General features: G+C 63.1%; 43 protein-coding genes (1 of these 43 running past the window's edge). 22 read left to right on the top strand and 21 right to left on the bottom strand.

Annotation, left to right across the window (positions count from 1 at the left end; all coding sequences use genetic code 11):
* From BOO71_RS23500 to BOO71_RS27345, 8 genes are all read right to left on the bottom strand, one after another.
* Nucleotides 1-226 carry the 5' end (the start) of a glycine--tRNA ligase gene (locus tag BOO71_RS23500; RefSeq protein ID WP_075836676.1) on the bottom strand. The gene continues 1,307 nt to the left of window position 1, outside the view, so the window shows 226 of its 1,533 coding nt (coding positions 1-226); it begins with the start codon at nt 224-226; its stop codon lies beyond the left edge, outside the window.
* A gap of 369 nt (nt 227-595) precedes the next feature.
* On the bottom strand, nt 596-1,015 hold the full coding sequence (locus BOO71_RS23495) for a hypothetical protein (RefSeq protein WP_075836674.1): 420 nt from the start codon (nt 1,013-1,015) through the stop codon (nt 596-598).
* 24 nt (nt 1,016-1,039) lie between these two features.
* A complete protein-coding gene (locus BOO71_RS23490) occupies nt 1,040-1,867 on the bottom strand; it encodes a metallophosphoesterase (RefSeq protein WP_075836673.1) in 828 nt (275 codons plus the stop codon).
* Nucleotides 1,868-1,912: 45 nt separating this feature from the next.
* Nucleotides 1,913-3,115 carry an MFS transporter gene (locus BOO71_RS23485; RefSeq protein ID WP_075836671.1) on the bottom strand — a complete coding sequence of 401 codons (1,203 nt, stop codon included), beginning with the start codon at nt 3,113-3,115 and terminating at the stop codon, nt 1,913-1,915.
* Nucleotides 3,116-3,199: 84 nt separating this feature from the next.
* On the bottom strand, nt 3,200-4,723 hold the full coding sequence (locus tag BOO71_RS23480; RefSeq protein WP_075836669.1) for a 3-keto-disaccharide hydrolase: 1,524 nt from the start codon (nt 4,721-4,723) through the stop codon (nt 3,200-3,202).
* 202 nt (nt 4,724-4,925) lie between these two features.
* The gene (locus tag BOO71_RS23475) at nt 4,926-6,323 is read right to left on the bottom strand and encodes an FAD-binding oxidoreductase (protein ID WP_075836667.1); all 1,398 of its coding nucleotides are present in this window, start codon (nt 6,321-6,323) and stop codon (nt 4,926-4,928) included.
* Nucleotides 6,324-6,493: 170 nt separating this feature from the next.
* On the bottom strand, nt 6,494-9,079 hold the full coding sequence (gene mutS, locus BOO71_RS23470) for a DNA mismatch repair protein MutS (protein ID WP_439823039.1): 2,586 nt from the start codon (nt 9,077-9,079) through the stop codon (nt 6,494-6,496).
* Nucleotides 9,080-9,190: 111 nt separating this feature from the next.
* On the bottom strand, nt 9,191-9,373 hold the full coding sequence (locus BOO71_RS27345) for a hypothetical protein (RefSeq protein WP_139323155.1): 183 nt from the start codon (nt 9,371-9,373) through the stop codon (nt 9,191-9,193).
* A 191-nt stretch (nt 9,374-9,564) separates the two neighbouring features.
* Here BOO71_RS27345 and BOO71_RS23465 point away from each other — a divergent pair, with 191 nt between their 5' ends.
* The 4 genes from BOO71_RS23465 (at nt 9,565) to BOO71_RS23450 (ending at nt 14,659) form a co-directional block, all read left to right on the top strand.
* Entirely contained in the window at nt 9,565-9,906 is a 342-nt protein-coding gene (locus tag BOO71_RS23465) for a 4a-hydroxytetrahydrobiopterin dehydratase (RefSeq protein WP_083653773.1), read from the top strand.
* Nucleotides 9,903-10,400 carry an acyl-CoA thioesterase gene (locus BOO71_RS23460; RefSeq protein ID WP_075836662.1) on the top strand — a complete coding sequence of 166 codons (498 nt, stop codon included), beginning with the start codon at nt 9,903-9,905 and terminating at the stop codon, nt 10,398-10,400. The genes BOO71_RS23465 and BOO71_RS23460 overlap by 4 nt, the downstream gene beginning before the upstream one ends.
* Before the next feature lie 182 nt (nt 10,401-10,582).
* Entirely contained in the window at nt 10,583-12,985 is a 2,403-nt protein-coding gene (locus BOO71_RS23455) for a hypothetical protein (protein WP_075836660.1), read from the top strand.
* A gap of 57 nt (nt 12,986-13,042) precedes the next feature.
* Nucleotides 13,043-14,659: a S8/S53 family peptidase gene (locus tag BOO71_RS23450; protein WP_075836658.1), complete on the top strand. Its 1,617-nt coding sequence runs from the start codon at nt 13,043-13,045 to the stop codon at nt 14,657-14,659.
* Between the two features lie 66 nt (nt 14,660-14,725).
* On the opposite strand, the gene BOO71_RS23445 is transcribed toward BOO71_RS23450, so the two are convergent.
* The 4 genes from BOO71_RS23445 to pdxY form a co-directional block, all read right to left on the bottom strand.
* Nucleotides 14,726-16,759, bottom strand: a complete 2,034-nt coding sequence (locus tag BOO71_RS23445) for a DNA gyrase subunit B (protein WP_075836656.1) — start codon at nt 16,757-16,759, stop codon at nt 14,726-14,728.
* Nucleotides 16,760-17,139: 380 nt separating this feature from the next.
* On the bottom strand, nt 17,140-21,261 hold the full coding sequence (gene rnr / locus BOO71_RS23440; protein WP_075836654.1) for a ribonuclease R: 4,122 nt from the start codon (nt 21,259-21,261) through the stop codon (nt 17,140-17,142).
* Between the two features lie 341 nt (nt 21,262-21,602).
* The gene (locus BOO71_RS23435; protein ID WP_075836652.1) at nt 21,603-22,232 is read right to left on the bottom strand and encodes a hypothetical protein; all 630 of its coding nucleotides are present in this window, start codon (nt 22,230-22,232) and stop codon (nt 21,603-21,605) included.
* A 117-nt stretch (nt 22,233-22,349) separates the two neighbouring features.
* Complete coding sequence (gene pdxY / locus BOO71_RS23430) at nt 22,350-23,273, bottom strand: pyridoxal kinase PdxY (protein WP_075836688.1); 924 nt, start codon at nt 23,271-23,273, stop codon at nt 22,350-22,352.
* A gap of 305 nt (nt 23,274-23,578) precedes the next feature.
* Between pdxY and BOO71_RS23425 the strand changes: the two genes are divergently transcribed.
* The 12 genes from BOO71_RS23425 (at nt 23,579) to BOO71_RS23375 (ending at nt 40,352) form a co-directional block, all read left to right on the top strand.
* Nucleotides 23,579-25,084, top strand: a complete 1,506-nt coding sequence (locus BOO71_RS23425; protein ID WP_075836650.1) for a SulP family inorganic anion transporter — start codon at nt 23,579-23,581, stop codon at nt 25,082-25,084.
* A gap of 204 nt (nt 25,085-25,288) precedes the next feature.
* A complete protein-coding gene (locus BOO71_RS23420) occupies nt 25,289-26,644 on the top strand; it encodes an SLC13 family permease (RefSeq protein ID WP_075836648.1) in 1,356 nt (451 codons plus the stop codon).
* A gap of 190 nt (nt 26,645-26,834) precedes the next feature.
* A complete protein-coding gene (locus BOO71_RS23415; RefSeq protein ID WP_075836646.1) occupies nt 26,835-28,109 on the top strand; it encodes a cation:proton antiporter in 1,275 nt (424 codons plus the stop codon).
* Between the two features lie 450 nt (nt 28,110-28,559).
* Nucleotides 28,560-29,921: a lipopolysaccharide biosynthesis protein gene (locus tag BOO71_RS27340; protein ID WP_139323154.1), complete on the top strand. Its 1,362-nt coding sequence runs from the start codon at nt 28,560-28,562 to the stop codon at nt 29,919-29,921.
* Nucleotides 29,922-30,065: 144 nt separating this feature from the next.
* A complete protein-coding gene (locus BOO71_RS27335; protein WP_139323153.1) occupies nt 30,066-31,463 on the top strand; it encodes a hypothetical protein in 1,398 nt (465 codons plus the stop codon).
* Nucleotides 31,464-31,996: 533 nt separating this feature from the next.
* Nucleotides 31,997-33,004 carry a polysaccharide biosynthesis protein gene (locus BOO71_RS23405; RefSeq protein WP_303046783.1) on the top strand — a complete coding sequence of 336 codons (1,008 nt, stop codon included), beginning with the start codon at nt 31,997-31,999 and terminating at the stop codon, nt 33,002-33,004.
* 128 nt (nt 33,005-33,132) lie between these two features.
* Nucleotides 33,133-34,302 (top strand): glycosyltransferase, encoded by a 1,170-nt coding sequence (locus tag BOO71_RS23400; protein ID WP_139323152.1) that lies wholly within the window; start codon nt 33,133-33,135, stop codon nt 34,300-34,302.
* Nucleotides 34,303-34,391: 89 nt separating this feature from the next.
* The gene (locus tag BOO71_RS23395; protein ID WP_075836638.1) at nt 34,392-35,495 is read left to right on the top strand and encodes a polysaccharide biosynthesis C-terminal domain-containing protein; all 1,104 of its coding nucleotides are present in this window, start codon (nt 34,392-34,394) and stop codon (nt 35,493-35,495) included.
* Complete coding sequence (gene wecB / locus BOO71_RS23390) at nt 35,492-36,643, top strand: non-hydrolyzing UDP-N-acetylglucosamine 2-epimerase (protein WP_075836636.1); 1,152 nt, start codon at nt 35,492-35,494, stop codon at nt 36,641-36,643. The genes BOO71_RS23395 and wecB overlap by 4 nt, the downstream gene beginning before the upstream one ends.
* A gap of 9 nt (nt 36,644-36,652) precedes the next feature.
* Nucleotides 36,653-38,485 carry a sugar transferase gene (locus BOO71_RS29120; protein ID WP_075836634.1) on the top strand — a complete coding sequence of 611 codons (1,833 nt, stop codon included), beginning with the start codon at nt 36,653-36,655 and terminating at the stop codon, nt 38,483-38,485.
* Nucleotides 38,485-39,144 carry an acetyltransferase gene (locus BOO71_RS23380; protein WP_075836632.1) on the top strand — a complete coding sequence of 220 codons (660 nt, stop codon included), beginning with the start codon at nt 38,485-38,487 and terminating at the stop codon, nt 39,142-39,144. The genes BOO71_RS29120 and BOO71_RS23380 overlap by 1 nt, the downstream gene beginning before the upstream one ends.
* 2 nt (nt 39,145-39,146) lie before the next feature.
* On the top strand, nt 39,147-40,352 hold the full coding sequence (locus tag BOO71_RS23375) for a DegT/DnrJ/EryC1/StrS family aminotransferase (protein ID WP_075836630.1): 1,206 nt from the start codon (nt 39,147-39,149) through the stop codon (nt 40,350-40,352).
* A 2-nt stretch (nt 40,353-40,354) separates the two neighbouring features.
* Here the strand turns inward: BOO71_RS23375 and BOO71_RS23370 are convergent, their stop codons facing one another.
* The 4 genes from BOO71_RS23370 to ddrC all read right to left on the bottom strand — a co-directional run bounded on the left by BOO71_RS23370 (nt 40,355) and on the right by ddrC (nt 44,660).
* Nucleotides 40,355-41,041, bottom strand: coding sequence for a hypothetical protein (locus BOO71_RS23370; protein ID WP_217694939.1), 687 nt, complete (start codon nt 41,039-41,041; stop codon nt 40,355-40,357).
* 137 nt (nt 41,042-41,178) lie between these two features.
* A complete protein-coding gene (locus BOO71_RS23365; RefSeq protein ID WP_075836626.1) occupies nt 41,179-42,285 on the bottom strand; it encodes an LptF/LptG family permease in 1,107 nt (368 codons plus the stop codon).
* A gap of 256 nt (nt 42,286-42,541) precedes the next feature.
* Complete coding sequence (locus tag BOO71_RS23360; protein WP_075836624.1) at nt 42,542-43,588, bottom strand: LptF/LptG family permease; 1,047 nt, start codon at nt 43,586-43,588, stop codon at nt 42,542-42,544.
* A 370-nt stretch (nt 43,589-43,958) separates the two neighbouring features.
* Nucleotides 43,959-44,660 carry a DNA damage response protein DdrC gene (gene ddrC / locus BOO71_RS23355; protein WP_075836622.1) on the bottom strand — a complete coding sequence of 234 codons (702 nt, stop codon included), beginning with the start codon at nt 44,658-44,660 and terminating at the stop codon, nt 43,959-43,961.
* 341 nt (nt 44,661-45,001) lie between these two features.
* On the opposite strand from ddrC, the gene BOO71_RS23350 reads away from it, so the two are divergent.
* Entirely contained in the window at nt 45,002-46,918 is a 1,917-nt protein-coding gene (locus BOO71_RS23350; RefSeq protein ID WP_075836620.1) for an acetate--CoA ligase, read from the top strand.
* A gap of 129 nt (nt 46,919-47,047) precedes the next feature.
* On the opposite strand, the gene BOO71_RS23345 is transcribed toward BOO71_RS23350, so the two are convergent.
* Nucleotides 47,048-48,190 (bottom strand): GGDEF domain-containing protein, encoded by a 1,143-nt coding sequence (locus tag BOO71_RS23345; RefSeq protein ID WP_175607518.1) that lies wholly within the window; start codon nt 48,188-48,190, stop codon nt 47,048-47,050.
* A 181-nt stretch (nt 48,191-48,371) separates the two neighbouring features.
* The gene (locus BOO71_RS23340; protein WP_075836616.1) at nt 48,372-49,319 is read right to left on the bottom strand and encodes a nucleoside hydrolase; all 948 of its coding nucleotides are present in this window, start codon (nt 49,317-49,319) and stop codon (nt 48,372-48,374) included.
* A 400-nt stretch (nt 49,320-49,719) separates the two neighbouring features.
* Between BOO71_RS23340 and BOO71_RS23335 the strand changes: the two genes are divergently transcribed.
* The 3 genes from BOO71_RS23335 to BOO71_RS23325 are packed head-to-tail and all read left to right on the top strand — an operon-like array spanning nt 49,720 to nt 53,491.
* Entirely contained in the window at nt 49,720-51,999 is a 2,280-nt protein-coding gene (locus BOO71_RS23335) for a RelA/SpoT family protein (RefSeq protein ID WP_075836686.1), read from the top strand.
* A complete protein-coding gene (locus BOO71_RS23330) occupies nt 51,996-52,523 on the top strand; it encodes a PH domain-containing protein (protein WP_075836614.1) in 528 nt (175 codons plus the stop codon). Before BOO71_RS23335 ends, BOO71_RS23330 begins: the two co-directional genes overlap by 4 nt.
* Nucleotides 52,520-53,491, top strand: coding sequence for a hypothetical protein (locus tag BOO71_RS23325; RefSeq protein ID WP_075836612.1), 972 nt, complete (start codon nt 52,520-52,522; stop codon nt 53,489-53,491). The genes BOO71_RS23330 and BOO71_RS23325 overlap by 4 nt, the downstream gene beginning before the upstream one ends.
* A 77-nt stretch (nt 53,492-53,568) precedes the next feature.
* Here the strand turns inward: BOO71_RS23325 and BOO71_RS23320 are convergent, their stop codons facing one another.
* The 3 genes from BOO71_RS23320 to BOO71_RS23310 form a co-directional block, all read right to left on the bottom strand.
* A complete protein-coding gene (locus BOO71_RS23320) occupies nt 53,569-54,072 on the bottom strand; it encodes a multidrug DMT transporter (RefSeq protein WP_075836610.1) in 504 nt (167 codons plus the stop codon).
* A 133-nt stretch (nt 54,073-54,205) separates the two neighbouring features.
* Nucleotides 54,206-55,549, bottom strand: a complete 1,344-nt coding sequence (locus BOO71_RS23315; RefSeq protein WP_254843277.1) for a S1C family serine protease — start codon at nt 55,547-55,549, stop codon at nt 54,206-54,208.
* Nucleotides 55,550-55,694: 145 nt separating this feature from the next.
* A complete protein-coding gene (locus tag BOO71_RS23310) occupies nt 55,695-56,075 on the bottom strand; it encodes a hypothetical protein (RefSeq protein WP_075836608.1) in 381 nt (126 codons plus the stop codon).
* A 162-nt stretch (nt 56,076-56,237) separates the two neighbouring features.
* Between BOO71_RS23310 and BOO71_RS23305 the strand changes: the two genes are divergently transcribed.
* Both BOO71_RS23305 and BOO71_RS23300 read left to right on the top strand, forming a co-directional pair.
* On the top strand, nt 56,238-56,966 hold the full coding sequence (locus tag BOO71_RS23305; RefSeq protein WP_075836606.1) for a S24 family peptidase: 729 nt from the start codon (nt 56,238-56,240) through the stop codon (nt 56,964-56,966).
* Nucleotides 56,967-56,990: 24 nt separating this feature from the next.
* Complete coding sequence (locus tag BOO71_RS23300) at nt 56,991-57,443, top strand: gamma-glutamylcyclotransferase family protein (protein WP_075836604.1); 453 nt, start codon at nt 56,991-56,993, stop codon at nt 57,441-57,443.
* The last annotated feature ends 228 nt before the right edge of the window (nt 57,444-57,671 follow it).

Here is a 57,671-nt window from a genome sequence, read left to right as displayed (position 1 = left end):
GCAGGACCATGCGGTGCATGATGATGCTGGAATCCAGGCCCTCCATGTCGTCGCGCTCGTAGACGTTGGCGCGCCACCACGCGGCCTTGATGTTGTTCTTCAGCTCCACGCCCAGGGGGCCGTAATCGTAGAAGCCTTGCAGGCCGCCGTAGATCTCGGACCCCTGAAAAATAAAGCCCCGGCGTTTGCACAGGCTGACCAGTTCTTCCATCAATGATGCGGGCATCTTGCGTCCTCCTTTACGGGCTTTGCCCCGCTGGAAGACAACAAAAACGCCCCAGACGGCACTTGCTCAGCCCGTCTGGGGACGCGAAAAAACTCCGCGCGGTTCCACCCCAGTTCCAGCGCGCGGCGGTCTGCCGCATTCTGGCCCTCTTTGAATCTTCAACAGCTCCCCGCCGCCCTTCACACGCTGCCGCCCACCTGACTTCCACCGTCTCAGGCTCGCTCTTAAGGACCACATGCGCGCTACTCCTGCGGATCAACGCTACGGGTATTGTGGCGCGGCGCGGGGGAGGGGGTCAAGGGGAGAGGAAGGTATAAAAGTCTAATGGTCTGAGGGTCTAAGGGCAAAAGATGTGTCTGAGACGGGCTTTTAACCTCTATTTTCCGGTGGGCGCGGCATCAGAAAGCCCTGCTGGGCCGTCTCCGAGTTCAGCGATTCCAGATCGTAGAACGGGGCGAGGAACTTTTCCCGCTGATCCCAGTCCAGCAGATCGGCGTGCTGGGCGGCGAATTCGTCCCAGGTCTGCCCGTCTTCGCGGCGCTCCAGCACCAGAAAAAAGAAGATAGTGGTCAGGGTGGCGTTGTATTTGTCGGTCAGCTTCAGCCGCCGCGCCAGCGCCAGCAGGCCCGCGTTGAAGATGGCCAGCCCTTCCAGCGCCGAGTGCTTTTCCAGCAGCAGCCAGGCCAGATGCAGGTGCGCGGGGTGGCCGAAACGTCCGTGCTGGGCCACGCAGCGTGTGAACAGGGCGCCAAATTCGGCGTTCGCCACAGGGCTTGCGGGCGGGTTCATGAGTCCAGCCTAACCACTGTGCGCCTATGGCACCGCAACAACGCCTGGGGTCAGTTTGCCCTCGCTGCCTACATGCATCAGCGCCAGCCTGCGCCGTGCCGGGTGCAGATCGAGTTGATAGGCGGGCCTGTCCTGCATGTCCAGCAGCGTCCAGAGGTCCGGCGTTTCCATGTGCCCGTGCAGACTGGCCGTGAATCTTTCATCCAGCAGCGGCAGGGAGCGGAGGCGTGCGCCGTTGTCGCTCTCCAGCCCCAGCGGGAGCCACACCACCTCGTCGTTTACGGCGCTGGGCGTCAGGTCGGCAGCGCAGTTTTTTCCGTTCAGAAAACGCGAGAGACTGGGCCGCGTGGCGTGCGAGAGCAGGACCTCCGCACCCGGCGGCCCGATGCTCAGCCATAGCCGCCCATGCTCGCGCAGCCAGCGCAGGTCATCGGCCAGTTCTCCCGCGTCGCCCTTGCCCTTCCAGCCATACGAGGCCGCCGTCTCCCTGCCGCCCACCTTCCACCACAGGTCCATCAATGGGCGGTGATCGTCCAGCACGCTGGCCAGGGCCATCACCTCATGGTTGCCCAGCAGCACCTCGGCGCGGCCAGAACCGTGGAGTGCGCGCACCGTCGCCAGGATTTGCCGCGAGTCGTCGGGAGTGCCGGGCATGGTTCCGGCTTTGCGGGCCTCGCGGCGGCGCGGCGAATCGTCGATCAGATCGCCCAGAAAGGCCAGACGGCTTGCGGGGTGTCGGGCCGCCTGTTTCAGCGCCGCGTCCAACCGGGCCGCGTGGCCGTGCAGATCGGGGATGATCAGCCAGGAGCCGTCCCAGTGCCGGGCGTGCCAGGGTGCGGCGGGAGCGGTCATCCCGTCAGTTTAGAGGGATGGGCCAGTTGAGAAGGATGGTGCAGCTCAAACAGCGGCCCGCATCGGCCTGCCCGTGAAGCTGAAGGCCAGCAACGCCGCGCCCACCACCAGCGCCGCGCCTGCGCCCCACACGAAGCCGTTGGCCGGATGATCGGCGGGGGCGCTCAGCAGCAGTGGGCTGAGGAACTGCCCCAGAAATACGGCGCTGCTCATGCCCGCCACGATGCGCCCGCGCCACGCCGAGGGCGTGATGTCGGCCAGCCAGGTGTACAGGTTGGGCAGCACCAGTCCGCCGCCCAGCCCGGCCACGATCAGGCCCGGAATCACGCTGGCAATGTTCTGCCCCTGCGACACGATGGCCCAGCCGCCCGCCACCAGTCCGAAGCCCAGCGCCGCCACCGTGCGCGCATCGAAACGCCCCGAGAACCGCGAGTAGGTCAGCGAGGTGATGGCCGCCGTCAGCGTGAACGCGCCCAGCAGCAGGCCGGTGGCGGCGGGCGAGGCTCCCAGGAATTTCATCAGGAACGGCCCTTGCGCGGGCATCAGATAAAAGATGACCATGTAGGCCAGGGCCAGCGCGTAGACCAGCCCGATAGCGCCCCAGGCGGTCTTGCCCTCTGGCTCGTGGCTGATTTCTGCCACATGTCTGCCTTTGGGCAACCGCAAGACCAGCGGCAGGATCAGTAGAGAGATGAAGTAGATCGCGAAGGGCGCGCGCCAGCCCACCCCGGCCAGCAACCCGCCCAGCGGCAGCAGCACCGCGCCGCCGAAACTGGTAAAGGCGGCCTGCTGGCTCAGAAACTTGCCGCGTGCGGGGCCAGTGAACAGGTCATTGACCAGTGCTCCGCCCGCCGTCATGGTCCCGGCCACCGCCAGACCCAGAATGACCCGGCCCACCAGTAGCGCCCCCAGCGAGGACACGATCAGGCCGCTGGCCCCGCCCAGCGCGTACAGCAGCAGCGAGCCGATCAGGATGGGTCTGCGCCCGAAACGGTCGGCCAGCACGCCGCTCAGCGGGGCAGAGAGGGCAATCGCCAGCCCCACGATGGTCAGCGCCAGTTTGACCAGAAGTTCGGCGTTCGGCTGATCGGCGAAATGCGCCTGCATGGCGGGCAGCGCGGGCGCGATGGTGGCCCCGGACATGATGGTCAGGGCCGCCAGCAGCAGCAGCGTCAGGCGGGTAGCGAAGTCGGGCGGGGCCGCACCGGATACAGAAGCTGGGGCAGAGGCAGGGGCAAAGCGGGTCATGGGCGTGACTATAACTTCAAAAAGTCAAGCGGTGTGTCGATTGAAGCTGAAATCAACACTGCCGATCAGGGGGGCGGTTCTGGTTTATGGATTCGTCGGCGGCAATGTGGGCAGCTCCGCCTCTGGCAGCACCCAGACGTTCCTGAAACTGACCTTGCTGCCGTGGTCCTGCAACACGATGGGTCCCGGCGAATCGGCCTCCGGGTCACCCAGCAGGGTGGAGGCGCTCAGGGCCACGTCGTCCTGCACCTTCTCGCCGTTGAGGTACACCGTGGCGCGGGCGTCCCCGGTCTTCTGTCCGTTCTCCCAGCGCGCGGCACGGAAGTCGATGTCGTAGCTCTGCCACGTCCCGGACGGCAAAGCCGCGTTGCTGCTGGCGTCGTGCTGGCCGTAGACGGCCCCGAGATCATCTTCACCTGCCAGCTTCGCCCCAAAGGAATCGAGAATCTGCACCTCGTAGCGGCCCTGGAGGTACACGCCGCTGTTGCCCCGGTCCTGCTCGGCCAGACCCGCGCGGCTGGCGGGCACCCGGAATTCCAGATGCAGCCGGAAGTCCCCGAAGCTGCCCCGCGTGCGGATGTCATTGGTGTCCTGGGGATTGCCGCTGGGCTGAACGGTCAGCGCGCCGTCCTGCACGGGCCACCTCACGTCGCCACCCCGCCGGTCCTGCCAGTCGCTGTTGACACCCTGCGTGGTACTGGAATCGCCCAGCAGCACCTGCGCGTCAGGGGGCGGGGTCAGGTACGCCAGCGGACGCAGTTCGATGTCGCGGTAGGACACGGCTGCGCCCTCGGCCTGGAGCGCAATGCGGCCAGCGGTCAGGGCCGAGCCGTCCGGCGCGCGCAGGTGCGTGGCCTGCGCCGCGAGTTGCCCGTTGACGATCTGCGTGGCCTCGTCGCCGGAGACCACCAGTTCCAGCGTGTTCCAGTCCGGCAGCTCCTGCACGCCGCCCGCGCGGACCATGCGGCGGTAGCTGTCGGCCCCGTTGCTGGTGGTCACGGGCTGGCCGAAGGGGTCATATTGCAACTCCTGCGCGCCTGGATCGCGGACGGTGGACGTCAGGTTGGTGCCGCTCAGTTGCCACAGGTCCCCGGTGCCCCCTTCCAGAATCTGAAATTCCGCGCTGGCGGGCCAGATCCTGTTGGGGCCAGTGACGTGGTACAGCACGCCCGAATCCCGTGCATCAGCCGCACGCGGAGAGAACTTCTGCTGGTCCCAGCGGTATTGCAGCCGCAGCCGGTAGTTGGCGTAGCGTTTATCGGTCAGCAGATAGCCGAAGTCCCGGTCCCCGGCGGTGGGCGCGATATTCAGTACGCGAAGCTCGCCGCCCTGGACTTTAAACACGCCTTCTGGATCATTGCCCGCACCGCGCGAGGGCAGCCAGGAGGTCCAGCCACTCAGGTCCGTGCCGTTGAACAGCGGGGTCCAGGCGGTCTGGGGCTGAAGGGCGGGGGCCAGCTCATCCGCCGCGTCGGGGACTGCCGCCGTCCCCGACACCCCGGCGCAGGCCGAGAGCGTTCCGCCCAGCAGCAGGCCCAGGCCAATGCGGCGAATGGTTGGCCAGGGCTGGCAGCGGACCGGGGCGGGTGGAGGGAAAGCGTTGGACATGGAACTCCTTGTCTGGGACTGGGTATCCGCGACTGGGCATCTGGGACGGGGCAGGTGGCGTAGGAAGTGGAGGGGCGGGTGCAACTGCCCATCCATCATTTCCCACGTTGGTGAGAGGCGCAGCCCAGCGCCGCTCAGGCCGCGTTGATCTCCCGGTCATCTTTTCTCCCAGGCATCTTCTCCCTGATCCCACCCCTGACGCTCAGGGCAGAATCTTCCCCGGATTCAGCAGTCCCGCTGGGTCCAGCAGCGCCTTGATGCCGCGCATCAGCCCCAGCGTGTCGGCGTGTTCGCGGGCCAGATAGGCGCGTTTGTGCAGCCCGACGCCGTGTTCGCCCGTGCAGGTGCCGCCGCGTGCCAATGTCTCAGTGATCATGGCGTCATAAACCGCATTGACCCTGGCCCACGTCTCCGCGTCGTCGGGCAGCGCGTGGAACAGCACATGAAAATTGCCGTCCCCGACATGCCCCACGATGCTGGCGTCCAGTCCCGCCGCATCTGCCTCCTGCCGGGTGAATTCCACCACTTCCGGCAACTGATGCAGCGGCACGCACAGGTCCGTGGTCATGTTGATGTGGCCGGGATTTAGTGCGGTGATGGCGTAATAGGCGTGGTGGCGGGCCTCCCACAGTTTCGCGCGTTCCTCGGCGCTGTAGGCAGCGTGCAGGTCGATGCCCCCGCCGTCCGTGACCAGTTCGCGGCATAGCTCCAGCGCCTCGGCCAGCGCCGCCGAACTGGGAGAGGCCAGCTCTATCCACAGCGTCGGCGCTTCGGGAAAGTCGGTGCCCTTGTGAACGTTGACGGCGTGAATCTGGCGTTCGTCAATCAGCTCCAGCCGTTCAGGTTGCAGCGCCGCCCCCATGATGTCTACGGCACACCGGGCCGCCGCTCCCAGCGTTTCAAAATTGGCCCGCAACACCACCAGATTCGCGGGCAGGGGCCACAGCTTGACCGTCAGCTCGGTGATGACGCCCAGGGTGCCTTCTGCCCCAATAAACAGGTTCTTGAGGTCATATCCGGCGCTGGTCTTGCGGGCCTTACTGCCCACCCGGATCACCTCGCCGTTGGTCAGGGCCACCCGCAGTTCCAGCACGTTGTCGCGCATGGTGCCGTAGCGCACCGCCGCCGTGCCGCTGGCATTGGTGGATGCCATGCCGCCTAGACTGGCCTCTGCTCCGGGATCAACGGGAAAAAACAGGCCCAGATGGCGTATCTGGCGGTTCAGTTCCGGGTAGGTCAGGCCCGGCTGCACGGTGGCCTGGAAGCCGCCTGCCGCCACCTCCAGCACGGCCTTCATGCCGCTCACGTCCAGCGACAGCCCGCCCTTTACCGGCACCACCTGTCCCTCAAGGCTGCTGCCCACCGCGAACGGCACGACGGGAAAGCCGTGTTCGGAGGCCAGTTTCAGTGCGTCCACCACGTCCGCCTCGGTCTGGGTGAACAGAACGGCGTGCGGCAGGGCAGATTCCTGGCGGCTCTCGTCGCGGCCATGCGATTCCAGGGCAGCGGCGGTGGTGTCCAGCTTCTCGCCAAAATGGGCTTTTAAGGCGTCCAGGGCGGCGGGGGAGAGGGTATCGGGGCGGGGGATTTGGGAGGGCATGGATGGCTCCTTTGGGGGGTGCTGTTTCAGTCGGAGGGCGCTGTGAAGGCGTTTGCGGTTCCCCCTCCCAGCCTCCCCCGCAAGGGGAGAGGGGCCAAAAGCACCTGCGCTGGGATTTCTGACTCCGAAAAGTAAAACAAAAAAGCGTGTCCTGCTCTGTATTTTAGCCCTTAGACCTTCTCCGCACCTACCACTTCCCGCTGCCAACTGTTCAGCAGCTCCAGCGCCTGCATTGGCGTCAGGCGGCCCAGGTCCAGGGCGGCCAGTTCGCGGGTTAATCGGCCATCGTCGCTGCCGGTGTTCAGGGCGGTCAGCAGGCGGGCGGCGCGGGCAGTCACGGGGGCGGGAAGGCCCGCCAGCCGCGCGACTTCCACGCCGTAGCTCTGGCGGGCCGCGCCGGGGATGACCTGATGGTAGAAGGTCAGGCCGCCGCGTCCATCGTGGGCGTTTGTGTCCTCCTCGGCGGCGACGTGCAGGTTGATCAGGCCGGGATGCTCGCCTTCCAGGCGCGTCAGCTCAAAGTAGTGGGTGGCAAACAGCGTGTGCGCCCCTGTCGCGTGCAGATGTTCCAGCGCCGCCTGCGCGATGGCGAGGCCGTCCAGCGTGGAGGTGCCGCGCCCCACCTCGTCCAGAATTACCAGACTGCGGGCCGTGACGCCGTGCAGGATGGCGGCCAGCTCCGACATCTCCACCATGAAGGTGCTGCGCCCGCCGGCCAGATCGTCCGACGCGCCGATGCGGGTGTGGATGGCGTCGTACACGGGCAAGTCGGCCCCGTCTGCTGGCACGAAGGAGCCGATCTGGTGCAGCAGCGCGCAGATGGCGACGGTTCGCAGGTAGGTGGACTTGCCCGCCATGTTCGGCCCGGTCAGCAGCAGCGTGGTGCGGCCCGCGCCCAGGGTGGCGTCGTTGGGAACGAACTTGCCGCCGGTGGCCTGTTCCACCACCGGATGCCGCGCCTGAATTAATCTGGCCCCACCACCGTCTGCGGTCTGCGGGCGTGTCCAGCCGCAGTCCACGGCGATCTCGGCCAGGGCCGCCAGCACGTCCAGCTCGGCCAGCGCCCCCGCCGCCTCCGAGAGCGCTTCGGCGTGGGCGGTCAGACCGTCGCGCAACTCGGTGAAGACTTCCAGCTCCAGCCGTCCCGCCGCCGCTTCCAGCCGGGCGATCTCGCGCTCGCGTTCGCGCAAATCGGGGCGCGTAAAACGGGCGCGGTCCTTGAGGGTGGCGATCTGGCGGTAATCGGAGGGGACTTTGGACAGGTGTGGCCCGGTCACTTCCAGGAAATAGCCGAAGACGTTGTTGAAGCCGACTTTCAGGTTGCCTATTCCGGTGCGTGCCCGCTCTGAAATTTCTAGTTCGGCCAGCCAGGCGCGGTGGCCCACGGCCCCGTTTCTCAGCTCGTCCAGGCCGCCGTGGAAGCCGTCGCGGATCAGCCCGCCATCCCCGGCGCGGATGGGCGGATCGTCCACCAGGGCGGCGCGGATGCGGGTCACGACTTCGGGCAGTCCGGCGAGGCGGGCGCGCACGCCGCCCAGCAGGCCGTCCAGTCCGTCCAGCAAACGTACGGCTTCTGGCAGCAGCTCCAGCGTGCGCGCCAGCGAGGCGACTTCGCGCGGGGTGGCACGGCGGGTGGCGACGCGGGCCGAAAGGCGTTCCAGATCGTGGGCGCGGTACAGCAACGAACGCACGCCGTTTCGCAAGTCGGCGGCGCGGGTCAGGTTTTCCACGCTGTCCAGGCGGGCGCGGATGCTCAGCTCGTCCAGCAAGGGCGCGCGCAGCCAGGCCCGCAGGCGTCGCCGCCCCCCTGCTGTGCGCGTCTGGGACAGCACGTCCATCAGCGTGACGCCCCCCGGAGCCTGTGCCGTGAACAGCTCCAGCGCCCGCACCGCCGCCTCGGGCAGCCGCATGTGCGCCCCCGGCTCAAAGCGCACCGCGCGGCGGACCATCCCCAACTCGCCCTGCTGCGTCACGCGCGCGTAGCCCAGTACTGCCCCGCAGGCCCGCCTCAGCGCCGCCGAGGTCAGGCTGCCCGGAACCTCGCTCAGCACGGCCTTCAGCTCGTCACAGCAGCCCGCTTCCTCAAAGTTGGCCGGGGAGAGCATCACCGGAAAGCGGGTCTGAAAGTCCGAGAGCAGCGCCGGATTCCCCGACAGTTCGGGGGCCAGCAACACCTCGCGCGCCCGCCAGCGCGACAGTTCGTCGTACAGCGCCGAGCGGGTGTGAAAGGCGGCGCAGCGGAATTCGCCGGTACTCACGTCCAGCAGGGCCAGTGCGTAGCCGTCGCCCGTTGCCACCGCCGCCAGATAGTTCTCGTCGGCGCTCAGGTGCCGCTCCTCGGTCACGGTGCCGGGGGTCAGCAGTTGCGTGACCTTGCGTTCCACCAGCCCGCTGCCGGGTTCTTCCACCTGATCGGCCACGGCCACGCACACGCCCGCCGCCAGCAACCTTTCCACGTTGTTGTCCAGCGCCCGCAGCGGAATCCCGGCCATCGGCGTGCTGAATTCCCGACTGCTCTTGTGGGTCAGCGCGATTCGCAGCAACCGGGCGGTGCGCTCGGCGTCCTCACCGAACGTTTCGTAGAAGTCGCCCACCTGAAACAGCAGGATGGCGTGCGGGAGCTGCGCGGCCACCTCGTCGCGCATTTTCACGTACTGTTCCAGCATCGGCGGCAGCGCCCCGTTGCCCGTTCCCTTCAACACGTTCTGAGCCACCCGCATATGCCGGGCAGCATAGCGGGCGCGGCTGGCGGGCATGGAGAGTTGCGCGGCAATGGCAGAAAAAACCCGCGCCGGATGGGAGCGGGTGCAGTGTTCAGGGCTGTGGTCTGATGGAGGCTTGTGGAGTGAATGACCGCTGTCTCCGACTCACACGTCGCAGCCAAAGGCCCGCAACAGGTCAAGCTCGGTGATGGGCGGTGCGCTGGAACGGGGTGAGGTGGCCGGGTGGCCGTGCTGGAAGCCAGACTGGGTCAGCAATACAGGGACCATCGGGGCGGAGGCACGGGCGGGATTGAGAAAGGAACGAAAACGGCGAATCCAGACATTCATGTCAGACACCTCGCTAAGTTGAACCTGAGACAGACTATAGGAAAAAGCCTCTGAAAATTTTCTGACTGCGTGAATTTTACGGCTCTCAACCGCTGTTTTACTGTGGGTGTTCTTTCACTGGGAACCATGAAACGTTGGTGTTTCGATCACGCGTTCCTCAAGGCGGCTCAAGTCCCGTAAAATGCCGGGTCATGGCATACGATCCCCGCATGGGCTACGACCCGGACCGCAAACTGACCGACGGCGACGTGCATGACCTCAAACCTGCCGGATGGTGGGGCGACGACGGCCTGCTGTTCCGCGAATTCACCTTCGACAGCTATGGGGCCGGGGTGGATTTCGCCGTGCGGGTGGCGGCGCTGGCCGAGGAACAGGGCCACCACCCGGACATCCACATTTTTTATAAACGGGTCAAACTCAACTACTTCACCCACGATGCGGGCGGCGTCACGGGGGCGGATATCGCGGGCGCGCAGGCCGTCAACGATCTGTTCGATCTGGCGGCCAAACCCGAAGGCGGCGCGGAAGGTTGAAACTCAGCATTCCCGACGCCGATACCCTGTGGGACAGTCTGCTGCCCACGCGGCGGCACCAGCAGATGCTGACCGTGGGGCCGGAGCATCTGGACGAGATGGATCACGTCAACAACACGGTCTATCTGGTGTGGTGTGAAGGGGTGGCCCGCGCCCATGCCGAACGGCTGGGCATGGGCACGGAGGCGCTGCGTGCGCTGGGGGCGGTGCCGGTGGCGCGCCAGCATGTGATCAATTACCACCGCCCGGCGCTGCTGGGGGACCGGGTGCGCGTCCGCACGGCGCTGACCGTCCACGCGGGCCTGCGCAGCGTGCGCGCCTACACCATTGACCGCCTGAACAGCAGCGATCCAGCGGACCTCGGCGTGCGGCTGGCCGAGTGTCAGACCGAGTGGGTCTGGGTGGACCCCGTCACGGGCCGTCCCAGACGCGCTCCCGCCGAGGTTATAGACCGCTTTGGCTTCGGCGTCCAGAAGCAGCTTCCTGGCAGTTGACAGAAAACGAGACTTTTATCACATCATTGACGTATTGAGGAAAAGTATCACGCGGGTTCTGCACGTTGATGCCCCGGCACTTTCTTTGCTTGATGTGACAGAACGTAGTTTTCACTCCATCCAATCAGGAAAAATCGGTACTTTGTTGCATTCCTAACTATTGAAGCTCAGAATAGGGGTCTATGAAATTGCGGACCCTGGGAGGGCTGTCCGTGGAGGGCAGCACTTTCCGCCGTCAGAAGGTGCTGCTGCTCCTGGCGTATCTGTGTGTCGAGGGACCGCAGCCGCGCCGCCGTCTGGCGGACCTGTTCTGGCCGGAAGCGGCCAATCCCATGAACAGCCTGGCGCAGCATCTGGTGCATCTGCGCACCTTGCCCGGCGCGGTGCAGGAAGACGGCAGTCGGGTGGAGGCGGGCGCGGAGGTCTGCTGCGACGTGCAAGAGCTGCGCCAACTGGCCCAGGGCAATCATCTGGAGGGGGCCACGGCGCTGTACGGCGGTCCCTTTCTGGACACACTGAACATTCCACTGGGCGCGGATCTGGAGGAATGGGTCTATGAGACCCGCGAGACGCTGGCCCGCGAGGTCCGGGGGTTGTGGCTCAATCTGGCGGCGGCGGCGGCGGCGCATGGGCGCGCGGCCTTTGCCGGGGAACTGGCTGCCCGCGCCCTGGGTGTGCCGGGCGCGCCGCCCCCCGATGAGCTGGAGCTGCCCCGTCTGCATCACCTGCTGCATCTGGCCGGGCATCCGCTGGCCGGGGGGATCGAGCGTGAGGCGCATGCGCTGGGGCTGACGCTGGGGGTGGCCCCCGAACTGGCGGCGGCCCCGTTCGTGGGCCGGGAACAGGAACTGGAACAGCTCGCGCGGCTGGGGGCCGGGGACGTCGCCTGGATCAGCGGTTCCGGCGGCATGGGCAAGAGCGCGCTGCTGCTGGCCCTGGCCCGCGCGGGCGGCTGGACGGTCCTCCAGGCCCGCGCAGACCGCCCCTACGGCACGCTGGAACCGCTGGCGGGGCGTGGCGCACCGATCAGTTCCACTGCCCCGCTGGCTCCACTGCGTAATCCATCTCTGCGCGTGGCTGTGGACCACTGGGAGGGCGCGGACGACGCTACACAGGCCGCCCTGGCTCTGGCCGCCCGCCAGCGTCCCGGCGCGGCGCTGGTGATCGTCTCGCGCCGCTATCCCCCCTTCGACGTGGACCTGCATCTGGAACTGGGGCCGCTGCCCCCGGAGGCCCTGACAGATCAGCCGGGGCTGCACGCCCTGACTGAGGGTCACCCGCTGCTGGTGGGCGCGGCGCTGTCCGGTGAGGCGCTGGACGGACGCCAGGGGGCCAGAATCCGCGCCCTGCCCACGGCAACCCGCGACGCCTTCCTGCTGCTGGCCTTGCAGGAAACGCCGGACCTGCGTGCCACGTCCCGCGCGCTGGGCCTCAACGCTGGCGACTTTGCCCTGATCCTGAGCCGCCTGACCCTGGAGGGCCTGATCCGTGAGAACGGGCAGGTCTACGCCGCTGCCGTCGCCCGCGAGAAGATCGAGCGGCTGCACGTCCAGGCCCATCTGCTGCATCTGAAACTGGCCCGTGCCCTGCCCGAGGAAACGGCCTGGCCCCATTACGCCGCCGCCCGTGACCTGTGGGAAGACGCCGACGAGGACCGCGCCGCCCACGCGGTGGCCCTGCGTGCCGAGACCCTGCTGGAACGCGGTTACCCCGGCAAGGCCGTGAATCTGCTGGACTCTTTTCCCCACCGCTCCGAACTGGCGGTGCCGCACGCCTGGGCCTTGCTGGGCGCGGGGCGTTACGCCGAGGCCCTGGCCCGCCTGCAAAAGCTGGAGCCTGCCCGGCAGACCGAGGGAGCCGTGACCGTGGCCCGCGCCACCGCCCTGGTGCGCCTGGGCCGCCACGAGGAAGCCGCCGCGCTGGCCCATGAAGTCAGGGGCAGCGGGCCGGAAGCGGCGCGGGCGGCGAGCGTGCTGGCAGGCGCTGCCCGGATTCGGGAGCAGTGGGACGAGGCGCGGCGTTATGCCCAGATTTCCGCCGATCTGTGGCAACTCGGCGGAAACGAAAGAGAGCGACTGGGTGAACTGGTGCTGGTGGCAAAGATGAAAGTCCGCCTGGGGGCTGCGCCCGCCGAAGCATTCCGCGACGTGCTGGAAGGGTCCAGGGGGCTGCCCAGCATTCGGGGAACGGCGCTGGTCAATTACGCCCAGGCGCTGATTGATGTCGGTCAGGCCGAACTGTCTGATGGGGTCATGGAGGAGGCGATTGCGGAGTTGACCACGGCGGGCGACAAGCTGGGTCTGGCCTCGGCCCTGGGCAATATGGGCGTTCGCCGACATTTACAGGGCCACTTGAAGGAGGCCGCCGCCCTGTATCGGGCCACCCTGGACCATCTGCGGGGGACGGGCAGCATCCGGCAAATGGGGCTGACCCTGAGCAACCTGAGCGAGATCGAGGGAGATTTGACCGCTTTCGAGGACACCCTGGAAATGCTTGGCCGGGCCGGTCAGAACGAACTGGTGGACCACATTCGACGAAACGCCAGGATCGTTACGCCGTCCAGCACCCTCTCCCTGCGCTCCTGATCCCGGTCACGGCCTGATCATGGCGGCGGGCGCATCCTGACTTCTGTGGAGGTATACATGATTGGACTGAAGAGATTTGCCGTGTGGCGGTGGCTGGTGGTGGGCTTGCTGTGCGTTCTGGGGGCGGTGATGACCGGGTGCGGGAATCCGGGCAATCCCACCGAGCCGCCCAGAGACGGTCAGGCCCGCGTCTTTCCGCCTGTCGCGGCCCCTGGCGATCCGGTGTGGTTGATCGACGCGCCGCGCGCGGCATCGCCGCAGGGAAAAGTGCGGGTGGGCGGCCAGACGGCGGACTACACCACGGACCCGACTTCAGGCTGGTTGCGCTTCACGGTGCCGGAAAAGGCGGGCGGAGGCCCACAGCCCGTCGAGTTCACCGGTCTGTTGTCCCAGCCAGGACTGGGCCTGAGCCTGACGGTGCTGCCCCTGGAGTCGGCCTCGCAGGACACCGTGCTGTATGCCGCCGCGTCTGATCTGGCGGACATTCAGAAGACCTACCGCGACAGGTTGAACCGACTGCTGGGCGACTGTAAAGGCTCGTGCCCGCCAGAGTTGACGAATACTATCGAGCGCCTGTCTGCCCTGAAATTACCGGACTTTCAGCCGCTGCTCTCGGGTCGCACGCCCGGCAAACAGGCCCTGGCTTCCCCGGCCACCCTGCGTCCAGAGCTGAACATTTCAAAATTTCCTCTGCCTGTCCCCCAACCCCAGCCGAGCCAGTTCTGCGGACAGGTGGCCGGTCTTCTGCCTTCTTCCGGTCTGCCGACGGGTCAGGTCATCTCGTTGTTGAATCTGCTGTTCGGGGGAAGTCTGGGCATCGACCCGTCCACCTACGGACATCCCGAGCAGGCCCCCTACCAGAACGAGCCGCCCAGCACGGTCATCAAGAAGTTCCTGGACGCCCCCACTGGCAATGGCAAGGGCGTGGTGATTCATGTGCTGGACACGGCCAGTAATTCCGCAGACCCATTCGTGACGCAGGGTGAGGTGAATTACTACAACACCGTTTACAAGAATCGGCCCTATCACGGCTCCATTGCCGGACAGGTGGCCCAGGTGGTCTCTCCTGGCGCGGCGCTGGACTACCAGCAGGTCTGCGATAAGAACGGCGACTGTTCCACCCTGAACACCGTCAAGGCCCTGTGTGCCGTGGCCGAGGAAGCCCGCAAGGGCGGCAAGCATGTGGTCAACCTCAGCGCGGGCGGCTCTTATCCGGCGCTGGGCCTGCTATGGGCGCTGCGCGAGGTGGCGGCAGCGGGCGTGCCCACGGCGGCCTCGTATGGCAACCGCGACGACTGCGCCGGGCTGGTTCCAGGGGACCGCTGCAACCACTATCCGGCGGACTGGAGCGGGAGCTTTGCCACCTCGGCTGATCCCAAAGCCCCCACCATGCTCCTGAGCGTGGCGGGCTGGGACGTGGCCACGCTGCAAATGGCGACGTACAACCGGGGCATGCTGTCGCCGGGCGTGATCACCCCGCCGCCCAGCGTGCAGGCCCCCGGCGAATTCTGGTTTAACCGGTTGCCCTATTTCGGCTCCAGCTTCGCCGCGCCCGTGGTTTCAGGCGTGCTGGCGAACTGGATGGCCTGCAAGCCGGGTATTCCCTTCATGCCCTTCGTGAATACGCCAGGGCAGTTGCCATTGCCGCTGAGCGTGGTGCGCGCTTGCCCGTAACGGGGAGGTAGACCAAGCAAAAAGCCCCTCCTCCGATCTGGAGGAGGGGCTTTTTGGAGGGAAACTCTAGACGCTGATCTCGGCAAACCTCGCGTTTTCCTGAATGAACAGCTTGCGCGGGGCGACTTCGTTGCCCATCAGGTCCTCAAAGACTTCGTTGGCGACGATCAGGTCCTCGATGCCCACGCGCTTCATAGCGCGGGTTTCGGGGTTCATGGTGGTGTCCCACAGTTGATCGGCGTTCATCTCGCCCAGGCCCTTGAAGCGCTGGATGTCGTACTTCTTGCCTTCCTTGTTGGCGGCGGCCACCGCCACTTTCAGGGCGCTCTCGTCGTACAGGTAAGCCCCCTTCTTCTCGCGGCCCACCGTGATGCGGTACAGCGGCGGCTGGGCGATGTACAGGTACCCGGCCTCCACGACGGGGCGCATGTAGCGGTAGAAGAAGGTCAGCAGCAGCGTGGCGATGTGCCCGCCGTCCATGTCCGCGTCGGTCATGATGATGATCTTGTGGTAGCGCAAATTTGAAAGGTCAAAGTGCATCCGGTCCCCGGTGCCTTCCACGCCCGCGCCGATGGCGGCGATCAGTGCCCGGATTTCCGCGTTCTTGAGGATCTTGTTCAGCTCGGCCTTTTCCACGTTCAGGATCTTGCCGCGCAGGGGCAGGATGGCCTGGAAGCGGCGCTCACGTCCACCCTTGGCGCTGCCGCCCGCACTGATGCCTTCCACGATGAACATCTCGGACTCGGCGGGGTCCTGGCTGGAGCAGTCGGCCAGCTTGCCGGGCAGATCGTCGTTTTCCAGGGGGTTGCTGCGGCGCACGATGTCGCGGGCCTTGCGGGCGGCCTCGCGGGCGCGGGCGGCCTCGGCGGCCTTCTCCACGATGGTCTTGCCCACCTTGGGGTTCTCTTCCAGGAACTCGGCGAACTTCTCGCCCACCACGGCGTTCACTGCCGTTTGCGCCTCGCTGTTCAGCAGTTTGACCTTGGCCTGGGACTCGAACTGCGGCTCGCCAAGCTGCACGCTGACCACGCAGTAGATGCCTTCCAGCAGATCGTCGCCGCTGGGCACCGGATTGCCGGACTTGATCATGTTCTTGTCTTTGGCGTACTTGTTCAGAATGCGCGTGTAGGCGGTCTTGAACCCGGTCAGCGGCGTGCCGCCGTCGCGGGTGCGGATCATGTTGGCGTAGGTCAGGATGTTGTCGCTGGCGTAGGTGTTGGCGTGGATAAAGGCCACTTCCACCACCACGTCGCTGTGCGTGCCGCGCATCACGATGGGCTGGTCATACAGCAGCTTGCTGTCGTCCACCACCAGCGCGCGGGCAAAGTTGGCGATGCCGCCCTGCTCGTAGAAGACTTCCTCGCGGACCTCTCCGGCGTGCAGTTCGGTGCGCTCGTCGCGGACCACGATCTTCAGGCCCGTCAGGTACGCCAGTTCCCGCAGGCGACCCCGGATGCGGTCATAGCTGAACGCATTGTCGAACTCCTTGAACACGCCCGCGTCGGGGTGGAAACTGACCTTGGTGGCCCAGGTCACGTCACTGGGGGTGTCGCCCAGCACTTCCAGCGGCGTGGTCACCGCGCCCTGCTCGAAGCGGATGTGATGCAGCTTGCCGCCCTTGTTGACGGTCACGTCCAGATAGGTACTCAGCGCGTTGACCACGCTGGAGCCGACGCCATGCAGCCCGCCAGAGACCTTGTACGCACCCTGGCCGAACTTGCCCCCGGCGTGCAGCTCGGTAAAGATCACTTCAATGGCGGGGCGGCCCTCGGATTCCATCATGTCCACGGGAATGCCGCGTCCGTTGTCGGTCACGGTGGCGCTGCCGTCGGCGTGCATGATGACGTGGATCTCGTCGGCGAATCCGGCAGTGCCCTCGTCAATGGCGTTGTCGATGATCTCGGTCAGCAGTTGGTGGTAGCCGTCAACGCCCGTGCCGCCCTGCACGTACATGCCGGGGCGTTTGCGAACGGCTTCCAGCCCTTTCAGGACAGAGATATCGGCGGCGGTGTACTCGGCACCCGGCCCGCCCACGACGCGCGACTGGGTTGCTGAGGTTTGGGCAACTGGAGCAGTGTTCTGGTCTTCAAGTTTGGTCATTTGACTCCTGCGGCGCACACCCGGCTTTGACGCGGGCTTACGCCAAATTGAGAGGAGAGGGTTGATTGGGACTGATAGGCGCTCAGGGACGCCCTTTCTCGCTACTCAGTATACTACAGCAGTTGAAATAGGTCAACAAAATTACGTGTATAGCATAATAAAGATATAGAGTTTGGAAAGTCCGAAAAAGCCGTGCTGGCGGTATGTTCTGGGGGTTATCAGGATGGTTGCAGTCTGCCCTGGAATGCTGTCAGGGAACAGTGCCCAACTCCTGTACTTTTAGGGATACGGCAGACCGTGAAAAACGCGGCCCCAAATCTCCGAAGAGAATGGGAGCCGCGCTCTTGATGTGGTTCTTCGACTGGTCTTCCTGACCTGTCTTACTCTGTGCCGCCCGTGCCTCTGCGGCCCCTGCGGCGGCGGCGGCGTTTGGCGTCGTCACTCTGGGCGGCGCTGGCCTGGGCAGGTTGTGGGGCCGCAGTCTGGGTCTGGACGGGCGTTGCGGCCTGCCCCTGCGGGGTGCTGCCTCCCTGTGAATTGCTCTGGCCCCCGCGCTGCCCCTGCGGGCGTCCGTTCGGGCGCTGGACTGCGCCCCGGTCACTGCCGCCGCGCGTGTGGCCGCGCTCGCCGCGTGAAGCGCTGCCCCGGTTGTTGCTGCCGCGTTCCTGCACGCCGCGTCCACCCCGGCTAAAGTCGCGGCGTCCACCGCCATCGTTGCCGTCGTCGGGGGGCATGTTCTCCAGCGTCCAGTCGCCGAAGTACATGCGCTGCACGGTGATGTTCACGGGGCGCAGGTGTTCGTTGCGGGGGCGCTCCAGCGTGACCACACGCCGCGCGCCGCGCCGGGGGCCGGAGTTGCCGCCACTGTTGCCGCCGACTTCACCGCCCCCGTTGCCGTCCATGCTGACGCCGCCGAAGGTGCGGCCCCCCTGCTGGCCCCGGCCCGGATTGCCCTGGCCTCCGCGCCCGCGTCCGCCCTGGCGGGGGGAAGCGTCGGCAGAGGACGAGGCGGCGGGGGCCGGGTCTTCCAGCGTGAATTTGCGCGGCTCGCTGACCGGGACGCTCTGTAATTTCTCGCGCTTTTCCTGCTCGCGGTCATCGCGGCGGCGGGCGCGGGGTTTGACGGGTGAATCCATGTCGTTCTCCTCATTGAAGTTGCCGGGTCTGTAGTCCGGGTCGGTGGGGTCGGCCATTGTGAAATCGGTCTGGCGGGCCAGTGGTTTGACGGTGCTGATGGTGACGTTGACGCTGTCGCCCAGGCGGAAGCTCTTGTTGCGGCTGCGGCCCTTGAGCATCTGCGCGTCTTCCAGGTACATGTAGTAGTCGTCGTCCAGGTTGCTGATGTGCAGCTTGCCTTCCACGCCATTGTCCAGCATGACGTACAGCCCGCTGGCCACCACGCCCGACACGTTGCCGGGGAAGGACTCGCCCAGATGTTCCTGCGCCCACTTGGCCTGGTAGTACTTGGTCAGGTCCCGCTCAGCCTCGGAAGCCGTGCGTTCGCGTTCGCTGGTGTGGTCCCCCATGCCGGGCAGACGGCCCTGGAGCAGCGCCACCTCGCGGTTGCCCGCCTTGAGTTCGCCGCTCAGAATGCCTTTGATGACCCGGTGGACCAGCAGATCGGGGTACCGGCGGATAGGGGAGGTGAAGTGCAGGTACTCGTCAAATGCCAGTCCGAAGTGGCCCAGGTTCTCACCCGAGTACTTGGCCTGCTGCATGGAGCGAAGGAGCAGCGTATTCACGACGCTCTCGCGGTTGGTGCCGCGCACTTCCTTCAGCACGGCCTGGTACGCCTGGGGCGTTGGCTCGCCGCCGGGGAAGGCGAAGCCCAGCCGCCCGATGGCCGCCGTCACGTCCTGGAAGCGTTGCAGGGTGGGTTCCTCGTGGATGCGGAACAGGGCGGGAATGTCGCGCCCGATCAGAAAGCGGGCCACCACCTTGTTCGCCAGCAGCATCAGGTCCTCGATCATGCCGCGCGCCGTTTCCTCGCGGATGGGGATCAGCTCCATGCGCCCGTCCTTGCCCACGTCCACCTTGACCTCGCGCATCTTGAAGTCCAGAGACCCCTCGCGCAAACGCTTCTGGCGCAGCTTGGAGGTGATCTTGAGGAGCAGGTGCAGGTCTCCCTCCAGATTGCGGGCGGCCTCGGGCAACGTGGCGATGGCCTCGCTGTAGGCCTGGACCTCGTCGTAGGTCAGCCGCGCCTTGGAGTTGATGACGCTGGGCGCAATTTTCACGTCCAGAATCTCGCCCTCGGCGGACAGCTCGATCAGGGCGGTCAGGGTCAGGCGGTCCTGATCCGGCACCAGACTGCACACGCCGTTGCTGAGGTGTTCAGGCAGCATCGGCAGCACGCGGCCCGGCAGGTACACGCTGGTGGCGCGGGCGAAGGCTTCCTCGTCCAGCGGGGTGCCTTCCTGTACGTAGTGGCTGACGTCCGCGATATGCACGCCCACCACGAAGTTACCCTCGGGCGTGGGCTGGATGTGAATGGCGTCGTCAAAGTCCTTGGCGTCGCGCCCGTCCACCGTGAAGATGTTGTAGCCGCGCAGGTCTAGACGGCCATGCAGGGCTTCCGCCGGAATCTCGGTGGCAATCGCATTGGCCTGCTCCAGCACAGGTTCTGGAAATTCGCCGCGCAGACCGAACTTGACGATGACGGCTTCGGTTTCGGTCTCGGGATCGTCCTCGGCCCCCAGCACGCGGGTGACCTGACCGAAGACCTCATCCTCACCCGTATTCTCGGGCCAGAACAGTTCGGTGACGACGCGTGCGCCCGCCTCTAATTCCTCGATGCCTTCCGGCAAAACGAGAATGCGGTGGCGTGCGCGGTGATCGTCGGGTTTGAGGATCGGGTGGCCGTGGCTGTATTCCAGCGTGCCCACCAGTTGCTTGTATGCACGCTGCACGATGCGGACCACGCTGGCGCGCGGGCTGCCGTCGCCCTTCTGGCCGCGCCGGGGGCCACCGCCGCCGCGTCCGCCCTCGTTGCGGCCCGTGTCGCCCCGGCCTTCCATGCGGACCAGCACGATGTCGCCGTTCCAGGCTTCCAGCGTTTGCTCGGCAGGAACATAGAAATCGTCGCCGCCGCTGTCTGGAATGACGAAGCCGAAGCCTGCCGCCGACGCCTGGAAGCGCCCGCGTACCAGACTCATGGCCTCGGGCAGGCCGTAGGTCTTCTTGCGGGTGCGGATCACCTGACCGTCGTCGGTCAGGGTGTCCAGCATCTCCTCCAGCTCGCGCCAGCCGCCAATGCGGTTGATGGCCTGCCGCGTGAAGGTGCGTTCCAGATCGCGCACATGCACGGGCCGTCCCAGTTTGCGGAGCTGGGCGATCACCAGTTCGCGTTCGGGGCTGATGGGCTGGATTTCTTCCTGCGGCTCTTCTTCCGCTGCCACTGCTTCGGGTTCAGGCTCTACCGCCGCCGCCGCTTCAACCTGGGCGCGCTTGCCCCGGCCTCCACGTCCGCGCGTCTGTGAACGGGGCTGGGGGTCCGGCTGCATCTCGGAGGCTTCCTGCACGGCCAGCGTGGAATCCACGGCGGGAACGGCCTCTGGGGCCGACACGATCTGCACGGCGTGGGTGGCTTCCGGTGCCATTTCCACCGCTTCCACGCCGTCCAGCATTGTGGGCAGGGGAGAGTCGGACAGCGCCTTCCTGCGGCCCCGCGTCTTCCTGGGAACTTCCAGAATCAACGGATTGGTTTCCGCTTCGACTGTTTCTGGCTCAACCGCTTCTGGCGCGGCCTCGATGTGTCTGGGTTTGCGGCCCCGGCGGGCTGGTTTAAGGGCCTCAGCTTCGGGAACAGCTTCCTCGGCGGCAGCCTGCACCACGGGCGTTTCCATCACGGGTGGTATTGCGGGCGCACCGACTTCATCAGCTTCAATGAGAGGTGCAGCCTGGGTAGCAGCTTTGCGGCCCCGCCGTTTGGGGGCTTCGGTCTGGGCTTCAGGCGTCGCGATTTCTGGGACTTCCGGCTCAGTCTGGACTGCGGGTGCGGCCTGCGCCTTCGCGGCAGGAGCCTTGCGCGTCTGCCGGGGCTTTTTGGAGGGCGTGGCTTCGGCGGCGGGTTCCTCGCTGACAGAGACTGAGTCAGGCACAGTCGCCTCAGCCTCGGCAGGAGCTTCCTGGGCTACTGCCTGAGCAGGCTTCCTGCCCTTTTTCGCCTTGCTGGGCTGGGGCTGTCCGGCCTGAACGGGTTCGCTCTGAACTGGCTCAACCTGGACCATTGCCATTTCCACAGGTTCAGCCACCAGCACTTCAGGCTGGGCCTTCGGCTTCCGGGACGCGGCTTTCTTGCTGGCAGCCGGAACTGCCGCTTTCGCGGGCGCTTTTCTCGTCGTTGCGGGTTTGCTCATTTCTGGTGCGGCATCTGCCGCCTGGGGCGCGGTCTTTCTGGGCCGCTGGCCTGCTGTCTTCTTCACTGTCTTCTGGACCTCGGCGCTGGGCTGCACAACTTCTACAACTTCACGCGCCGCGTCCTGCTTTTTCACTTTAGGCATTCACGCACCTGGTTACTCAGGACGTGCCTGTGGGGTTATGTCGTGGGCGCACGTTGATCCGGCCAATTTCTGTGTTCTGGCGTTCAGCATCAACGCGCGCGGCCCGCCCACGGGCAACTGGTCTGTCGCTTCCTCGGGTTTGCGCCTCTTTTATGCCACGGCCCTCTTCTCGGGGCCAGTCTGGCGGCGCTGTCCTGAAACCCGGCAGCAAGCGCAGCATAACACGCCTCACCTGACCCCACCCTCACGCAAGGCTGATTTCACGGGCAGCAGGAGACGGCGAGTAGAAAAACGCCCCCACCTCGTTTAGAGGCTGGGGGCGCTTGGTGTGCTGTACTGCTTTACATGCGGCGGGCATCCATCGTGTTCTCGTCCACGAACTCGCCGCCGTGGCGCTTGGCGGCCTCGGCCACCACATCGTAGGGAACGGCGTCTTCCACAGCCACCGCGCGGCCACCGGCGTTCACGGTGTCGTGCATGCGTCCGTAGTAGTCGTCGTTGACGCCGTAGGAGCCGTAGTCGTCATTCGCCGTGCGGCCATCGTGGTTCTCGTCCACGCCCGCCGCGCCGCCGGTTGCGCCCACTGCCGCGCCCACGCCTGCGCCCAGTGCGGCCATACCCAGGATCACCGGAATCGCCAGGCCGCCTGTGGCAACGGTGGCCCCGACACCTGCCACTGTGCCTATGGTGCCCAGCAGGCCTGCGCCCGCACCCACCACTGCGCCCACGCCAGTGCCCTTGACCGCGCCTGCGCCCGCATCTTCAGCGGCGGCGCTGGGCTGACCGTCCATAGGGGTGCCAGCCGTGTTGTCATAGGTACGGACGTCGCCGCCAGCGGCCGTGGTGCTGTCCATCTCGCTGTGGCGGCCGTAGGTGGAGGTGCCCAGCGTCGGCGCGACGACGTTCTTCTGCTGCATCTCGGCAATGAAGGCGTCGGCCTGTGCGGTCGTCGGAAAAAGAATGTGTTTCATGACACTCAGTTTGGCTGCGTGGCCGCCGTGCCGTATGAGACGACTTCAAATAGGCGTTGCGGTGATCCTGAAATGACCTGTAGGTCGGTCTCATCTGCGTGTTCTCAATGGGCCGAATCAGGCGATTTTCGTGGCCTCGTACACCTGGGAGGGCTGGGCGAATTCCTCCTGGGCGGCCACCAGCATGATCTCGCGGCTGTTCTGCTCGTGTGTCAGCTTCAGCAGGCCGTACAGCGCGCTCATCGACAGGCTGAGGGCCGCCGCCACGTCGCGCGTTTTCAGGTAGTGCCCGAAGAACAGCGCGGCAATCGCGTCCCCGGTGCCGTTGCGCGGTGGGTCCAGCGGCAGCAGCGGCGTGCGGCACAGCCACGCCCCGTCGTCTGTGACCGCCAGCGTCTCGATCTGATCCGCCGGGGCGTCCTGGCGCACCAGACTGGTGACCACCACGATCCGGGGGCCAGCCGCGTACAGACGTCCCCGCAACTCCGAGGCCGCCTCCAGCGCGTCGTTCAGGGTGCGGACCGACTTGCCCGTCAGCAGTTCCAGCTCGAACTGGTTGGGCGTCAGGATGTTGGCGGCTCCCAGCGCCTGCGCGGCGATCAGGTTTGGCAGCTCCGGGCGCACGAACACGCCGCGCCCCACGTCGCCCATCACCGGATCACAGCAGTACAGCGCCGCCGGGTTGGCCTCGCGCACGCGCCGCACCGCCTCCACCACCGCCGCCACCGTGCCCCCTGATCCCATGTAGCCGCTCAGCACGCCCGCGCATTCGGCCAGTACGCCACGCGCCTCGATGCCGTCTACCAGCTCGGCGATCTGCTCGGGCGGGAACACGGCCCCGGTCCACGCGCCGTAGCCGGTGTGGTTGGAAAACTGCACGGTGTTGATGGCCCAGACCTCGATGCCCAGACGTTGCAGCGGGAACACGGCGGCGGCGTTGCCGACATGGCCGAAGCTGACCCACGACTGGATGCTCAGGACGTTCAGGGGCGGCACATGCGGGGGCTGCACATTCGGGGGCTGTGGAGTGGGCGAGGTCATGCCCAGCAGCATAGGGCGTGGTGGGGGAGAGGGGAGAGGCCAGAAGCCCTCGCGTGTGGGGTTGGATTGTGAATGGCGTTTCGGGTCTGGTTTGAAGGCGAAGTCCCAGCAGCACTCGTCGCATACCGTAATCCTTCACCTTGCGGCTGGCCCCCGCCGTCCGGCATACTTTCTGACGCCGCAGGCTGGCGCGTTGGTAAACCCAACCGTCGCCCCCTGACGATAATTGCATTCCTTCCACCGCCCCCGGCCCTGTCAGGCCGAGTTCACAGCGGCGTGCCCCACGCGCCCAGCAGAGGTTCCTTTTGACTGTCCTCCCCAAATCTTCCGCTCCCAAATTCGACTTTCAGGCTTACCGGCGCGAGTGGTTCCAGAACCCGCGCGGCGACGTGCTGGCAGGCATCGTGGTGGCGCTGGCGCTGATCCCGGAGGCGATTGCCTTCTCGATCATCGCCGGAGTCGATCCCAAGGTGGGCCTGTACGCCTCGTTCATCATCGCGATGGTCATCGCCTTCATCGGGGGCCGCCCCGCCATGATCAGCGCGGCCACTGGGGCAATGGCGCTGCTGATGGTGGGCATCGTCAAGAATTACGGGCTGGATTACCTGTTCGCGGCCACCATCCTGACCGGATTGCTGCAAATCGTGTTCGGCTGGGCACGGCTGGCCCGCTACCTGAAGTTCATTCCGCGCCCGGTGATGGTGGGCTTCGTGAACGCGCTGGCCATCCTGATCTTCTCGGCGCAACTGCCGCAGTTCGTGGGCGCGGGCTGGCAGATGTACGCGATGGTGGCCGCCGGGCTGGCCATCATCTACCTGCTGCCGCGCGTGTTCAAAGCATTGCCCAGTGCCCTCGTCGCCATCGTGGTCCTGACCGTGGTGGCCATTTTCGGCCATGTGGACGTGAAGACCGTGGGCGACATGGGCGCGCTGCCCGGCGCATTGCCGCCGCTGCATTTGCCCAATGTGCCGCTGACCCTGGAAACGCTGCAAATCATCTTTCCCGTGGCGCTGACCCTGTGTCTGGTGGGGCTGCTGGAAAGCCTGCTGACTGCCCAACTGGTCGATGAGCGCACGGACACCACCAGCAACAAGAATACCGAGTCACGCGGGCAGGGCGTGGCGAACATCGTCACCGGCTTTTTCGGCGGCATGGCCGGCTGCGCCATGATTGGCCAGAGCATGATCAACGTCGGCAACGGCGGGCGCGGGCGGCTGTCCACCTTCGTGGCCGGGGCCTTTCTGCTGCTGCTGATCCTGGTCCTGCAACCGCTGCTGGTGCAGATTCCGATGGCTGCACTGGTGGCCGTGATGATCGTGGTCAGCGTCAGCACCTTCGACTGGAACAGCCTGCGAACCCTGACCGTGTTTCCGAAGGGCGAGACCATCGTGATGATCGCCACCGTGCTGACCACCGTGGTCACGCATGACCTGTCCAAGGGCGTGCTGGTGGGCGTGATTCTCAGCGCGCTGTTCTTCGCGCGGCAGGTTTCCAAGATGTCATCGGTGACGCACAGCGACGGCCCGGACGGGCGCACCTACCGGGTGGACGGCCAACTGTTCTTCGTCAGCACGCACGACTTCGTGCATCAATTTGACTTCCACCATGCCAGCCAGCACGTCACCATCGACATGAGCGCCGCGCACATCTGGGACGGGTCCGCCGTGGGGGCGCTGGACAAGGTGATCCTCAAATTCCGTTCGCTGGGCATTCCCGTGGAAGTCGTGGGCCTGAACGAGGCGTCGGCGCACCTGCTGGACCGGATTGCTACACATGACAAACCGGATGCGGCGGGTGTTGAGATACACTGAGGGCCAACAATCCTGTGCCCTGCTGCACGGGTTCCGGCGACCATACGCCGAACTGGGGGAAGTCTGCTGCCGCGACTTTCCCCTTTTTTTGAGGTTTTCCAGCCGCTCCCGCCTGCCCGCCGCCCCGCTTCCCAAAGGAGTCCCTCTTGAACGACTTACCTGCCACGCTCAACCTTCTGCCTTTCTGCACCCCGGTGACCCGCCATGCATGAGGCGGGCGGCGAGACCCTCAACCTTCTGTCCAGCCTGGGCCTGAACCTGTCGCCGCAGACGCTGACGGTGCTGGCCGTGGCGCTGTTCGTGGCCACCTACGCCATGATCCTGCTGGAAAAGTATGTTCACCGCACGGTGGCCGCGCTGCTGGGGGCCTGTGCCGTGATGGTGCTGGGCATCCTGACGCCCACCCAGGCGTGGGCCAGCATCGACTTCAACACCATCTTTCTGCTGTTCGGGATGATGAACATCGTCAACGTGCTGAGCCGCAGCGGCTTTTTCGACGTGGTGGCCCGCCGCGCCATGATCATCACGCGGGGCGAACCGGCGCGGGTGCTGTGGATCTTCTCCATCTTGACCGCCGTGTTCAGCGCCTTCCTGGACAACGTGACCACGGTGCTGTTCATGGCTCCGGTGGTGGTCACGGTGGTGGCGCGGCTGGGGCTGCGGCCCATGCCGTACCTGATCGCGGTGATCCTGGCCAGCAACACCGGGGGCACCGCCACGCTGGTGGGCGATCCGCCCAACATCATCATCGGCTCGGTGGCGGGCAAGGGCTTCGGGGACTTTCTGGTGAATGTCGCGCCGTATGCCACGGTGGCCACCTTCCTGGGCATCGGCCTGATGCACCTGCTGATGAAGGCGCGCGGCGATCTGGCCGGGGCGGGAGACAGTGAACGGCTGCGTGCGGCTCTGACCGACACCACGCCGATCAAGACCAACCCCAAATTGATGAAGCAGGCGCTGGGCGTCTTCGCGGTCACGCTGCTGCTGTTCATCGTCGGCCACCCGATTGGGCTGGAGGCCGGGCTGGTGGCGCTGACCACCTCCACCTTCCTCATGCTGATCGCGGACCTGACCCCAGTGGAACTGTTCGAGCAGGTGGAGTGGACCACGTTGCTGTTCTTCATGGGCCTGTTTATCGTGGTGGGCGGCCTGGAGCATGTCGGCGTCTTCCAGACGGTGGCGGCAGGTCTGACGGGCGTGATCGACGGCAACATCGGTACCGGCATTCTGGCGGTGGGCTTTGCCAGCGCGATCATCAGCGGCTTCGTGGACAACATCCCCTTCACCATCAGCATGGCCAGCGTGCTGCGCGAGTTGCAGGTCACCCTCGGCCCCGCGATGGACCCGCTGTGGTGGGCGCTGTCGCTGGGCGCGTGCCTGGGCGGCAACCTGACATTGATCGGCGCATCGGCCAACATCGTGGTCTCGGACATTGCCGCCCGCGAGGGTCATCCGATGGGCTTCGTGGAATTCATGCGCTATGGCACCCCCGTGGCGTTGATCACGGTCACGGTGGCGCTGGGACTGTTTTACGGGGCGTTTGTTTTGCGGGGCGGTTGATCGGGGAAGTGTTGATCGAAGAAGTGCAGAATGCTGCTGACTGAAGATGGGGTCTGAGCAGGTTTGTTGCTGAATGGCCCCTCACCCCAAGCTTTCGCAAGTCCCTCTCTCGTCCTGAGCTGTACCAGTCCCACGGGGGGAGAGGGGAAAAGTCTTTAGACCCCCCAGACCCTCCGCAGGAGCCTCCCCCATGCAAATCCTCGATCTCGCCACCCTGCTGGTCTGCGTGACCGCCGCGCTGGCCTTTGTGAATGCCCGTTACTGGAAACTGCCCGCGTCGATTGGCGTGACCGTGGGCGGCCTGGGCGTCAGCCTGATCATCTTCGCGCTGGTCAGCCTGGACGTGCCGTTTGCGCGGGACGCGGTGAATCTGGTGCGCGGCATCGAGTTCAACGATTTCGTGTTTCAGGGTGTGCTGTCGTTCCTGCTGTTCGCCGGGGCGCTGGGCGTCAACTCTCACGCGCTGTGGGCGCTGCGGGGGCCAGTGCTGACCTTTGCGCTGCTGTCCACGGCCATCTCGATTGCGCTGGTGGGTGGGGCCACCTACGCGCTGCTGGGATTGTTCGGACTCCAGGTGTCGTTCATCTACTGCCTGCTGTTCGGTGCGCTGATCAGCCCCACCGATCCGGTGGCGGTGCTGGGTATGCTGAAACAGGCCGGGGTGCCCAAGCGAATCGAAACGCTGGTGGCGGGCGAGAGCCTGTTCAATGACGGCGTGGGCGTGGTGGCCTTCGCGGTGCTGGCCGGAATCGCGGCGGCTGGGGGCGGAGGCGGTGAGGTCCACGGCCCCGCCATGAGTGCAGGCGGCGTGGCCCTCTTCTTCGCGCAGGAGGCGCTGGGCGGGCTGGCGCTGGGGCTGTTCCTGGGCTGGGTGGGCTGGCTGGCGCTGCGTTCGGTCAGCGATTTTGTGGTGGAGGTGCTGGTCACCCTGAGTGTGGTGCTGGCCTGCACCGCCATTGCCGCCAATCTGCACGTCTCTGCGCCGCTGGCCGCCGTGGCCGCCGGGCTGCTGATCGGCTCCCTCAAGGACCGCCGCCCGGAGGGGCTGTCGTCGCGCGAACGCTTCGAGGGCTTCTGGCACCTGGCCGACGAGCTGCTGAACATCTTCCTGTTCGCGCTGCTGGCGCTGGAGGTGGTGGTGGTGCGCTTCAGCGGGCAGTCGCTGCTGCTGGGGCTGATCGCCATTCCGCTGGTGTTGCTGGTCCGCACCATCAGCGTGTACCTGCCGGTGCTGGTGCTGGGGCGGCGGCGCGACTTCAATCCGTACACCCGCCGCCTGATGATCTGGGGCGGGCTGCGCGGGGCCATTAGCGTGGCGCTGGCCTTCACGGTGCCCGCCGGGCCGGAGCGCGATCTGTTCCTGGTCATGACCTACGTAGTAGTGGTTTTTAGTATTATTGTGCAGGGGCTGACGGTGGGATGGCTGGCGGCGCTGGCGAGTGGGGTAGGCGGTGAACTAGAGTAATACTCAGGAGTTGCACCTATGAATAGCGCGGGGACAGCGTCTCAGACGATAAATCTGAACCTACTCGTGTGGGGCGGTTTCTGCCCTTCTCTCGCCTTTCTCTGCTCCCCCACATCTCAAAAGCCTCGTGTCTCAATGCTGTCGTCACGCCTTTCAGCATTTTCCCGAACCGATCACGCCTATCCAACTTTGCCAGACCAGTCTGGTGGCTCTTCTGAGATTTTCGTGCCAGGAGAGGTTCTTTCTGATTATGCAGATGCAACTCCTGAGTAATATAGAAAACTTATTGATTATATTATATTGAAGTGTATCGATTGATAAAATATGTATTTGGAGGAATATTTTGTATTGAATGTCAAAAAGATTTGAGAGTTGACTGTGTCATACACCTCGCGCGTTTATAAGGTAGAGTCGTAAAATGTCAAACTTCGTAGAAATTCTAAAAGAAATATGTTGTATTCTTTAAAACTAAAACTAGATACACTAAAGATTAATAGTGTATTTAAATATGGTATGGCGAATATTCTGCCACGAAGTGTTGCTTTATTTGGAGCGTTACTGCTAACACCTTTAGCAATCAGTCGACTTGGAATCGCTGATTACGGTATATGGGTGTTGGCAACTTTAATTCCTACTTTAATTTTAGCGCCCGATTTTGGCATCACATACGGTTTAGTAAATGAGATATCAAAAATTTTTCTTAAGTATAGATCTATAGCATCCCAAAAATTGAGATTGCTCAACTTAAATAAATTACTTAAATATATTGCCTTTGGATGGCTCTCGCTAGGTCTTATCATAGCTGGGTTTTACACAGTACAAAGTGGCTCTGGCGCTCAATCACCCCGTCTATTTGTTTCTCTTTGTTTGTCATTGGCTACTTTCTCAATTAGTATCCCTGCCACTCTTTGGGCAAGAACGCAGCTTGGCATCGAACGAGGTCATGAGGCTCTGCGTTGGGAAGGCATAGGGAAGCTTGCTAGCTTCTTGATATCGCTGTTGATATTACTTTTTGTACCAAATTTATACCTCTTCATTATAGCTACATTGTTACCAACTACAATTTGTGCAATAATTAATGGCTTTGTTTTTCGTAACAAGACTTTTGGAAAATCTAACCAACACAGGGAAAATCTTGATAGCCTCAAACAAATTATGCGTGATGAGAGTGAGCTGATATCATCTGGACACTACTTTTTCATTGCTCAAGTTGCATATCTAATAGGCTTAGCGTTAGATCCTTTCATAATCAACTACTTTTTAGATTCTAAGGAGGTTGCGTATTACAGTATTATTAGGCGTCCGTTTGACGCTTTACCGCTTATAATTACACTGTTTTCTACTGGCTTATGGCCAGTCTTCAATAAATTAAATGAGATGAACCAGATCTTCCAATTAAGATCTATTATAAATCGACTTTTTATGTTTTCTATAATTATGCTTTTCATAAGCTCCTCACTAATAATTTTATTCAAGTTTTATCTATATGGTTTTATCGGTAACAATAAAATAACTCCCTATGAAAGTGATATTTTTTGGATTGCACTACAAACTCTAGGGGTTACAATATTTATTATATGCAATAATTATCTATATGCGGTAAATTTAATAAAGCTTCAATCAATTATATTACTGATTTCAGCTTGTATATCAGTTTTAATCAAAATATACGTCATTGAGAGAGCTGGAGTTCATGCATATTTCTCTGCATCAGCTATAACTTATACAACCCTTACTACAATTCCTGTAATATATTTAACTCTTTCGCACGTTAATCGCCGATTAAAAGACACTAAAGGTGACTTTATGTAGGAGCGTTTATTTTAATGAGAGTATATTCAAGAAATAGTAAATTATGTAAAGGAGAAGTCGTGAGAAATATCATACCAGAATTAAATTCTGGTCTCAAGTTAAGAATTTTGAGGACTACCCAAGATGAGGCTGTGATAAATATATATGGTTCGTTTATATAAAATCATTATTCTAGTTGCTTTGGGAGTATGCGCTCTTTTGATAGGAGACGGGCGCATTATCTTTGGGATTGGCTTTTTTGCTATGCTCGCTTATGTCGCCGTATCGGGTAAACAGGTTACCCAGATACGTTTGGATCATATTTGGGCACTCTCTTATACAATATTGATTTCAACCGAGGGATTCTTTGATGCGGGGTTTATCACTAGAACGCTTGATGTAGGCTATTTTGATAGGGCTGCTCAATATATTACTCTCATTAACATAGGATTTCTTCTGGCCTTTAATACTATTCGTCCAATTAAAATCTATGAAACGGTAATGATAGAACATTCGATCAAACGTGGATATCTGATATTCTTATATATATCTATGACTATGTACATACTACTGTATGCGCCTGTGGCTATCGAGACAGTGGTTTTAGGACGAGCAGTTGTTCTTGAGGAAGACCTTTCGCGAGGTCTAATAGATTTGATTAAGGGGGGAGTCATTCTAAATCTTGGAGTATTCTTGCCTATCGCGTTTGCATATCATTTTTATTTTTTGCGAGATCTAAATAAACACAGGGCTATGTTATATACTATATTGGTCTATCTTCCGGTATTAATGATTCAATTAGGTATGGGTGTGCGTTCGCCTTTAATTCTCACGGCCCTCGGCTTAATTGTTATTCACTCAAGTCGTTATCCAGGTGGTGGGGGACGTGTGTTAAAATTAGGAGGACTAGGTTTTACTCTTATAGTACTGGGCATCACAATCACACAAGTCAGGTCATATGGACTCTCACAAGGTGCAACTATTAGCTTCGCTTATGATAATAGTGAACGCTTTCCGACGTCAGAAGGTGTGGTTGAATATTTTTCCCGAATGGTTCAATATTTTGACTTTGAACCACTGCGAGGTGGACGTGAACACCTCGCAGTTGCGTTGTTCTGGGTACCACGAAGCTTTTGGCCAGACAAGCCTGAACAGCTTGAACACTGGTTCTATAGAGAGTATTGGGGACCACTATCATTAGGAGTCAGCGATGCACATAGTATTGCGGCAACATTTGCCGCTACATCGTATGCCGATTTTGGCTTTATGCCCACACTGATGATATGGACCATGGCGGGTTTTTTGTTTGCGCTTTTAAACAGATATGTCATGACATATGTTTATATCAAAGTAGGTCACCATCGTATAGTTTGGGCAGCAGTTATCACTAGCCTTACATTCTATGCTGTACGCCAGATCAACTACGTATTATTTTTGGCAGTTGGGTTTTCTGTAATCTGGTTGACCTACAGTCGATATATAACGACTCAACAACAGGAAAGCATAAATTCACGTTCTTTAAATCATATTTCTGATACACCACCTTATCCGGCAGATGATTAAATAAATAGAGACTGTGATGATATCTTTAAATCGTCACGGCATCGTTCTGAGCATATTTTAGGCTTGGGACGGCTAGTTTCTAAATGAATTTAAGCAGAACCTACGCACGAAAAAGCGGCAAAAAGATTGTGAATTGTGCTGTAAATTGGTAAGGCTAAATCTGTCTTTGAAGAAACGTTGCTGCACAAATGTCTACACCGGATTTAGTTCTTTACCTCGGAGTGAGTAATCTAAGGGCAGTCGGATATCATGTTAGTAATATGGTGGGTAGACGGTGTAATTTATTAAACATACGGCCCAGTCTATGGCAATAAATATAAACTCGTCGATCACTTTACTATGTACGCATGTTCACTGGTGTAATATCTCAAATCAAAGATAAGTAGCTAACGGGAGTAGAATAAAGCATATCCAAAGGTTTGTATCGGCGAAAATTCCCTCTGATTGCGCCACATGAATCTGATTGATGCCTTGATTTGCACCCGCTAGCTACTTAGTCACTTACATGGGAGAATATAAAAATGATAAATGATTTGGAGAATAAGATTATTCTGATTACTGGCGGCACTGGCTCGTTCGGCAACGAACTGCTTCAACTCGTTAAAGATACAGAGGTGCGCGAGGTCCGCATTTTTAGCCGCGACGAGCTGAAGCAGGAGCAGATGCGCGTGCGCCTCAACAATCCGAAGGTTAAGTTTTACATTGGGGATGTGCGAGACCGTGCCAGTGTGGATGCGGCGATGGAAGGCGTTGATCTGGCTTTTCACGCAGCGGCGCTGAAGCAGGTGCCGTCCTGCGAATTCTTTCCTATGCAGGCTGTTCTGACCAATATCGTGGGCAGCCACAATGTGGTGGAATCGGCCATTGCCCACCGCATTCAGTCGCTGGTCTGCCTCAGCACCGACAAGGCCGTGTTTCCAGTTAACGCGATGGGCATGAGCAAGGGCATGATGGAGAAGGTGGTGACAGCGGCGGCGCGGCGTTTAAAGGAGGGCGACACTGTGATCTCCAGTGTGCGCTATGGCAACGTGATGTACTCGCGCGGCTCGGTGATCCCGCTGTTCATTGACCAGATCAAGCAGGGCAAGCCGCTGACGGTCACAGATCCAGAGATGACCCGCTTTCTGCTGTCTTTGCGTAGTGCCATCGATCTGGTGCTGTTCGCCTTCGAGAACGCTGGGCAGGGCGACATCTTTGTTCGCAAGGCCCCAGCGTGTACGGTGCAGGATCTGGCCCAGGCGCTGGGGAACCTGTTCGAATCGGACGTGCCCGTGCATGTCATTGGCACCCGCCATGCCGAGAAGCTGTTCGAGACGCTGGCAACGGCGGGTGAGATCGCCAAGGCCCATGATATGGGTGACTACCTGCGTGTCAGGATGGATGACCGCGATCTGAACTACGCCAAGTACTTCACCGAGGGCAGCCCCAAAGAATCCACCTTGGAGGATTACACCTCGCACAACACCCAGCGCCTGACCGTGCCGGAAGTTGAAAAGCTGTTGCTTACCTTGGCCGATGTTCGCCGTGAGCTGGGATTATGAATCCGTAGCTACGAGAAAATTCAACTTTGCTGGCAATTGAACTTACAGCGTCGGTAAAGTCCACCGTGCTTCAAGACCGATAAAGTGAATGCTTGATCGTGCTAAAACTCATATCATAGGTGGTGAGGGTGAGGAATTTAAAAAAACCAATCGTTGCAATATTCACCGATATTTATCTTCCAGGCGTGAAAGGCGGTGGACCTATCCGCACAATTGAGGCAATTGTCGAAACGCTTGGGGATCGTTATGATTTTCATATTTTTACAGGAGATAGAGATCTAGGAGACGCTGGACCATATGAATTTATAGCGCGCGACGTATGGTTAGACCGGGGATCATATAAAGTAATATATTTATCCCCAGAAAAGTGGTCCCTCCAAAATCTACGACGCTTATTGGATTTGTTGTCGCCTCAAATTATCTATCTGAACAGCTTTTTCTCATCAACCTACTCACAGAAACTATATCTCCTGAAGCTTCTCGGTAGAATAAAAGGTCAGATACTTATGGCACCTAGAGGAGAGTTCTCTGCTGGGGCGCTGCAATTGAAATCTTTGAAGAAAAATATTTACCTCAAATTATACAAAATATTTTACAGGCCAAGTTTAGTCAGCTGGCATGCATCAACGACGTATGAACTAAACGATATTATGAGAGTTCTTCCTAGTTCTAGAAATATATTTGTAGCTTCGGATGTGTCACTTCTTAAAATAACTAATATGATATCGGCTAGTCAAAATTTATCCGAGAAGTGTGTCAAAATAGTGTTTATATCCAGAATATCTCCGAAGAAAAATCTGAAATTTGCTATAAGGTCATTAAAGAATAGTAAATTTTCGGCGATTATGGATGTATATGGACCGGTTGAAGATGAATCGTACTGGGAATCGTGTTTAAAGGAAGGCGAAAATCTTCCGAAAAATGTTCAATTTAAGTACGAGGGCGCTTTATCTCATGATAAGATACGACATAAGTTTGCTGAATATGATATATTCCTCTTTCCCACATTAGGAGAGAATTTTGGACATGTAATTGTCGAATCTTTGTCTTCTGGATGTCTAGTTATGACAAGTAAGAATGTTCCGTGGAATGATCTTGAGCAGGACGGCGCTGGTTGGAATCTTATACTGAATGAAGAAGATTTTTTGAGAGAATTGACGCAATATAGTTTACTGAGTGTATCCGCACGAGATGCCAAACGAAAATCTGCTATCGGATATGCCCAGGCTAAATTTGATCCTTCGGTGGCCGCTGAGGAAACTGCGGTCATCTTCAATACGCTCATAGATAAAGGCTAAGTGGGCAATGGCATTGTAGAAATTGAACGATCAGATATTCTACACATTGTTCTTTTTGATTTTTTCTAAGTTACTACGTGGAGAGGCATATGAATGTAGGTATCACTGGTGCGTGTGGAATGCTAGGCACCCATGTCCGCGCCTATTTTCACGGTCTGGATGACTTGGAAGTCCACGCCGCTGATCGGCAGACCTTCGCCTCGGACGGGCTGGCCGACTTCGTGGACGGCTGCGACGCCGTGCTGCATCTGGCTGGCATGAACCGGGGCGAGGATAATGTGGTGGCCCGCACCAATCTAGACTTGACGCGGCAACTGATCGCAGCTCTCGAAGAACGCGGCAGCGCGGCGCACGTCCTGTTCTCCTCGTCCACCCATATCGAACGTCACAGCGCTTATGGCACATCCAAACGTGAGGCGGCGGCACTGCTCTCAGACTGGGCAGGGCGCAGCGGGGGGAGGTTTACCAACGTCATCCTGCCCGGCGTCTTTGGCGAGGGCGGCAAACCCTTTTACAACTCGGTGGTCTCTACCTTCTGTCACCAACTGGCCAGCGGTGAAACGCCCACGCCACACAATGACGCGCCGATTGAGCAGATTCACGCCCAGGAAGTGGCGCGGCATTTTGAAACCCTGCTGCGGGAGGGGACAGTGGGCGATGTGTGGGTTCAGGGCGAGGACATGACGGTTTATGGTCTGCTCCATATCCTGACTGAGATGCGCGATCTATACGCTCAGCACATCATCCCTGACCTGCGTAAGGATATTCGGCGCGATCTGTTCAACACCTACCGCTCCTATCTGTATCCGGGACATTATCCGGTGGCGCTGACCCTGCACACGGACCCGCGCGGCAGTCTGTTTGAGGCGGTCAAGAGTCCCAACGGCGGCCAGAGCTTCATGTCCACCACGCATCCGGGCATCACGCGCGGCAACCATTACCACACCCGTAAAGTTGAGCGGTTTCTGGTCACGGGTGGCGAGGCCGAGATCAAGTTGCGCCACCTATTCGGCGGCGAGGTTCAGACCTTCCGCGTGTCGGGCGAACAACCCAGTTACGTGGATATCCCCACTCTACACACGCACAACATCACCAATGTCGGGGGCGGTACGCTGACCACGCTGTTCTGGACACATGAACTGTTCGATGCGGCCCAGCCCGACACGGTGGCCGAACCCGTGGAGCGCGCATGACACAGCCGGACCTGAACGCCAAGAAACTGAAAGTTATGTCCATCGTGGGCACCCGCCCGGAAATCATTCGGCTGTCCCGGGTGCTGGCGAAGCTGGACGAGTACACCGATCACGTCATCGTGCATACCGGCCAGAACTACGATTACGAGCTGAATGAAATCTTCTTCTCCGATCTGGGGGTCCGCAAGCCCGATCACTTCCTGAATGCCGCAGTGGGCACGGCGGCGGAAACCATCGGCCACATTCTGATCAAGGTGGACGCGGTGCTGGCGCAGGAGCAGCCGGACGCGGTGCTGATCCTGGGCGACACCAACAGTTGCCTGTCGGCCATTCCAGCCAAGCGGCGCAAGGTGCCCATTTTCCATATGGAGGCAGGCAACCGCTGCTTCGATCAGCGCGTGCCGGAAGAGACCAACCGCAAGATCGTGGACCATACCAGCGACATCAACCTGACCTACAGCGACATCGCCCGCGAATACCTGCTGCGTGAGGGCCTGCCGCCAGACCGGATTATCAAAACGGGCAGCCCGATGTTCGAGGTGCTGACCCACTACCTGCCCCAGATCGAGGCGTCGGACGTGATGGCGCGGCTGGACCTGAAGGCCGGGGAATATTACGTGGTCAGCGCCCACCGCGAGGAGAACATCGACTCGGACATGAATCTGGACGGGCTGGCGCTGGCGCTGAACACCATTGCCGAGACTTACGGGCGGAGGGTGATCGTGTCCACGCACCCGCGCACGCAAAAGCGCATCGACGCGCGGGGCATCACGTTTCACGCAAATGTGGAGCTGTTGAAGCCCTTGGGCTTTCACGACTACGTCCACCTGCAAATGCACGCCCGCGCCGTTCTGTCGGATAGCGGAACCATCACCGAGGAGTCGAGCATCCTCAATTTCCCGGCTCTGAACATCCGTGAGGCCCACGAACGGCCCGAAGGTATGGAAGAGGCCAGCGTGATGATGGTGGGTCTGTCGCCAGAGCGCATCATGCAGAGCTTGCGGATTCTGGAGGACCAGCCGCGCGGCCCAGAACGGGCACTGCGGCAGGTCTCGGACTACAGCATGCCTAATGTTTCGGACAAGGTGCTGCGAATTCTGATCAGCTACACGGATTATGTCAACCGTGTGGTGTGGCGAAAGGGTTAGAGTCAGCTTGTGCGGATTTTGCTCATAACTCAGTGGTTTGATCCCGAACCCAGTTTCAAGGGGCTGCTTTTCGCTCAGGAACTGCGTCGCCAGGGCCATCAGGTGGAGGTGCTGACCGGGTTCCCCAACTATCCGGGTGGCAAGGTCTATCCCGGTTACCGCATTCGGCCTTTTCAGCGTGAGGTTATGGACGGCATTCCCATTCTGCGCGTCCCACTGTATCCCAGCCATGACGGATCGGGAGCCAAGCGCGCATTGAATTACCTTTCCTTTGCGGCGGCAGCCTCAATTGGCACGCTGTTCGTGAATCGGCCTGATGTGGCCTACGTGTATCATCCGCCCGCCACCGTCAGCCTTCCAGCAATGGTCCTGCGGGCACTGCGGGGTGTGCCTTTCGTTTATGATATTCAAGACCTTTGGCCCGACACCCTGGCTGCGACGGGCATGATGGAAAACGCCGCCGTCCTGAAAGGCGTGAGCGGCTGGATGAACCGGGTGTACAGGCAGGCCGCGCACGTCACTGTGCTTTCGGAGGGCTTCAAGGAGCGGCTGCAACAGCGCGGCGTGCCAGAGAACAAACTGAGCGTGATTTCCAACTGGACCGACGAGGGCCAGATCACTATGGCAACACCGGACCCGGCCCGCGCCCGTGAACTGGGCTTCGAGGGCCGTTTCAACGTGGTCTTCGCCGGAACGATGGGCAAGGCGCAGGCGTTGGATACGGTTCTTGAAGCCGCCGAAGTCTTGCGAGAATCCCAACCAACCGCCCGCTTCGTAATGATCGGCGGGGGGGTGGAAGTCGAGCGACTCCAGGCGCAGACGATGGAAAAACAGCTTTCAAACGTGGTTTTCTTGCCGCGCCGTCCGCCCTCGGAAATCGGGGAGATTCTGAATCTGGCCGACGCCCTGTTGGTTCACTTGAAAGACGATCCGCTGTTCGCTATCACCATTCCTTCCAAAACCCAGGCGTATCTGATGGTCGGCAAACCCATTCTGATGGGCGTGCGCGGTGACGCCGCCTGGATGGTCGAGGATGCTGGGGCTGGGTACGCCTTTGAGCCACAACATCCGCAGGCACTGGCCGACGCTGTGGCACGTTTGATGGGAATGACGGCGGCAGAACGCAAGGAAATGGGCAGCTCTGGTCAGGCGTACTACTGGCAAAGATTGTCGCTGGAAGTCGGGGCAAGGGCATTTGTTCGGGTCTTCGGCCAGGTGGTTATGGCGAACCGATCCTCAGACCGTTTCAAGCGTCTGCTTGACATAGTGGCGGCGGGCAGTGGCCTGGTCATCCTGAGTCTCCCTCTCGCGGGTCTGGCCTCGCTGGTGCGCCTCAAGCTCGGTTCCCCCGTCCTGTTCAGCCAGCAGCGCCCCGGCCTGCACGGCCAGCCCTTCACCATGCACAAGTTCCGCACCATGCGCGACGCGGTAGACAGCCACGGCCAGCCACTGCCCGACAGCGAACGCATGACCCCGCTGGGTCGCTTTCTGCGCGCGTCCTCGCTGGATGAGCTGCCGGAGCTGGTGAACGTACTGCGCGGCGATATGAGCCTGGTGGGGCCGCGCCCGCTGCTGGTAGAATATCTGGAACGCTACACACCCCAGCAGGCGCGGCGGCACGAGGTCCGGCCCGGCATTACGGGCTGGGCGCAGGTCAACGGGCGCAACGCCATTTCCTGGGACCAGAAGTTCAAGTTAGACGTGTGGTACGTAGAGAACCGCAGTTTTGCGCTGGACATGAAAATATTGTGGTTGACGGTGCAGAAGGTCTTCAAGCGCGAGGGCATCAGCGCGGCGGGTGAAGCCACCATGCCCCGATTCGAAGGACAGGGAGAAATTTAATGCAAGACATCGTGGTGTTTGGAACAGGCGGCTTCGGGCGTGAGGTTCATCAGATCATCGAAGACCTTCAGGCGCGCGGTGACGCTTTGAATTTTCTGGGTTTCCTGGACGGTAATGCAAACCTGCACAACACGCAGGTGCATGGATTCCCCGTGCTGGGCGGCGTAGAGTGGCTAAATGGCCGTACAGACGTGTTGGTGGGGATGGGCGTGGGCAATCCAAAGGCCAAGCGCAAAATGATGGGGCAGATCGCTGAGCTAGGTGCGCGGTGTGCCACGTTGGTTCATCCGCTGGCGTGGGTAGGCAACCGAGTGGACCTGGGCGAAGGCTCAATTGTCTGCGCGGGCGCGATGATCACCACCGATATTCGCCTGGACCGGGGCGTCATTATCAACATCAACTGCACCGTGGGACACGACACTACGCTACATGATTACGTGACGGTTGCGCCTGGTGCCACCATTTCAGGCAATGTCGTTGTGGGTGAGGGAACCGATCTGGGGACAAATAGCGCAATTATTCAGGGCGTGACCGTAGGAGAATGGGTCATTCTGGGGGCAGGCGCGGTGGTCAGCAAGGACTTGCCCGCAAACGTGACTGCCGTGGGTATCCCCGCTAAAGTTATCAAAGAGCGGCCCATAGGCTGGCATCAGGAGTAGAAATGAGCAAAGCAACCGTTCGCACCTTAGACCGCACCCTGGCCCCTTGGCCCGTCTTTGAAACCGATGAGATAGAGGCTGTTTCGGAAGTCATGCGCTCCGGTAAAGTCAATTACTGGACCGGCACCGAGGGCCGTGAGTTTGAGAAAGAATACGCCGCCGTGCTGGGTGTGCCGTATGCCATCGCCTTGCACAACGGCACGCAGGCGTTGGAGCTGGCGCTGTACGCCCTGGGCGTGGGCGCGGGCGATGAGGTCATCACCACGCCACGCACTTTCATCGCCTCGGCTAGTGCCGCCGTGATGCGCGGGGCCGTTCCGGTGATGGCCGAAGTTGACCGGAACAGCGGCAACATCACCGCCAAGACTATCTGTGCCGTGCTGACCCCGCGCACACGGGCGATCATCGTGGTTCATTTGGCCGGGTGGCCCGCCGACATGACCCCGATTATGGAACTGGCCCGCGAACACAACTTGTTTGTCATTGAGGACTGCGCCCAAGCCCACGGTGCCAAGTACCACGGCCAGCACGTAGGCACCATCGGGCACATGGGCTGCTTCTCATTCTGCCAGGACAAGATCATGAGTACCGGGGGCGAGGGTGGCCTGCTGGTCACGCATGATCAGGACCTGTGGCGCAAAGCCTGGGCCTTCAAGGACCACGGCAAGAGCTACGACGCCGTGTATCACAAAGAGCATCCGCTGGGGTTCCGCTGGCTGCACGAATCCTTTGGCACCAACTGGCGCATGCTGGAGGTTCAATCTGCGATTGGGCGCTTGCAACTGCGAAAGCTGCCGGGCTGGACAGGGCAACGCCAGCGCAACGCGGCGGTGCTAGCCGGGCGCTTCTCTAGGCTGCCTGCCTTGCGCGTGCCCACCGTCCCGGAAGGCTCGGAACACGCCCAATACAAGTTTTACGTATATGTGCAGCCGAAAAACCTGCGCGCAGGCTGGAGCCGTGACCGCATCATGGCCGAGGTCGTGGCGCGCGGCGCACCGTGCTACACTGGCACCTGCTCTGAAATCTATCTGGAAAAGGCCTTCACCGACGCCGGACTGGGGCCAAAGGAACGGCTGCCCGTGGCCCAAGAACTGGGCGAGACCTCACTGATGTTCCTAGTTCACCACACCTTGACCGAAGCCGACATGAGCGCCGTAGCAGACGTGGTGGAAGAGGTCGTGCGAGAAGCGACGCGCGTCGACAGTTAGCGTCAGGGCCGACGGGGGACGAATCCCAGATGCTCTAGGTTGAGGTTGCGGTCCGCCAGGGTGACGCCGTAAGCGTTTGTTACAGTGACACTCAGGGGCGTCGCCCCCACAGGCACGCGGACTGGGGTGAACTCTTCCCCGGTCTGCACAGTTTGAATGACCCGTCCATTCTGTTTGAAAGTCACCAGAGGATAAGCGCTTTTGCCCTCTCGCCCTTGGGCCTTGAAGGTGAGTTCGCCCGCCGCACATGGGATCAGGGTTGCCGGCACATCACGCACCAGAATGGCGATTCGGTCTTCTGGATACCACGCGCCTGCGTTTTCGGCTGGAACGGTGACGCTTTGAAAACCCTGGCAGCCTGGGGCCGTCAGTTGAACATCGGAGAGCGTGGCCACACGAACATCCGCCAAGTAATAGTCGTTGAGATAGCTGAGGTACAGGCGTCCAGGGTGGGGAATGTCAATTTCCAATTCCTGTAACCTGTTCACCCTTGGGGCGGCGAGTATGACATTGTCCAGTATCACCAACAACTGGGGGTCTTCATCCTTGGCGCGTTCGCCAATGGCCGTGATTCTCAGTGTTCCTGCCGAACAGAGACTAGCCTCTAGAATGGACTCCCCCCCAAAGTAAAAGCCGTCCCCGCGCGCTTGCACGGAACCCTGACTGAGCTGATAGACCGGTTGAAACACCGGGGGCTGTGAGCATGAGGCGACGGAGGGCGTCGGTGGGGCGAGTTGCGGGACCGGTCTGGCCTGCCCAGTGACGCCCAACCCCACCCACACCAGTAACGGTCCTATTCCCAGGACCAGCGCCTGTAAAAGCGGTTTCACCGTCGCCCCGTCAGCCACAGCAACGCGCCCCCGGCCACCACGGCGATTAGGTCCGGGGCGTAGGCGGCAATCACGCCGGATACCGCCCCGTTCTCGCCCATTACCCGGAAGACGCTCCAAGTGGCGTAGTACGCAAACGTCAGCAGCAGTGCCCACACCAGTCCCAGGTCACGCCCGCTACGGAAGGTAAAGACCGCCAGACTGACCGCGAAGAAGGCCAGCGCCAGGGCGGCCAGCGGCTCGGCAAACTTGCGGTGCAGCGCTGTAAAGTCGGCGGGGGAGCGGATGTTCTGCTGGCGGTACAACGCGGTCTTGGCCCACAGCTCGCGCAACGGCGTATAGATGGGCTTCAATTCGCCGCTGCCCGCGTCTAGATCGGCCTGCACGTCCTGCACGGGCAGGCTGCCCGTCTTGAAGGTCAGCACTGTGACGGGGCGCGCGTCCTGGTAGGTCACGCGCTGGCCGTCGCGCAGTTCCAGCACATTGCTGCCCGGTGGCAAGCGGCCCGAGCGGGCGGTGATGACCTCGCGGGGGGGCAGTCCGTCCTGCATGGTCACGATCCGCAGGTCCTCCAGCTCGCCGCCGGGGCCGATCTCGCCCACGCTGATGGCCCGGTCCAGGGCGTCGCGCAGCACGATGCGCTGGCCGTCTGCCCCCGTTCCGTCCAGGCCGATTACACGCGGATTGTCGAAGACGATCTCCTGCTTGACCTTGCGCTCCTGCACCTTGGCGCGCGGTACCAGTCCCTCACCCAGCGCAAAGGCCAGCACGGTCACACCCAGGCCCAGCACCAGCACCGGCCACAGCAGCCGGGTGGCCGGAATCCCGGCGGCCAGCGCGCCCTTTAGTTCTGAATCGCTGCTCAGCCGAGACAGCCCCAGCAGCGTGGCGAACATCAGCGCAATGGGCAGGGCGCGGGCGGCGGCCTCCGGCACGTTCAGCGCCAGCACCCGCGCCACCAGCACTGGATTGGCCCCCTTGGCCAGCAACGGCGCAATGACCTCCTGCAAGGCCGCCAGCACCAGCAGCACGATCACGGCGGCCAGCGCCCCCAGCAGCAGCGGCAGAATCTCGGACAGGACGTAGCGTTCAAAGAGTTTCATGGAGTGCCCTTTGGGCGTCTAAGGGTCAAAGGGTCTGAGGGTCTAAAGGCGGGGGATTGGAAGTCAAGGTTCTGCGGTGGCATGGCCCGCTCCCCTCCTCTGTCCCTTCGGGAAATCTCCGATAGGAGAAGCAGAGCCTGTGCTTTTAGCCCCTCCCCCCTTGTGGGGGACTGGTATAGCTCGGCACGAGAGGCTGGGAGGGGGGTGGCGGGCGAAGCTCGCCCCGCTGCCAGGAGACGCGGCACACTACTTTCTCTCACCGCAGTCTCCAGGCCAGTCCGCCTGCCAGCAGCAGGAAGGCGAGGTTAGGAATCCAGGCGGCCAGGGTGGGGTTCAGCGCCCCGGCCCCGGCCAGTCCCGGCATGGTGGTCCACAGCACGTAAAAGCACACGATAAAGACCAGCACGGCGGCAAAGGCGGCGGCGCGGTTGCGGATCAGCAGGCCCAGCATCCCGGCGGCCAGGGCAAAGACGATGGGCGTGGCGGGGTCTGCGGCGCGGGCGGCCAGTTGAAAGGTGTAGTCGCGCACGCCCTTGCGGCTGAGCGTATCGCCAGCCAGTGCGGCACGCAACTCGGCGTTGCTGACCTGCTGGGCGGCGGGCGGCGGTGGGCGCAAGGTGTCGGTCTGCGGCACCACCACGTCGGTGGGGGAACGCTGCGGGTTCTGGCCGGGGCGCGTGATCCACGGGTTGGTCAGGGTCCAGGTCTGCTTGCCCGAATCCCAGGCACCGAACTGCGCCGTCAGGATCTCGTCGCCGCGCTGGACCATCACGCCGTCGAGCCGGGCCACCTGACCGCCGCTGCTGTCATTGTTCACGCGGCCTGCGTAGTAGAGCGCGCCGGGCGGGGCGTAGGTGTATTTTTCCTGCTGGGGCGGCGGCGGGGCCATGTCGTAAATGCTGTACCACGAGCGGTCCCAGTTCGCCAGCCCTGCCGGAACCAGAATGCCAGCGTTGAAGTACGCCAGCACGCCCACCAGCGCAAAGGGAATGGCCAGTGGCCACACCAGACTCAGCGGGCGGATGCCGCTGGCCAGGATCGCCTTCAGCTCGTTGTCGCGCTGCATGCGTGAGAAGGCCAGCAGGATCGAGAACGGCACCGCCAGCACCAGCGTCTTGTTCAGGTTCTGCGGCAAAATGGACAGAAAGGCCGCCACCGCCTTGAACACAGGCGGATGGTAGATCAGCAGCTTGCCCACGGTGCTGCTCAGGGCGTCGGTCATCAGCAGGGTCAGAAACAGCGCCACGCCCGCCAGATACCAGCGGGCAATCTCGCCGAGTACGGTTCGGGTCAGGATGGGCACGGCCAGGATTCTAGCGGCCCAGCATGAGGAAAAGGGGGCGGAATGCGGTTTTGCTGGGGGCAGTGGATGGGGGAGGGGAGTCTTTCGCCCAGTGGCAGCTCTGGCCTGCTCCCACGGTTGAACCTCTCTCCTGCGGAGCTGTACCAGCCGGTCTGCTCCGCAGCCAGCTCCCCTCAAAAGGGAGCCAAGAAAGCGCTGCTGGACGAGCAAATCCGCAACTCTTGCCTCTCTTCTCAGGGGAGGTGCCCCGGAGGAGCGGACTCGCAGAGCTGCGAAGCAGAGGGGTCAAGCGGGCAGGGCCACCCTGTATCCTCCACCCCAATCAAAAAAAGCCCCCTCCATGCGGAGAGAGCTGAACGAGAGGACTGCGCTATCCCGCCTGTGGTGCCCCGGCTCCCTCCCCGGCCCACCCCTTGCGCTCGTGGCGGGCCAGCCGCTCGTGCAGGTGCAGGATGGCGGCGTTGCCGTGTGCGCCGCGCTCGGTGATGGCGCGGGCCGTGGCGGCGTCCAGGTAGGCCAGCCGCAGCAGTTCGGTGCTGCTCAGGCCGTCGCGGGTGGCCTTCACCCCGCGCTCGCGGCGAATGCCCGCGCTGTCCAGGCCCACCACGCTGCGGTTGCTGATGCTGCCCAGTTGGCCGTACACGTTGCCCTCGCCGCCGTGGCGGGCCACCGTCGCCATCAGTTCGCGGCGGGCGTCGGTGCTTTCCAGGCGCGAGGCCAGCCAGCGCCGCGCCCCCGGATCGGCGCTGCGTTCGGCGATCTGGGCGGCCAGTTTCACGTCGCCGCCCATCGCGCGGGTCAGCAGGTCCTGCGCCCGTTTGCGCCAGCGCCGCGCCTGCACGGTGTCCACCACAAAGGCCAGCCGGGAAAATTCAGCCAGACTCAGGGTGGCCTCCGGCCCAGCGCCAAAGTCGCGGGCGGGCGAGGTCAGATCATGTTCAGTGGCCAGGGCGTTCCAGTCGGCAGAGATTAGCCCCAGTTGCGTCAGGGCAGAGGAAGCGAGGAGGAATCCGTCGGCGCTGATGGGCAGCCGGACGGTGCCGAATTCGAGGGTCAGCGGGGCGTTTTGCATACATAGATTATAGCATAAATTATGTAATAAGCATAATTAGAGAGGATGGCTTAGAGGGGCTGGAAGGGGCGTTCCAGGATGTGCCAGACCCCTTCTTCCCCTCTTCTTCGCAGCTTCGCAAGTCCGGCCTCCGAAGGGAGGCGACGGGCTGTCCGCGCGGCCCGTTTGACGGTGCCTTCTGGTTTCCTCTGAGGAAACAGACTGGGGATTCGCCCCTCCAGCTCACCGCCCCTCCCCCATAAGCGCGACTAGACTGAACGCACGACGCCATCTCCACGACACCGCTTCCATGACACCGAGCTTCTCCATGCTATGAACACCCACTTCTGGAGGTTTGCCCCATGTCCGAATCTGATCAGGCCGCGCCCATTGCCCCTTCCGCCGAGCGCTTTCCCGTTCCCCAGAGCGTACTGGCGCGCCTGCGTTCCGACCCGCAGGCAGACATCGATGCGGCGGCGGCGGACCCGGACGCCTTCTGGCTGGCGCAGGCGCGCAAGCTGGAATGGACCCGCGAACCCACCCAGGGCCTGAGCGGGGAGGCCCCGAACTTCCAGTGGTTTGCCGACGGTGAGACCAACGTGACCCTCAGCGCGCTGGACCGCCACGCGCGCGGCGCGGCGCGGACCCGCGCGGCGTTCATCTGGCTCTCGGAAACCGGGGAGGAGCAGGTGCTGACCTACGGCATGCTGCATGAGCGGGTGGAACGCGCCGCCGCCGGACTGCGGGCGCTGGGCGTGGGCCTGGGCGAGCGGGTGGTGATCTACATGCCGCTGACCCCCGAAGGCTGCATCGCCATGCTGGCCTGCGCGCGGCTGGGCGCGGTGCATTCGGTGGTCTACGCGGGCCTGGGCGTGGGCGCGCTGCGGGACCGCATTACCGACGCGGGCGCGCGGGTGGTCATCACGGCGGACGTGGGATACCGGCGCGGCAAGCTGGTGGACCTGTACTCGGTGGCCGCCGAGGCCGTGGCCGATCTGCCGCAGGTGCAGCATCTGGTGCTGTGGGAGCGCATCAAGACCTTCTCGCGCGAGCATGACCCGCGCACGGTGGCGTGGGAAAGCCTGTTCACGCATGGGCGGGCCGCCGCCGCACCCGTGGGGGCCGAGCATCCGCTGTACATCCTCTACACCTCGGGCAGCACGGGCAAGCCCAAGGGCGTGGTCCACACACACGGCGGCTACATCGTGGGCACCGCCTACCACCTGGGCGCGCTGTTCGACGTCACCGAGAGCGACGTGTTCTTCTGCACCAGCGATATCGGCTGGATCGTGGGGCACGGCTATATCGTCTACGGCCCGCTGGTGGCCGGGGCCACCGTGCTGTTCCGCGAGGGTGCGCCGGATTACCCGGACCCCGGCATCCTGTGGCGCAGCACCGAGAAGTACGGCGTGGACGTGCTGTTCACCGCGCCCACCACCCTGCGCCTGTTCATGAAGCTGGGGGCCGAGGTGCTGGAACCGTATGACCTGAGCCGCCTGCGCGTGATCGCCTGCGCGGGCGAGGCGCTGAACCCGGAGGCGTGGCGCTGGGCGCAGCAGCATCTGGGCGGGGGACTGGAGGAAGGCGCGCACGCCATCGTCATCGATCACTGGTGGCAGACCGAACTGGGTGCGCCCACCCTGGGCAGCCACCCGCGCTGGGACGCGCGCCCCGGCTTCGTGGGCCGCCCGCTGGCCGGGGTGGTGGCCGACGTGGTGGACGAGGCAGGAAACAGCCTGTCCGACAACGTGCAGGGCCAGTTGGTGATCCGCCGCCCCTTTCCGTCCATGATGCGCGGCATCCACGGCAACCCGGAAAAGTACGCCCAGGTCTGGAGCGAGAACCCGGCGGGCTACCTGTCCGGCGATCTGGCCCTGCGCGATGCGGACGGCTGTTTCTCGATCCTGGGCCGCGCCGACGATGTGCTGAGCGTGGCCGGGCACCGCATTGGCAGCTCGGATGTGGAAGACGCCCTGGTCTCTCATCCCGCCGTGGCCGAGGCTGCCGTGATCGGCATTCCCGACGACCTGAAGGGCCAGAGCATCATCGCCTACGTGATTCTGCTGGCCTCCCACAGCGCTGCTGAGGCCAGCCTTCCGGGCCTGCGCGCCAGCATCGGTGAGCATGTCCGGCGCGAACTGGGGCCGATTGCCACGCTGGGCCGGGTGGAGATCGTGACTGCCCTGCCCAAGACCCGCAGCGGCAAGATCATGCGCCGCGTGCTGCGTGCCCAGGCACTGGGCGAGGACCCCGGCGACCTGACTACTTTGGAGGGCTAGCAGGAGCATCCCCGGAGGTCTGGAGACGTGGCAGGATGTCCCTCGATCTTGCTCCTTCTATGCGTGCGAGGAGAGCTGTGCGGCGGCTGAGGAGGGCAGGCCGTCAACAAAACCGGATTTCGGGCAGCTTCATTCCATCATCGCGGGCATGGCCGCCACGTCGCCGTCAAAGCCGGGACCGGCCATCTCCGCCGTATGAATCCGGTCCCGGCCCGCAGCCTTCGCCCCATACAGCGCGTCGTCCACCCGCGCCACCAGCCGGGTCAGATCGTCGCCCGCGCGGCAGGTGCTGACGCCGAAGCTGGCGGTCAGCGGGCCGACCTGCGGGTGGGGCGAGGCCAGCAGCCGTTGCCGCAGCGCCTCGGCCCGGCGGGCGGCCCCGGCCTCGGCCACGCCGGGCAGGATCAGCATGAACTCCTCGCCGCCCCAGCGCCCCGGCGTTTCACCGGCCTGGGCGCTGTGCCGCAGCAGCCCGGCGATATGCGCCAGTGCGCTGTCTCCGGCCAGGTGGCCGTGCGTGTCGTTCACCGCCTTGAAATGATCGATGTCCAGCATGATCACGCTGCCGCCTCTGCCGGGGAAAGTCTGGGTTGGTGAGGTCAGGTCCGGGGCCGCCGCGTCCGGGTGGGCCGGGTCCAGCAACGTTTCGATCTGCTGGTACAGGCGGCGGCGGTTGGGCAGGCCGGTCAGGGCGTCGGTCCACGCCTCGTGTTCCAGCCGCAACTGCTTGTGGGCCAGCGCGATGAATCTGTTCTTGTACCACGCCAGCGCGTGCAGCAGCATCATCACGGTGCCGGTGGAGAGAAAGAGTTGGAGTTCGAGGAAGGCCGGCTTCAGATCCCCCTGTGCCGCGCGCAGCAGCACCAGCCCCAGGGCCGTGCCGAACATCCCCAGATTCAGCAGCCCGGCGCTGCGGGTGCCGAACACCAGATACCCGAAGATCGCGTTGGTGATCAGCATCAGGTACATGTTGAGGCTGACCTGACCGCCCACCACGCCGTAATACGCCTGAAACAGCACGAACAGCGCATTGAAGGCGATGGTGATCTTCAGCGCGCCGTCCAGCGACTTGCCGCTCATGATCCGGTAGGCGGCCCACAGGCACACCAGCGCCATTACCGCGTACAGCCCCAGCATAGGCGCTCTGGGATCGGCACTGGACGCCTCCAGCCCCCACAGGATCAGCAAAACGGGCACGCCGCAGATCAGCGCGGTCAGGGCCAGACCCTGGTGCAGCGTGTGCCTGAGTTCCGCGCCGGGTTCCTGGGTCAAGTTGCCTGTTTCCCCGGCAGCCATGCTCACCCCGGTCTTCGGGCGCGCTCGCCGGACGCGCGCCGAATCTGGAAGTCTGAAAAACGCGGGGAACCGCATGTCCCGAGCTTAGGGCAGTGCAACCCACAGTCCTGTCACAGAACCCTTTCACGCTGCCGGATTTACCTCAATCCGTCTGCGCTCACGGGTAGCGCCCCAGCCGCTCCACCAGCAGGGCAAAAAAGCCGTCCGCGTCCACTCCGGTCACCACTTCGGCATTCTTCGGCTGCCCGGTCACGTTCCACACGTCGGCCACCGTGCGGCCCGCGCTGGGGCCAGCGGTCAGGTCCATCTCGACGTGCATGGAGCGCGACACGAACAGGTCCGGGCGCAGCAGCCACGCCACGGTCATCGGATCGTGCAGCGCGCCGCCGTCCCAGCCGTAGCGCTCGCGGTGGTGTTCAGCAAAGAATTCCAGCAGCACCGCCGCGAATTCGCCCATCCGCGTGCCCAGCGCCCGGAACGCCGCCACGCGGGCCGGGTGCGCGATGGCCTGATGCGTGACGTTCAGGCCGAACATCGTCAGCGGCACGCCGGACGTGAACACGATCTGCGCCGCGTGTGGATCGGCCAGCGCATTGAATTCGGCGGCGGGGGTCCAGTTGCCGGTGTCGGTGCTGCCGCCCATCCAGACCACCTGCCGGATCAGCGGAACGATGTCCGGCGCGAGGCGAAAGGCCAGCGCCAGGTTGGTCAGCGGCCCGGTGGGCACCAGCGTGACCTCGCCGGAGCGGGCGCGCACGGTGTCGATAATGAAATGAGCAGCGTGCCCGGCCTCTGCCCCACGCGTGGGCGTGGGGAGGTCGGGGCCGTCCATCCCGCTGTCTCCATGCACCGCCTCGGCGCTGATGCGCCCCCGGACCAGCGGGCGGTCCGCCCCGGCAAAGATGGGCACGTCCATGCCGCTCAGTTCGCGCACGATCAGGGCGTTGCGGGTGGTGTGGTCCAGGCCCACGTTGCCGAACACGGTGGTCAGGCCCAGCACCTGAAACTCTGGACTGATCAGTGCCAGCAGGAAGTTGATGGCGTCGTCGTGGCCGGGATCGCCGTCCAGGATGATGGGCTGGGCAGGGGTGGACGTGACAGGCATTGTGTCATTTGCTGATTTACCCAGGGTTAACCCCCCTCGTCTGGGTTAACCCAACGTAAGCTGCGCGCCATCTGTCCCATCCCGAAGTGGCTAAAATACGGTCATGAAGGGCCTGAAAGAATTTGTCGACTGGCTCCGGGAAATCCTGGGGGGCGCGCCTCAACCCCAGCCAGTCCCTATCCCTGTTCGCGTGCGCGACCGCTGACAGCACCCTCTTCACCCACCAACCTCCACACCTGCCTGTTCCGGCGGGTGTTTTTCTGTTGTGAGGGTGTTGCTGGCCTGGGATGATGGGCCGGGGCGGTCCAAAAGCTACACACACTCCGGTCATCCGGGCCTTGGCCGCGCTAGCATGCTGGGCGTGCCGCAGCGCGCCGAACAGGCAATGGAAGAACATGGAATGGGGGAACTCCGGGCGCTGGTGACAGGTCGCCCGGTCCCGGAAGTGCAGGGCATCGAGCGGGCCTACGTCTTCTCGCGTGATGCCCACGCCGGGGTCAACCGCAAGAGCGGCGAGCCGTACATCACGCATCCGGTGGCGGTGGCGGTGATCCTGGCGCGCCTAGGCATGGACAGTGACAGCATCATGGCCGGGCTGCTGCACGACACCGTGGAAGACGTGGACGGCGTGACCTTCGAGCAGATCGAGACCCTGTTCGGGCGCGACGTGGCCCGCATCGTGGAGGGCGAGACCAAGGTCAGCAAGCTGAGCAAGCAGGGATCGCAGTCGGCAACTGTCAGCGACGCCGGGCGCGACCTGCAAGCCGAGAACCTGCGCCAGATGCTGATCGCCATGACCGACGACATCCGCATCATCGTGGTCAAGCTGGCGGACCGGCTGCACAACATGCGCACGCTGGCCTCCATGCGGCCCGACAAGCAGCAGCGCATCGCCCGCGAAACGATGGACATCTTCGCCCCGCTGGCACACCGACTGGGCATCGGGCAGATCAAGTGGGAGCTGGAGGACCTCAGCTTCCGCTACCTGTACCCCGATGACTTCGCCTACCTGCAAAGCCGCCTGCAAAGCCGCCAGGACGAGCGTGACGCGCTGATCGGCGAGGCGGTCACGCAACTGGACGAGGCGCTGGCCGACGATCTGGAACTGCCCGAGTGGGTGGCCGACATCGACATCTCCGGGCGCAGCAAGCACCTGTGGAGTGTCCACTGCAAGATGCAGCGCGAGGGCAAGGGCCTGGAGCAGATCTTCGACCTGCTGGCCATCCGCGTGATCGTGACTCCGCGTGACCTGATCGTGCCCGAAGGCACCGACGAAAAGAGGCGCGAGAAGGCCGAGGCCACCCGCGAGAAGCGCATCTGCTACCACACGGTGTCTATCGTGCACAGCATGTGGACCCCGCTGCCGGGCCGCTTCAAGGACTACATCGCCGTGCCCAAGCCCAACGGCTACCAGTCGCTGCACACCACCGTGATCAGCCAGAGCGGCCAGCCGATTGAGGTGCAGATCCGTTCGCGCCGTATGCACGAGGTGGCCGAGTTCGGCGTGGCGGCCCACTGGATGTACAAACAGGGTTCGCAACTGGCGCAGAAGGACCGCGAGAACTGGATCGCCCAGCTCCGTGAGTTGCAGGACGAGATCAACGACGCCAGCGACTACATGGACGCGGTCAAGTCCGACATCCTGGGCCAGCGGGTGCGGGTCTTCACGCCGCGTGGGCTGGCGGTCAGTCTGCCGTCGGGCAGCACGACCATCGACTTCGCGTATCACATTCACAGCCGTATCGGCGAGACCACCGTGGGCGCGCGGGTCAACGGCAGCATCGTGCCGCTGGCGCACAAACTGGGCAACGGCGACATGGTGGAGATCGTGACCAGCAAGAACGGCCATCCCAGCAAGGACTGGCTCAATTTTGCCGTGACCCGCAGCGCCCGCGCCAAGATCAGGCATCACTTCCGGCAACTGGAACGCGACGACGCCCGGCAACGCGGCCATGACATGCTGGAGCGCCATCTGCGTAAACGCCAGCTCCCGGTGCGCCAACTGATGCGGACCAAACTGCTCGAAGACGCCGCCCAGAAGCTGCTGAGTACCCGCAACCCGGACGACCTGTATTTCGCCATCAGCGCGGGCAAACTCACACCCTCGGCGGTGGGCCGGGTGCTGTCGCCCAGTCTGGCCAGCGAGCAGGGCGCGGCCCCCGCCAAACGCGGCCCCAAGCCCCGTGCCCCCGAGACCGGTGGCGTATACGTGGAGGGCTTTACCACCGCCACCAAGCTCAGCAACTGCTGCTCCCCGATCCGGGGCGATCAGATCATGGGCTACCTGACGCGCGGACGCGGCGTCAGCATCCACCGCATCGACTGTCCCAACATGATCCGGCTGCTGAAAGTCGAACCCGAACGCTGCGTGGCCGCGAGCTGGGATGTGGGGATGCCGGGCCTGACCCTGGTGGACCTGGACGTGGTGGCCCCGGACCGTCACGGCCTGCTGGCCGACGTGCTGGGCGCGCTGAGCGCCGAGAAACGCAGCCCGCTGAAGGTGGAGGCCAACGTGGACCTGGACAATGTGGCCCACATTCTGCTGCGGCTGGGCGTGCGCGGCAACACGGATCTGGAGCAGGTGCGCGCCGCGATTGGCAAGGTGGAGGGCGTGAGCGACATCGTGCGGCTGGGCCGCAATGCCGCGCGCGGGCGCAAGAGCAGCGGGGCCAGCGCGTGAGCGGGCCGACACAGGGGATAAATGTTCCCCTGGCGGCGGCGTCCGCCTCGCGGCTGCTCCGCAGCGTGACGTGGGGTGTGCCCGCGCTCATCCTCGCCGTGGCGCTGATTCCAGACAGGGAAAACACACCGCTTTTTCGGGGTCTGCTGACCGTACTGGCCCTTCTACTCTTTGCCCTGTTCCAGCTCGCCCCGCGCCGTCTGGCCTATACCCTGACCCCTGACGCCGTGGTCATTCAACGCGTGCTGAATCAGACCCGGCTGCCCTATGCCAGTCTGAGCGCCCGCCGGACCTCTGGCGTGCTGGGAATGCGCACTTTCGGGACCGGAATACCGGGCTACCTGACTGGGCACTTTACGCTGTCGCACGATGGGCAGGGTGTCAGTCGCGTGCTGGCCGCCGCTTCTGCCAGTCGAGGTGGCGTGCTGCTGCATTCCGGCGACGCCAACTACTTCCTGACCCCTGCCGATCCAGCCACCTTCCTGGCCGAACTCTCGCGGCGCGGGGTAGGGTTGGCCGCATGACCCTCACGCTTCTGCCGGACCTGGGCGATCTGCTGAGGTTGCATCCGCAGTACAACGCCGGGACCGTGGTGGAGATCCTGCGCCATCTGGGCGCATCTGAAGTGCTGTGGGCCAGCGACACGGACCCCGATCACCCGTTGCGCGACGCGCTGCCTGCCGCCCGCATCGGCATTCAGGACGGCTTCACGGCGGACTGGGCCTGGGCCGACGCCGAACACGGTCAGCTCCAGGGCTTTCTGAGCCAGTACCCGCAGGGCCGCGAACGCCTGCGTGGGGCGGCGGGGGCCGAGCGTGAGTTCGCCGCGCTGGTGACGGTGCCGATGCTTCCAGCACAGGTGGTGGGCGCGGAGGTGCTGGACGCCGCTCGCGCATATCACGCGGCCACCCGCGCCGCACTGGACGAGGGGCCGGGAACGCACTGGCGCGAGAAACGCCTGACGGAACTGGCGGCGAAACTGGCCGGGCAGACGGGCGTCGTGATCGTTCCGCTGGATGATGTTCCTGGCCTGCTGGACCTGCTGCCGGATTCACGCGTGCCAGACCTGAGCGGCTTTGCCCCCGGCGAAACGAGCCGCCTGCGTGCCCTGGCAGACCGCGCATGGCAACTGCGCGAGGACGACGATCTGAATGCCTTGCTGGCCGCGCTGGACCGCGAAACGGGGGACCGCGTGACGCCGGGAGCCGAACTGTCTGCCGCCGCTGCTGGAATCTATCTGGCGGTGGGCGATCTGGTGGCCGCCCGCGAGCTGTTGGAGAGCGCTGCCCACGCCCTGACCGATGACCTGCCCCGCAGCCTGACCGGCCTGACGCTGGCCCGGCTGGGGCAGGTGCGCGACGCCCAGGGAGACCGCGAACTGGCCACGCGCACCTACCGCGCCGTGCTGGCCCTGAACCACGCTCCTGCCATCGCCATCGCCACGGCGGAGGCGGGCTTAAAGGAGCCGTTCAGTCTGACTCTGGAAGGGTAGGGCGCAGGCCCGCCACACCTCAAAAACCGCGCCCCACCCTTGCCCGTCTGGGCGAGAAGTGGGGCGCGGTGAGGCGATTACGCAGCGGGCTGTTCGGTTGTATTTTCCTCGGTCTCGGCGGCGCGGCGGCCCCGGCCCGGACGTTCGGCGGGGGCGGAGGCTTCCGGCTGTGGTGCCTGGGCAGGCGCAGGGGCCGCCGCCGGAGCCGCGCCGATGCGGGCCAGCGTGTCACCGAAGGCTTTCAGCGCGTCGCCGCCTTCCAACTCGGCCACCGCACGGGCATTCAGCGCGCCCAACTCCTCGCGGGTCACGGCATATTCGGGCGCGTCGTGGCCCTTCAGCCCCTGCAAGACGCGGTAGGCGGTGGCGGCCTCGATCCTGGCCCCCTTGCCGGTGGTCACCCCGGCGTCGCTGAGCATCTCCGCGCCGATCAGGGTGATGGTCTCGCCGCTGATCAGGGTCACGCGGTCACCACGCTCCTCCATGTGGGCGGCCAGTTGCAGCAGACCGCGCAGGTCCAGCATCTGGTGGAAGAGATCGAGGTGGGCCAGCATCGCCCCTGCTTTCTTGAGGGTATCCATAGGCCCATTATTCTGTTTTAAGCGTAAATGTCAAGTAGTATTTATAAGGAGTTGAGTGAAAAGCCATCCGAAGTCCCTGCCACACGACAAAAAGGGGAGAGGCATGCTCACCTCTCCCTTGAAGGTTCGCGGATTAGCGTTGCGCCTGGCTGCGTCCGATCAGCGTGACCTTGACCATCATCGGCTTGTTGCCCCGGAGAACCGTCAGGGTAATGGTGTCGCCGGGCCTGTAGGTCCGCACGGCGTACTGAAATTCATCGAAATTGATGATGCGCTTGCCGTTCACCTCGGTCACGATGTCGCCGGAAATGCGCTGATCCTTGTCGTTGAGTTTCAGCGGCTGAAGGCCCGCCTTCTCTGCCGGGCTGCCCGGATTGACGCCGGTGAAGAATGCGCCAGGGGTGTCCCCCAGTTTAAGCAGCGCGCTGGCACGCTTGAAATCCGTGGCGTCGATGGTCAGCAGCGCGGTGTACGGCCCGTTCAGGCTGATGCCGATGATCGGCGCGTCCAGCTTTTTCCCGGCGCGAAGCTCTGCCAGTCGGGCATCACTGGCCGTGACTGGCACCGCGAACGAGGCCGGTCCCTTCTCACGGCTGACGCTGATGTAGCTGACGATCCCGGTCAATTCGCCCCTGACATTCAGGATCGGGCCGCCGCTGTCACCGGGGATCAATGGGGCGCTCATCTGGAGGGTACCGGGCGGGAAGGTGGCCCCGCCGGGTCCGGCGTCGGCCTCCAGGCCGGTCAGGCGGCCTGTTTTGGGTTGCAGGAAGGTGCCGCCGCCGTTGCCCACCGCCAGCACCGCGTCGCCCACGCCGGGGCGGGCGCTGGCCAGCGGCACGAACGGCGTGGCCCCGGGCACCGAGACCCGCAGCAGCGCCAGATCGTCCTGATCGTCGTAGCCCACCACCTCTACCGCGTAACGTTTCTTATCCACCGTCTGCGCACTCAGTTTGCTGGCCCCTTCCACCACATGGTAGGCGGTCAGTGCCAGCCCATCCGCCGAGATCAGCACGGCAGAACCGATCCCGTCGGGTTCGTCGCAGGCTCCCGGCACCGTGTTGTCGCACTGCTCGATCCGTAGCGTGGCAGGCCGCACCTTGGAGAACAACGTCTTGAGGGTCTGTTTCTCGGCGTCCGTCAGTGGTTTTGGGGTGTTGGCGGCGCTGCTCTGGGCGGGTTTCTGGGTCTGGGCAGTTTTCTGGGCGTTGAGCGGGATGCCCCGGAAGCTCTGCAATTCGGTGGGATCGCTCAGCGTGGGCATGGAGGGCGGCGGCGGGTCAAGGGGCGCGGTGCGGGGGTCACCCAGGTTGAGCGTCGGCAGGCTGGCCCCCGGCAGTCTGTATTTCACGCCCTGCGCCCCTGCATCGGCCACCCCCAATCCACCCAGCAGCAGGCCAGTCAGCAGCAGATTGCGAAGTTTAGTGTCCCGGCCCCGGACATCCCGGCGCGGGAGACGGTCAGTCTCGGCGGTCATGGTTCATTGTGCGTGCGCCGGGGCGGTGGGTCTGTGTTGGGACTTTCCATCTGGTCTCATCCGCCCCCCAGAACGTCAGATCGCTTGCCATCAGCGTGATTGGGGAGGCGGGAGCAAGGGCTTTCTGACCCTGGCCTCCACATTTTCAACCCTGCCCGCGTCCCTCGGCCTCGGCTGGTGCTGGGTCCGGGGCGAACAGGGCAGGGGAGGGAGACAGCCCCAGGCGGCGCTCGATCAGCGCGCCCAGCCGGGCCAGGATGCCGGGGCCGCTCCAGCCGGTCACGCAGGCAGCGGCCAGCAGCAGGGCCGGGGCCGGATCGGGGCGCAGCGTCACGGTCATCAGGGCCACCACCGTCAGTGCGGCGATTCCGGCGGCCACGGCCAGCGCTGCTACTGTGCGGGCACGCGGCGTCTGATCCTGCCCCAGCAGCCGCGCCAGTTGTGTGATGCCCCCGGCCACGAAAGCCGCTCCCAGCAGCGGGGCCAGGGTCAACAGGGAGGGAGGAACAGGAGAGCTGTCGGACATGATGACCTCCGGTGGCGCGGCTGGTGGTGTTGCGGCTGAAGACGAACGCGGACGCCTGATTCTGCTGGAGGCGTATCCAGGCCCGGAGTGTAATATGTCTGTGGACATATATCAAGTGGGATGGATTCCAGTTGCAGGTCCACGGGTCATTAGACTCGGTGCATGACTGGCGAACCGTCCTTGCGTGAGCTGCCCTCACTTGATCTGCCCCAATTGGAACTGGCTGCCTGGCTGGGGGCGCGGCGTGCGGCGCTGAATTTGCAGCAGGGGCAGGTCAGCGCCCGCACGCTGGACCACGGCGGGCAGGCCGGGCGCGTGACCCAGCCGTACCTGAGCCGTCTGGAACGCGGCACCCGTCCGCTGGAAGCGCTGACCCCCGCTCGTCAGGACGCCCTGCGCCGCGCGCTGGAGATTCCGGCGGGCGAGTGGGTGGCCCGCACCGGGCTGCCGCTGCTCCAGGCTGCCCCGGGCGACGACGCCCTGGAGGTGCTGGAGCTGGTGCGTGTGCCGGTGCGCGCCCTTGCCAGCGCCGGGCTGCCCGTGACCGAAGACCACGCCAGTGTCATTGACCACGAACTGGTGCCCGTGCGCGATCACCGTCCCGGCATGCTGGTGCTGGAGGTGGGCGGCGAGTCCATGACCACCGCTGCTGGGGGCGGCATCCGCCCGGGTGACCGCATCTATGTCGATCCCGGCGATCTGGACCTGCGCGAGGGACTGGTCTACGTGCTGCACATCTCGGGGCTGGGACTGACCGTCAAACGGCTCAGACGGTACGGGGGCGCGCTGTGGCTGACCAGCGACAACCCCGATCACCCGCCCGTGAAGCCGGAGGAGGTCACGGTGGTGGGCCGGGTGTACTTTCACCAGCCGCGCGGCGTGCGCCTGTGAAGGCCGGGCGCTAGAGTTTTGGATGTGTCCGAGCCGCTCCTGACCACTGTCTTCGTCTACGGCACCCTGATGCCCGGCGAGCGCAACGCCCACATCGCCGCGCTGGGCGGCAGCTTCAGCGCCCGGCCCGCCAGTCTGGGCGGTTACCGTCTACTGCACCTGTGGCCGGAAGCGTACCCCGCTGTCGTTCCGGGCGACGGGGAAGAGGTCGTGCGCGGCTTTGCCCTGAATTACGCGCCCGCTGACTGGCCGCTGGCCCTGCCATTCCTGGATGAACTGGAAGGCATTGATGAGACGCCGCCCCTGTATACCCGCCAGCAGGTCACGCTGACGCTGGATGACGGTGAGAAGGTGCCTGCCTGGGTCTATCTCTACGCCGTGTCCGAACGCCTGAACCGCCCCGGCGTCCTCCCCGTGCCAGGAGGTGAATGGACCGCCATCCCGGACCGCACCCGCACCCGCGAGAGTGACCGCTGAAGATTGGGACCAAGAAAGCCCCATTTCAAAGCCTGCCAACCCCACCGAAACGGCAACCGAAGGCCGTCGGGCGCGAAGCGGACGGGCCGCATTTGGCGTGACGGAGCAGGGCATTAGACCCGGACGCCGCCGTCCACTCCCGCCACCCACGTCCATAAACCCGTGCCCAGTGCAACGTTAGCTCCCCCTGCCCCTCTGGGGGAGGGGGCTGGGGGGTGGGGCTGCCCG

The sequence above is a fragment of the Deinococcus marmoris genome (genome assembly GCF_001949125.1).
Taxonomy (GTDB): domain Bacteria; phylum Deinococcota; class Deinococci; order Deinococcales; family Deinococcaceae; genus Deinococcus; species Deinococcus marmoris_A.
The sequence above is the reverse complement of the archived record's forward strand: the minus strand, read 5'-3'. Positions and strand labels throughout refer to the sequence as shown.

Excerpts from the sequence above, each read along its gene's own strand:
- BOO71_RS23495 (WP_075836674.1), bottom strand. The coding sequence starts at position 1,015 with ATGAACCCGCCCGCAAGCCCTGTGGCGAACGCCGAATTTGGCGCCCTG.
- wecB (WP_075836636.1), top strand. The coding sequence starts at position 35,492 with ATGACACAGCCGGACCTGAACGCCAAGAAACTGAAAGTTATGTCCATC.
- BOO71_RS23435 (WP_075836652.1), bottom strand. The coding sequence starts at position 22,232 with ATGAAACACATTCTTTTTCCGACGACCGCACAGGCCGACGCCTTCATT.
- ddrC (WP_075836622.1), bottom strand. The coding sequence starts at position 44,660 with ATGCAAAACGCCCCGCTGACCCTCGAATTCGGCACCGTCCGGCTGCCC.
- BOO71_RS23365 (WP_075836626.1), bottom strand. The coding sequence starts at position 42,285 with ATGAAACTCTTTGAACGCTACGTCCTGTCCGAGATTCTGCCGCTGCTG.
- BOO71_RS23420 (WP_075836648.1), top strand. The coding sequence starts at position 25,289 with ATGCATGAGGCGGGCGGCGAGACCCTCAACCTTCTGTCCAGCCTGGGC.
- BOO71_RS27335 (WP_139323153.1), top strand. The coding sequence starts at position 30,066 with ATGGTTCGTTTATATAAAATCATTATTCTAGTTGCTTTGGGAGTATGC.
- mutS (WP_439823039.1), bottom strand. The coding sequence starts at position 9,079 with ATGCCCGCCAGCCGCGCCCGCTATGCTGCCCGGCATATGCGGGTGGCT.
- BOO71_RS23325 (WP_075836612.1), top strand. The coding sequence starts at position 52,520 with ATGACCCTCACGCTTCTGCCGGACCTGGGCGATCTGCTGAGGTTGCAT.
- BOO71_RS23465 (WP_083653773.1), top strand. The coding sequence starts at position 9,565 with ATGGCATACGATCCCCGCATGGGCTACGACCCGGACCGCAAACTGACC.
- BOO71_RS23455 (WP_075836660.1), top strand. The coding sequence starts at position 10,583 with ATGAAATTGCGGACCCTGGGAGGGCTGTCCGTGGAGGGCAGCACTTTC.
- BOO71_RS27345 (WP_139323155.1), bottom strand. The coding sequence starts at position 9,373 with ATGAATGTCTGGATTCGCCGTTTTCGTTCCTTTCTCAATCCCGCCCGT.
- BOO71_RS27340 (WP_139323154.1), top strand. The coding sequence starts at position 28,560 with ATGTTGTATTCTTTAAAACTAAAACTAGATACACTAAAGATTAATAGT.
- BOO71_RS23450 (WP_075836658.1), top strand. The coding sequence starts at position 13,043 with ATGATTGGACTGAAGAGATTTGCCGTGTGGCGGTGGCTGGTGGTGGGC.
- BOO71_RS23335 (WP_075836686.1), top strand. The coding sequence starts at position 49,720 with ATGGGGGAACTCCGGGCGCTGGTGACAGGTCGCCCGGTCCCGGAAGTG.
- BOO71_RS23490 (WP_075836673.1), bottom strand. The coding sequence starts at position 1,867 with ATGACCGCTCCCGCCGCACCCTGGCACGCCCGGCACTGGGACGGCTCC.
- BOO71_RS23395 (WP_075836638.1), top strand. The coding sequence starts at position 34,392 with ATGAATGTAGGTATCACTGGTGCGTGTGGAATGCTAGGCACCCATGTC.
- BOO71_RS23350 (WP_075836620.1), top strand. The coding sequence starts at position 45,002 with ATGTCCGAATCTGATCAGGCCGCGCCCATTGCCCCTTCCGCCGAGCGC.
- BOO71_RS23315 (WP_254843277.1), bottom strand. The coding sequence starts at position 55,549 with ATGACCGCCGAGACTGACCGTCTCCCGCGCCGGGATGTCCGGGGCCGG.
- BOO71_RS23375 (WP_075836630.1), top strand. The coding sequence starts at position 39,147 with ATGAGCAAAGCAACCGTTCGCACCTTAGACCGCACCCTGGCCCCTTGG.
- rnr (WP_075836654.1), bottom strand. The coding sequence starts at position 21,261 with ATGCCTAAAGTGAAAAAGCAGGACGCGGCGCGTGAAGTTGTAGAAGTT.
- pdxY (WP_075836688.1), bottom strand. The coding sequence starts at position 23,273 with ATGACCTCGCCCACTCCACAGCCCCCGAATGTGCAGCCCCCGCATGTG.
- BOO71_RS23475 (WP_075836667.1), bottom strand. The coding sequence starts at position 6,323 with ATGCCCTCCCAAATCCCCCGCCCCGATACCCTCTCCCCCGCCGCCCTG.
- BOO71_RS23305 (WP_075836606.1), top strand. The coding sequence starts at position 56,238 with ATGACTGGCGAACCGTCCTTGCGTGAGCTGCCCTCACTTGATCTGCCC.
- BOO71_RS23380 (WP_075836632.1), top strand. The coding sequence starts at position 38,485 with ATGCAAGACATCGTGGTGTTTGGAACAGGCGGCTTCGGGCGTGAGGTT.
- BOO71_RS23415 (WP_075836646.1), top strand. The coding sequence starts at position 26,835 with ATGCAAATCCTCGATCTCGCCACCCTGCTGGTCTGCGTGACCGCCGCG.
- BOO71_RS23310 (WP_075836608.1), bottom strand. The coding sequence starts at position 56,075 with ATGTCCGACAGCTCTCCTGTTCCTCCCTCCCTGTTGACCCTGGCCCCG.
- BOO71_RS23320 (WP_075836610.1), bottom strand. The coding sequence starts at position 54,072 with ATGGATACCCTCAAGAAAGCAGGGGCGATGCTGGCCCACCTCGATCTC.
- BOO71_RS23485 (WP_075836671.1), bottom strand. The coding sequence starts at position 3,115 with ATGACCCGCTTTGCCCCTGCCTCTGCCCCAGCTTCTGTATCCGGTGCG.
- BOO71_RS23480 (WP_075836669.1), bottom strand. The coding sequence starts at position 4,723 with ATGTCCAACGCTTTCCCTCCACCCGCCCCGGTCCGCTGCCAGCCCTGG.
- BOO71_RS23340 (WP_075836616.1), bottom strand. The coding sequence starts at position 49,319 with ATGCCTGTCACGTCCACCCCTGCCCAGCCCATCATCCTGGACGGCGAT.
- BOO71_RS23445 (WP_075836656.1), bottom strand. The coding sequence starts at position 16,759 with ATGACCAAACTTGAAGACCAGAACACTGCTCCAGTTGCCCAAACCTCA.